Annotated in this window: 56 protein-coding genes and 1 tRNA gene (1 of these 57 cut by a window edge); 37 read left to right on the top strand and 20 right to left on the bottom strand. The window is 71.3% G+C overall.

The features are described 5' to 3' along the window. Both AC3YO9_RS00285 and AC3YO9_RS00280 read left to right on the top strand, forming a co-directional pair. A protein-coding gene (locus AC3YO9_RS00285; protein WP_489981777.1) for a WS/DGAT/MGAT family O-acyltransferase crosses the window boundary here: on the top strand, positions 1 to 752 show its 3' portion. Its footprint begins 709 nt before the window's first position; 752 of the gene's 1,461 nt are visible here — the last part of the coding sequence; the start codon falls outside the window, past its left edge; the stop codon is at positions 750 to 752. Next, positions 749 to 1,252, top strand: a complete 504-nt coding sequence (locus AC3YO9_RS00280) for a DUF6912 family protein (RefSeq protein WP_127783813.1) — start codon at positions 749 to 751, stop codon at positions 1,250 to 1,252. The genes AC3YO9_RS00285 and AC3YO9_RS00280 overlap by 4 nt, the downstream gene beginning before the upstream one ends. Positions 1,253 to 1,257: 5 nt before the next feature. Here AC3YO9_RS00280 and rsgA read toward each other — a convergent pair whose 3' ends face one another. Both rsgA and aroA read right to left on the bottom strand, forming a co-directional pair. Beyond that, positions 1,258 to 2,238 carry a ribosome small subunit-dependent GTPase A gene (gene rsgA / locus AC3YO9_RS00275; protein WP_127783812.1) on the bottom strand — a complete coding sequence of 327 codons (981 nt, stop codon included), beginning with the start codon at positions 2,236 to 2,238 and terminating at the stop codon, positions 1,258 to 1,260. 8 nt (positions 2,239 to 2,246) lie between these two features. Continuing rightward, positions 2,247 to 3,533, bottom strand: a complete 1,287-nt coding sequence (gene aroA, locus AC3YO9_RS00270) for a 3-phosphoshikimate 1-carboxyvinyltransferase (RefSeq protein WP_489981776.1) — start codon at positions 3,531 to 3,533, stop codon at positions 2,247 to 2,249. Positions 3,534 to 3,607: 74 nt separating this feature from the next. On the opposite strand from aroA, the gene AC3YO9_RS00265 reads away from it, so the two are divergent. From AC3YO9_RS00265 to rsrA, 4 genes are all read left to right on the top strand, one after another. After that, the gene (locus tag AC3YO9_RS00265; RefSeq protein WP_489981775.1) at positions 3,608 to 4,252 is read left to right on the top strand and encodes an alpha/beta hydrolase family protein; all 645 of its coding nucleotides are present in this window, start codon (positions 3,608 to 3,610) and stop codon (positions 4,250 to 4,252) included. A gap of 69 nt (positions 4,253 to 4,321) precedes the next feature. Then, positions 4,322 to 5,245: a DUF5996 family protein gene (locus AC3YO9_RS00260; protein WP_489981774.1), complete on the top strand. Its 924-nt coding sequence runs from the start codon at positions 4,322 to 4,324 to the stop codon at positions 5,243 to 5,245. A gap of 303 nt (positions 5,246 to 5,548) precedes the next feature. Then, positions 5,549 to 6,196: a sigma-70 family RNA polymerase sigma factor gene (locus AC3YO9_RS00255; protein WP_489982539.1), complete on the top strand. Its 648-nt coding sequence runs from the start codon at positions 5,549 to 5,551 to the stop codon at positions 6,194 to 6,196. Next, the gene (gene rsrA, locus AC3YO9_RS00250) at positions 6,193 to 6,528 is read left to right on the top strand and encodes a mycothiol system anti-sigma-R factor (RefSeq protein ID WP_489981773.1); all 336 of its coding nucleotides are present in this window, start codon (positions 6,193 to 6,195) and stop codon (positions 6,526 to 6,528) included. Before AC3YO9_RS00255 ends, rsrA begins: the two co-directional genes overlap by 4 nt. 91 nt (positions 6,529 to 6,619) lie before the next feature. Here the strand turns inward: rsrA and AC3YO9_RS00245 are convergent, their stop codons facing one another. Further along, a complete protein-coding gene (locus tag AC3YO9_RS00245; protein ID WP_127784890.1) occupies positions 6,620 to 6,694 on the bottom strand; it encodes a 50S ribosomal protein bL37 in 75 nt (24 codons plus the stop codon). Positions 6,695 to 6,823: 129 nt separating this feature from the next. On the opposite strand from AC3YO9_RS00245, the gene AC3YO9_RS00240 reads away from it, so the two are divergent. After that, positions 6,824 to 7,039 (top strand): biotin/lipoyl-binding carrier protein, encoded by a 216-nt coding sequence (locus AC3YO9_RS00240; protein WP_127783807.1) that lies wholly within the window; start codon positions 6,824 to 6,826, stop codon positions 7,037 to 7,039. 48 nt (positions 7,040 to 7,087) lie between these two features. After that, a complete protein-coding gene (locus AC3YO9_RS00235; protein WP_489981772.1) occupies positions 7,088 to 8,563 on the top strand; it encodes a sensor histidine kinase in 1,476 nt (491 codons plus the stop codon). Positions 8,564 to 8,678: 115 nt separating this feature from the next. Here the strand turns inward: AC3YO9_RS00235 and AC3YO9_RS00230 are convergent, their stop codons facing one another. Both AC3YO9_RS00230 and AC3YO9_RS00225 read right to left on the bottom strand, forming a co-directional pair. Beyond that, the gene (locus AC3YO9_RS00230) at positions 8,679 to 8,933 is read right to left on the bottom strand and encodes a WhiB family transcriptional regulator (RefSeq protein WP_127783804.1); all 255 of its coding nucleotides are present in this window, start codon (positions 8,931 to 8,933) and stop codon (positions 8,679 to 8,681) included. Positions 8,934 to 9,131: 198 nt separating this feature from the next. Continuing rightward, positions 9,132 to 10,082 carry a diacylglycerol/lipid kinase family protein gene (locus AC3YO9_RS00225; protein ID WP_489981771.1) on the bottom strand — a complete coding sequence of 317 codons (951 nt, stop codon included), beginning with the start codon at positions 10,080 to 10,082 and terminating at the stop codon, positions 9,132 to 9,134. A 35-nt stretch (positions 10,083 to 10,117) separates the two neighbouring features. Between AC3YO9_RS00225 and AC3YO9_RS00220 the strand changes: the two genes are divergently transcribed. After that, entirely contained in the window at positions 10,118 to 10,624 is a 507-nt protein-coding gene (locus AC3YO9_RS00220; RefSeq protein WP_241248946.1) for a hypothetical protein, read from the top strand. Positions 10,625 to 10,649: 25 nt separating this feature from the next. On the opposite strand, the gene AC3YO9_RS00215 is transcribed toward AC3YO9_RS00220, so the two are convergent. Further along, positions 10,650 to 11,288 carry an acid phosphatase gene (locus tag AC3YO9_RS00215; protein WP_489981770.1) on the bottom strand — a complete coding sequence of 213 codons (639 nt, stop codon included), beginning with the start codon at positions 11,286 to 11,288 and terminating at the stop codon, positions 10,650 to 10,652. Positions 11,289 to 11,416: 128 nt separating this feature from the next. On the opposite strand from AC3YO9_RS00215, the gene AC3YO9_RS00210 reads away from it, so the two are divergent. Next, a complete protein-coding gene (locus AC3YO9_RS00210) occupies positions 11,417 to 12,460 on the top strand; it encodes a zinc-dependent alcohol dehydrogenase family protein (protein WP_489981769.1) in 1,044 nt (347 codons plus the stop codon). A gap of 118 nt (positions 12,461 to 12,578) precedes the next feature. Here the strand turns inward: AC3YO9_RS00210 and sodN are convergent, their stop codons facing one another. Further along, positions 12,579 to 12,995 (bottom strand): superoxide dismutase, Ni, encoded by a 417-nt coding sequence (gene sodN, locus AC3YO9_RS00205; protein ID WP_127783801.1) that lies wholly within the window; start codon positions 12,993 to 12,995, stop codon positions 12,579 to 12,581. Between the two features lie 81 nt (positions 12,996 to 13,076). On the opposite strand from sodN, the gene AC3YO9_RS00200 reads away from it, so the two are divergent. Further along, a complete protein-coding gene (locus tag AC3YO9_RS00200) occupies positions 13,077 to 13,412 on the top strand; it encodes a S26 family signal peptidase (protein WP_489981768.1) in 336 nt (111 codons plus the stop codon). Here AC3YO9_RS00200 and AC3YO9_RS00195 read toward each other — a convergent pair. Then, positions 13,409 to 14,014, bottom strand: a complete 606-nt coding sequence (locus AC3YO9_RS00195) for a dTDP-4-dehydrorhamnose 3,5-epimerase family protein (RefSeq protein ID WP_127783799.1) — start codon at positions 14,012 to 14,014, stop codon at positions 13,409 to 13,411. The genes AC3YO9_RS00200 and AC3YO9_RS00195 overlap by 4 nt on opposite strands. A gap of 264 nt (positions 14,015 to 14,278) precedes the next feature. Here AC3YO9_RS00195 and AC3YO9_RS00190 point away from each other — a divergent pair, with 264 nt between their 5' ends. Together AC3YO9_RS00190 and AC3YO9_RS00185 are read left to right on the top strand one after the other, a co-directional pair. After that, entirely contained in the window at positions 14,279 to 15,493 is a 1,215-nt protein-coding gene (locus AC3YO9_RS00190; RefSeq protein WP_489981767.1) for an NAD(P)-dependent malic enzyme, read from the top strand. Between the two features lie 241 nt (positions 15,494 to 15,734). Further along, complete coding sequence (locus tag AC3YO9_RS00185) at positions 15,735 to 16,121, top strand: excalibur calcium-binding domain-containing protein (protein ID WP_127783797.1); 387 nt, start codon at positions 15,735 to 15,737, stop codon at positions 16,119 to 16,121. A 119-nt stretch (positions 16,122 to 16,240) separates the two neighbouring features. On the opposite strand, the gene AC3YO9_RS00180 is transcribed toward AC3YO9_RS00185, so the two are convergent. The 11 genes from AC3YO9_RS00180 to AC3YO9_RS00130 all read right to left on the bottom strand — a co-directional run bounded on the left by AC3YO9_RS00180 (position 16,241) and on the right by AC3YO9_RS00130 (position 28,131). Beyond that, entirely contained in the window at positions 16,241 to 17,188 is a 948-nt protein-coding gene (locus AC3YO9_RS00180) for a glycine betaine ABC transporter substrate-binding protein (RefSeq protein WP_489981766.1), read from the bottom strand. Further along, positions 17,185 to 17,928, bottom strand: a complete 744-nt coding sequence (locus tag AC3YO9_RS00175; RefSeq protein ID WP_489981765.1) for an ABC transporter permease — start codon at positions 17,926 to 17,928, stop codon at positions 17,185 to 17,187. The genes AC3YO9_RS00180 and AC3YO9_RS00175 overlap by 4 nt, the downstream gene beginning before the upstream one ends. Then, on the bottom strand, positions 17,925 to 18,629 hold the full coding sequence (locus AC3YO9_RS00170; RefSeq protein WP_346773852.1) for an ABC transporter permease: 705 nt from the start codon (positions 18,627 to 18,629) through the stop codon (positions 17,925 to 17,927). Before AC3YO9_RS00170 ends, AC3YO9_RS00175 begins: the two co-directional genes overlap by 4 nt. Continuing rightward, positions 18,626 to 19,771: an ABC transporter ATP-binding protein gene (locus AC3YO9_RS00165; protein WP_489981764.1), complete on the bottom strand. Its 1,146-nt coding sequence runs from the start codon at positions 19,769 to 19,771 to the stop codon at positions 18,626 to 18,628. The genes AC3YO9_RS00170 and AC3YO9_RS00165 overlap by 4 nt, the downstream gene beginning before the upstream one ends. Positions 19,772 to 20,104: 333 nt before the next feature. After that, entirely contained in the window at positions 20,105 to 20,281 is a 177-nt protein-coding gene (locus tag AC3YO9_RS00160; RefSeq protein ID WP_489981763.1) for a DUF6104 family protein, read from the bottom strand. 24 nt (positions 20,282 to 20,305) lie between these two features. Next, positions 20,306 to 24,124, bottom strand: a complete 3,819-nt coding sequence (locus tag AC3YO9_RS00155) for a multifunctional oxoglutarate decarboxylase/oxoglutarate dehydrogenase thiamine pyrophosphate-binding subunit/dihydrolipoyllysine-residue succinyltransferase subunit (protein ID WP_489981762.1) — start codon at positions 24,122 to 24,124, stop codon at positions 20,306 to 20,308. A 240-nt stretch (positions 24,125 to 24,364) separates the two neighbouring features. Then, complete coding sequence (locus AC3YO9_RS00150; RefSeq protein WP_489981761.1) at positions 24,365 to 25,249, bottom strand: hypothetical protein; 885 nt, start codon at positions 25,247 to 25,249, stop codon at positions 24,365 to 24,367. Further along, positions 25,246 to 26,199, bottom strand: a complete 954-nt coding sequence (locus AC3YO9_RS00145) for an ATP-binding cassette domain-containing protein (RefSeq protein WP_489981760.1) — start codon at positions 26,197 to 26,199, stop codon at positions 25,246 to 25,248. Before AC3YO9_RS00145 ends, AC3YO9_RS00150 begins: the two co-directional genes overlap by 4 nt. Positions 26,200 to 26,246: 47 nt before the next feature. Beyond that, a tRNA-Arg gene (locus tag AC3YO9_RS00140) sits at positions 26,247 to 26,318 on the bottom strand. Between the two features lie 90 nt (positions 26,319 to 26,408). After that, entirely contained in the window at positions 26,409 to 27,149 is a 741-nt protein-coding gene (locus tag AC3YO9_RS00135) for a DUF305 domain-containing protein (RefSeq protein ID WP_489981759.1), read from the bottom strand. A gap of 40 nt (positions 27,150 to 27,189) precedes the next feature. Then, positions 27,190 to 28,131 carry a thioredoxin-like domain-containing protein gene (locus tag AC3YO9_RS00130; RefSeq protein ID WP_489981758.1) on the bottom strand — a complete coding sequence of 314 codons (942 nt, stop codon included), beginning with the start codon at positions 28,129 to 28,131 and terminating at the stop codon, positions 27,190 to 27,192. 133 nt (positions 28,132 to 28,264) lie between these two features. On the opposite strand from AC3YO9_RS00130, the gene argS reads away from it, so the two are divergent. The 22 genes from argS (at position 28,265) to AC3YO9_RS00020 (ending at position 51,616) form a co-directional block, all read left to right on the top strand. Next, positions 28,265 to 29,917 carry an arginine--tRNA ligase gene (gene argS, locus AC3YO9_RS00125; RefSeq protein ID WP_489981757.1) on the top strand — a complete coding sequence of 551 codons (1,653 nt, stop codon included), beginning with the start codon at positions 28,265 to 28,267 and terminating at the stop codon, positions 29,915 to 29,917. Continuing rightward, positions 29,914 to 31,362 (top strand): diaminopimelate decarboxylase, encoded by a 1,449-nt coding sequence (gene lysA / locus AC3YO9_RS00120; RefSeq protein ID WP_127783789.1) that lies wholly within the window; start codon positions 29,914 to 29,916, stop codon positions 31,360 to 31,362. The genes argS and lysA overlap by 4 nt, the downstream gene beginning before the upstream one ends. Continuing rightward, entirely contained in the window at positions 31,362 to 32,684 is a 1,323-nt protein-coding gene (locus tag AC3YO9_RS00115) for a homoserine dehydrogenase (RefSeq protein WP_489981756.1), read from the top strand. Before lysA ends, AC3YO9_RS00115 begins: the two co-directional genes overlap by 1 nt. Beyond that, positions 32,681 to 33,769 carry a threonine synthase gene (gene thrC / locus AC3YO9_RS00110; RefSeq protein WP_127783787.1) on the top strand — a complete coding sequence of 363 codons (1,089 nt, stop codon included), beginning with the start codon at positions 32,681 to 32,683 and terminating at the stop codon, positions 33,767 to 33,769. The genes AC3YO9_RS00115 and thrC overlap by 4 nt, the downstream gene beginning before the upstream one ends. 5 nt (positions 33,770 to 33,774) lie before the next feature. Beyond that, entirely contained in the window at positions 33,775 to 34,698 is a 924-nt protein-coding gene (thrB, locus tag AC3YO9_RS00105) for a homoserine kinase (protein WP_489981755.1), read from the top strand. 548 nt (positions 34,699 to 35,246) lie between these two features. After that, on the top strand, positions 35,247 to 37,406 hold the full coding sequence (rho, locus tag AC3YO9_RS00100) for a transcription termination factor Rho (protein WP_489981754.1): 2,160 nt from the start codon (positions 35,247 to 35,249) through the stop codon (positions 37,404 to 37,406). A 191-nt stretch (positions 37,407 to 37,597) separates the two neighbouring features. After that, positions 37,598 to 37,831: a 50S ribosomal protein L31 gene (rpmE, locus tag AC3YO9_RS00095; RefSeq protein ID WP_127783784.1), complete on the top strand. Its 234-nt coding sequence runs from the start codon at positions 37,598 to 37,600 to the stop codon at positions 37,829 to 37,831. A gap of 132 nt (positions 37,832 to 37,963) precedes the next feature. Beyond that, the gene (prfA, locus tag AC3YO9_RS00090) at positions 37,964 to 39,034 is read left to right on the top strand and encodes a peptide chain release factor 1 (RefSeq protein ID WP_127783783.1); all 1,071 of its coding nucleotides are present in this window, start codon (positions 37,964 to 37,966) and stop codon (positions 39,032 to 39,034) included. Between the two features lie 73 nt (positions 39,035 to 39,107). Further along, positions 39,108 to 39,983, top strand: a complete 876-nt coding sequence (gene prmC, locus AC3YO9_RS00085) for a peptide chain release factor N(5)-glutamine methyltransferase (RefSeq protein ID WP_127783782.1) — start codon at positions 39,108 to 39,110, stop codon at positions 39,981 to 39,983. Between the two features lie 42 nt (positions 39,984 to 40,025). Next, complete coding sequence (locus AC3YO9_RS00080) at positions 40,026 to 40,682, top strand: L-threonylcarbamoyladenylate synthase (RefSeq protein WP_127783781.1); 657 nt, start codon at positions 40,026 to 40,028, stop codon at positions 40,680 to 40,682. Positions 40,683 to 40,798: 116 nt separating this feature from the next. Continuing rightward, positions 40,799 to 42,085: a serine hydroxymethyltransferase gene (gene glyA, locus AC3YO9_RS00075; protein WP_127783780.1), complete on the top strand. Its 1,287-nt coding sequence runs from the start codon at positions 40,799 to 40,801 to the stop codon at positions 42,083 to 42,085. A 21-nt stretch (positions 42,086 to 42,106) separates the two neighbouring features. Next, a complete protein-coding gene (locus tag AC3YO9_RS00070; RefSeq protein WP_489981753.1) occupies positions 42,107 to 43,288 on the top strand; it encodes a glycosyltransferase family 4 protein in 1,182 nt (393 codons plus the stop codon). Positions 43,289 to 43,333: 45 nt separating this feature from the next. Further along, entirely contained in the window at positions 43,334 to 43,786 is a 453-nt protein-coding gene (locus AC3YO9_RS00065) for a Cg1360 family ATP-synthase-associated protein (protein ID WP_127783779.1), read from the top strand. Positions 43,787 to 43,949: 163 nt separating this feature from the next. Continuing rightward, entirely contained in the window at positions 43,950 to 44,747 is a 798-nt protein-coding gene (gene atpB, locus AC3YO9_RS00060) for a F0F1 ATP synthase subunit A (RefSeq protein WP_127783778.1), read from the top strand. A 92-nt stretch (positions 44,748 to 44,839) separates the two neighbouring features. Continuing rightward, on the top strand, positions 44,840 to 45,094 hold the full coding sequence (locus AC3YO9_RS00055) for an ATP synthase F0 subunit C (RefSeq protein ID WP_127783777.1): 255 nt from the start codon (positions 44,840 to 44,842) through the stop codon (positions 45,092 to 45,094). 5 nt (positions 45,095 to 45,099) lie between these two features. After that, positions 45,100 to 45,648 (top strand): F0F1 ATP synthase subunit B, encoded by a 549-nt coding sequence (locus AC3YO9_RS00050; RefSeq protein WP_127783776.1) that lies wholly within the window; start codon positions 45,100 to 45,102, stop codon positions 45,646 to 45,648. Positions 45,649 to 45,700: 52 nt separating this feature from the next. Continuing rightward, on the top strand, positions 45,701 to 46,501 hold the full coding sequence (locus AC3YO9_RS00045; protein ID WP_489981752.1) for a F0F1 ATP synthase subunit delta: 801 nt from the start codon (positions 45,701 to 45,703) through the stop codon (positions 46,499 to 46,501). 81 nt (positions 46,502 to 46,582) lie between these two features. Continuing rightward, the gene (gene atpA / locus AC3YO9_RS00040) at positions 46,583 to 48,241 is read left to right on the top strand and encodes a F0F1 ATP synthase subunit alpha (protein ID WP_489981751.1); all 1,659 of its coding nucleotides are present in this window, start codon (positions 46,583 to 46,585) and stop codon (positions 48,239 to 48,241) included. Positions 48,242 to 48,250: 9 nt separating this feature from the next. Next, entirely contained in the window at positions 48,251 to 49,276 is a 1,026-nt protein-coding gene (locus tag AC3YO9_RS00035; protein ID WP_489981750.1) for a F0F1 ATP synthase subunit gamma, read from the top strand. Positions 49,277 to 49,289: 13 nt separating this feature from the next. Then, complete coding sequence (gene atpD / locus AC3YO9_RS00030; RefSeq protein WP_127783772.1) at positions 49,290 to 50,741, top strand: F0F1 ATP synthase subunit beta; 1,452 nt, start codon at positions 49,290 to 49,292, stop codon at positions 50,739 to 50,741. Between the two features lie 25 nt (positions 50,742 to 50,766). Next, positions 50,767 to 51,150, top strand: a complete 384-nt coding sequence (locus AC3YO9_RS00025; RefSeq protein WP_127783771.1) for a F0F1 ATP synthase subunit epsilon — start codon at positions 50,767 to 50,769, stop codon at positions 51,148 to 51,150. Between the two features lie 55 nt (positions 51,151 to 51,205). After that, positions 51,206 to 51,616 (top strand): DUF2550 domain-containing protein, encoded by a 411-nt coding sequence (locus tag AC3YO9_RS00020; protein WP_489981749.1) that lies wholly within the window; start codon positions 51,206 to 51,208, stop codon positions 51,614 to 51,616. 126 nt (positions 51,617 to 51,742) lie between these two features. On the opposite strand, the gene AC3YO9_RS00015 is transcribed toward AC3YO9_RS00020, so the two are convergent. Further along, entirely contained in the window at positions 51,743 to 52,315 is a 573-nt protein-coding gene (locus AC3YO9_RS00015; protein WP_489981748.1) for a cob(I)yrinic acid a,c-diamide adenosyltransferase, read from the bottom strand. 67 nt (positions 52,316 to 52,382) lie between these two features. Between AC3YO9_RS00015 and murA the strand changes: the two genes are divergently transcribed. Together murA and AC3YO9_RS00005 are read left to right on the top strand one after the other, a co-directional pair. After that, positions 52,383 to 53,639, top strand: a complete 1,257-nt coding sequence (murA, locus tag AC3YO9_RS00010; RefSeq protein WP_127783768.1) for a UDP-N-acetylglucosamine 1-carboxyvinyltransferase — start codon at positions 52,383 to 52,385, stop codon at positions 53,637 to 53,639. Between the two features lie 156 nt (positions 53,640 to 53,795). After that, positions 53,796 to 55,814: a protein meaA gene (locus tag AC3YO9_RS00005; protein WP_489981747.1), complete on the top strand. Its 2,019-nt coding sequence runs from the start codon at positions 53,796 to 53,798 to the stop codon at positions 55,812 to 55,814. The last annotated feature ends 434 nt before the right edge of the window (positions 55,815 to 56,248 follow it).

Genomic DNA, 56,248 nt, shown 5'->3' with positions numbered 1-56,248 from the left:
TGGCCGTCTCCCGCCAGCGTCGCTTCGCCACCGCCCGCACCCAGCTGGCCGACTACCGGCAGGTCCGTGCCGCCACCGGGGCCAGCGTCAACGACGTGGTGCTCGCCGTGGTCAGCGGGGCGCTGCGCAGCTGGTTGACCTCCCGGGACGAGCCGGTCACCCCGGACACCACGGTGCGCGCCCTGGTGCCGCTCGCGGTGGCGTCCGACCCCGAGGACACCGGTGCGGAGCACGAGGACCTCTCCTCGTTCCTGGTGGACCTGCCGGTGGGGGCGGCCGACCCGCTGGTGCGGGTGGGCCAGCTGCGCGAGGCCACCCGCGAGCACGCCTCCTCCACCCCGCTGGTCGGCGCCCGCGCGCTCACCCAGCTGTCCGGCTTCGCCCCGCCCACCCTGCACGCCATGGGTGCGCGGCTGGCGGGCACGCTGGCGCGGCGCTCGTTCAACGTGCTGGTCACCAACGTGCCCGGCCCGCAGTACCCGCTGTACGCCGACGGGGCACGGCTGCGCGAGATCTACTCCGTGGTGCCGCTGATGCCCAACCAGGCGCTGACCGTCGGGGTGACCTCCTACGACGGCTCGGTGCTCTACGGCCTCAACGCCGACCGCGACGCCCTCGCCGACGTGGACCAGCTGGCCGGCTTCCTCGAGCAGTCCCTGGCCGAGCTGGTGGCCGCGGTGCGAGCAGCACCACCCCGGGCGCCCGGTCGCCGAGCCGGCCCGGGCAGCCCAGCGACGAAGGAGACCTCATGAGGGTGTACGTGCCGGCGACCATCGCCATGCTGGAGCAGCTGCAGCGGGACGGGGAGCTGCGGGCGGTCAGCGGGACCGCGTTCGCCCTCACCCCCGCGCTGCGCGAGTCCTACGCCGTCGGCGACGAGGAGGAGCTCTCCTACGCCGCGATGGCTGAGGCGGCCCGGGCGTCGCTGCGGCTGCTGGCGGTGGAGCTGGAGACCGACGACGCGGCCCGTCCCCGCCGCGCGGTGCTCAGCGCCGACGTCGAGGACGCCCAGCTCCGCCCGGACCTCGACGACGCGGTGGTGCGGCTGACGGCGCCGGTACAGCTGAGCCAGGTGGCCTCGGCGCACGTGGACCTGGCCGAGGCCGAGGACGCCGTGCGAGCCGCGGTGGCCGCGGTGGACGCCGCCGACCTGGGCGACCTGGAGGCGGAGTTCGTCCTCGGCGAGGTCGCCGACCACGAGCTGGCCTGGTACGCCACCCAGGAGCTGCCCTTCCTGCTCGAGCTGCTCTGAGCCGGCTACCAGTCGGTGTTGGTCGCCAGCGCCACCAGCAGCCGGCGCACGGCCTCCACCCGCCGGGCCGCGGTGCCGGTGAGGGTGTCCAGCGCGCACTCCGGGTCGGCGGGCGGACCAAGGTGGGTGCAGCCGCGCGGACAGGTGGCGGCCACCTCGGCGAGGTCGGCGAAGGCGGCCACCACGTCGTCGGTGGAGACGTGGGCCAGGCCGAAGGACCGGATGCCGGGGGTGTCCACCACCCAGCCGCTGCCGCTGGGCAGCGGCAGCGCGATGGACTGGGTGGAGGTGTGCCGGCCACGCCCGATGCCCGAGACCACCCCGACCGCGCGGAACGCCTCAGGCACCAGCCGGTTCACCAGGGTTGACTTGCCCACCCCGGAGTGGCCGAGCAGCACGGTCGTGCGGCCCTGCAGCATCGCCTCCAGCTCGTCCAGGGGCGCGGTCTGGTTCAGCACCACCACCGGCACCTCCAGGTCGGCGTAGGCGCTGACGAGCTCGTCCGGGTCGGCCAGGTCGGACTTGGTGAGGCAGAGGATGGGGGTCAGTCCGCCGACGTAGGCCGCCACCAGGGTGCGGTCGATGAGCCCGGTGCGCGGCGGCGGGTCAGCCAGGGCCACCACCACGGCCAGCTGGTCGGCGTTGGCCACCACGATCCGCTCGTAGGGGTCGGTGTCGTCGGCGGTGCGGCGCAGCACCGTGCGCCGCTCGGCCACCCGCACGATGCGGGCCAGGCTGTCGGGTCGCCCGGACAGGTCGCCCACCAGGCTCACCTCGTCGCCCACCACCACGGGGGTGCGGCCCATCTCGCGGGCGCGCATGGCCACCACGGGACGCTCGGGGTCGCCGTCGAACACGCAGCCCCACCGGCCCCGGTCCACCGCCACCACCATCGCCTGCTCGGCATCGAGGTGCTCGGGCCGGGTCTTGGTGCGCGGCCGCGAGCCTGGACGCGGCCGGATCCGCACGTCGGACTCGTCGTACACCCGCTTGCTCAGGACGAACCTCCCGCGAGCATGTCCTGCCACAGGCCGGCGAAGCCCGGCAGCGTCTTGTCGGTGCTGGCCACGTCGTCCACCCGCAGGCCGTCCACCACCAGGCCCACCACCGCGCCGGCGGTGGCCATCCGGTGGTCGGCGTAGGCGTGCCACGGCCGATCGGGGGCGCGCAGGTCCCCGCCGGTGATGTGCAGCCCGTCGGTGGTCTGCTCCACCGTGGCGCCCAGGGCGGTCAGCTCGGTGCTCAGCGCCTCCAGCCGGTCGGTCTCGTGCCCGCGCAGGTGCGCGATGCCCCGCAGGCAGGACGGGCCCTGTGCCAGCACCGCCAGCGCCGCCACGGTGGGGGCGAGCTCGCCGACGTCGTGCAGGTCGATGTCGATGCCCTGCAGCTGCTGCGGGCCCTGCACCGTGAGCCCGCCGTCGGCGTGGGTGACGGTGGCCCCCATCTGCTCCAGCACGTCCCGGAAGCGGTCGCCGGCCTGGGTGGTGCTGGTGGGCCAGCCGGGCACGTGCACCCGCCCACCGGTGACCGCGGCGGCGGCCAGGAACGGCGCGGCGTTGGACAGGTCCGGCTCCACCTCCCAGGTGCGGGCGGCGATGGGACCGGGAGCCACCCGCCACACGTCAGGCTCGGAGTCGTCCACCGTCACCCCGGCCTCGCGCAGCATGGCCACGGTCATCTCGATGTGCGGCTGGGAGGGCACCGGTGCGCCGGCGTGGCGCACCGTGATGCCCTCGGTGCAGCGCGCGCCGGTGAGCAGCAGCCCGGAGACGAACTGCGAGGACGCCGAGGCGTCGATGGTGACGGAGCCACCGACCAGCGCGCCGGTGCCGTGCACGGTGAAGGGCAGCTCGTGGCCCGCCACGTCGGCGCCCAGGCGGCGGAGCGCGTCCAGCACGGTGCCCATCGGCCGGACCCGCGCCTGCGGGTCGCCGTCGAAGTGCACGTCGCCACGGGCCAGGGCGGCCACCGGCGGCAGGAAGCGCATCACGGTGCCCGCCAGCCCGCAGTCGATGCTGGCGGGCCCGCGCAGCTCGCCGGGGGTGACCACGTCGGTGTGGGTGTCCGGGTCGGTCTGCACCGTCGCGCCCAGCTCCCGCAGCGCCTGTGCCATCAGGTCGGTGTCCCGGCTGTGCAGGGCGTTCACCAACCGGGAGGGGCCGTCGGCCAGCGCGGCCAGCACCAGGGCGCGGTTGGTGATCGACTTGGACCCGGGCACGCGGACGGTCGCGTGCACCGGTCCCTCGGCCAGGGGGGCGCTCCACGACGTCTCGGCAGTCACCGGATCATTATCGCGCACGCGGGTCGGCGGAGGCGGACCCGCACGGGCGGACACAGGACGGCGGAGGCAACCCGGTGGACACAGCACGGCACGACGACGACCCGACGCCCAGCGTGGTCACCGAGCTGGAGACGCCGCACGGGCCGGCCCGGGCGCACCTGCACCGCCCGGCGGGCCCGCCCCGGGCCGCGCTGGTGCTCGGGCACGGCGCCGGGGGCGGGGTGAGCGCGGCCGACCTGCGGGCGGTCACCGCCACCGCGGTGGAGCTGGACGTGCTCGTGGTGCTGGTGGAGCAGCCCTACCGGGTGGCCGGGCGGCGCGCACCGGCGCCGGCCAAGCAGCTCGACACCGCCTGGCTCAGCGTGCTCACGCAGCTGCGGGAGGGACCGCTGCGCGACCTGCCGCTGGTGGTGGGTGGGCGCTCCTCGGGTGCGCGGGTGGCGTGTCGCACGGCCGGGGACGCCGGTGCGCTGGGGGTGCTCTGCCTGGCGTTCCCGCTGCACCCACCGGGCAAGCCGGACAAGACGCGGCTGCCCGAGCTGGACGCGGTGACGGTCCCGGTGCTGGTGGTGCAGGGGCTGCGCGACCCGTTCGGGCTGCCCGAGCCGGCCGGCAACCGCGAGGTGGTCACCGTGGCGGGCAACCACAGCCTGAGCAGCGACCTGCCGTCGGTCACCGCGGCGGCGAGCACCTGGCTGACCACGCTGCTGCGGCCGTAGCGGCCCGCTTGCCGTCGCCGCAGCAGCGGCCGATGCTGGAGGCGACGCGCCCGGCCCCTGGAGGTCCTCTTGCCCGAGCCCAGCGTGCCGTGGCCCAGCCTGCGGGTGGCGGACTGGACGCCCACCCGAGACACCCTGCACATGTGGACCCAGATCCTGGGCAAGGTGCGCCTGGTGGACGCGCCGATGGTCAACCACTGGTGGCAGGTGCCGCTCTACGTCACCGCCCGGGGGCTGAGCACCTCGGCCGTCCCCCACGGACACAAGGTGTTCGACATGGAGCTGGACTTCTTCGACCACCAGCTGCTGGTGCGCAGCAGCGACGGGCAGGTCCGCTCGGTGGCGCTCGAGCCCAAGCCGGTGGCGGACTTCTACGCCCAGACCATGCAGGCGCTGGACGAGCTGGGCCTGGGCACGCAGATCCAGGCCTCGCCCAACGAGGTGGACCCGGCGATCCCCTTCGCCGAGGACGACCAGCACAGCCACTACGACCCCGCGGCCGCGCACCTGTTCTGGGCGCAGCTGGTGCAGGCCAACCGGGCGCTGCAGCAGTTCCGCTCGTCGTTCATCGGCAAGTGCAGCCCGGTGCACCTGTTCTGGGGCTCCCTCGACCTGGCCTGCACGCGCTTCTCCGGCCGCCCGGCGCCGACACATCCCGGGGGCGCCCCACACTGCGCCGACTGGGTGATGGTCGAGGCCTACTCCCACGAGGTGAGCAGCGCCGGGTTCTGGCCCGGCGGCGGTGAGGAGGGCGCGTTCTACTCCTATGCCTACCCGGAGCCGCCGGGCTTCGCCGCGAGCGCGCTGGTCCCGGCCGAGGCGACCTACGACGCGCAGCTGCAGCAGTTCCTGCTGCCCTACGAGGCGGTGCGCACTGCTGAGCATCCCGACCAGCTGCTCCAGCGGTTCCTGCGCACCACCTACGAGGCCGCCGCCGACGGTGCCGGGTGGGACCGTTCCGCGCTCGAGCGCGACTACCGCCGGCTGGGGTGAGGGAACAGGGCCCCGGTGCCCGGTGTTGTGGAGGCGACAGGGTGGCCCGGCTCGCGCCAGGAGCGGAGGCCGGCCGCCGGCGTCGAACAGCAGAGGAGCGGTATGGGCACGCAGTGTGCGGTGCACGAGAGCCACCCGGCGATCGGGGCAGCGGGGGTGCTTCCGCTGCAGCCCTGGGTGTTCGGCCACCAGGGTGCGCGTGAGCGCGTCGCCGCCGGGGGCGCGGTATCGTGGTCCGGTACCCAGGGTCCTACTGCCGTGCTCTCACGGCCCGAGCCCACTGGGGGAAGGAGAGTCGTGGCACTGCCCACATCCCCACCGACCACTCAGAACGCCGCTGACGCCGCGGTCCAGGCGGCCGAGACGCCGGACGAGCGCACCGCCCGGTTCGAGCGCGACGCGATGCCGCTGCTGGACCAGCTCTACGGAGCCGCGCTGCGGATGACCCGCAACCCGGCCGACGCCGAGGACCTGGTCCAGGACGCCTACCTCAAGGCGTACTCGGCGTTCGACTCGTTCCGCGCCGGGACCAACCTGAAGGCGTGGATGTACCGCATCCTGACCAACGCCTACATCAACGGCTACCGCAAGAAGCAGCGCCAGCCGCAGCAGTACCCCACCGACGAGATCACCGACTGGCAGCTTGCTGACGCTGCCGAGCACACCTCGCGGGGGTTGCGCTCCGCCGAGGTGGAGGCGCTCGACCGGCTGCCCGACTCCGACATCAAGGATGCGCTGCAGTCGTTGCCCGAGGACTTCCGCATGGCGGTCTACTACGCCGACGTGGAGGGCTTCGCCTACAAGGAGATCGCCGAGATCATGGGCACGCCCATCGGCACGGTGATGTCCCGGCTGCACCGCGGGCGCAAGCTGCTGCGCGGGCTGCTGGCCGATGTGGCCCGCGACCGCGGCTTCAGCAACGTGCCCCGGCCCGAGGAGGTGGCGCGATGAGCCCCGAGGTCCCGCAGTGCTCGGGCAGCGGCGAGGCCGACTGCGCCACCGTGCTCGCCGACGTCTACCTCTACCTCGACGGCGAGTGCGACGAGCAGGGCCGTCAGCGGGTGCAGCGACACCTCGACGACTGCAGCCCGTGCCTGCACGAGTTCGGCATCGAGGAGCAGGTGAAGAAGCTGCTCAGCCGCAAGTGCGGCGGGGAGCACGCCCCGGCCGGGCTGCGCGAGCGCCTGGTGGTGTCGCTGAAGTCCACGGTGATCTCCTACCAGGAGACGGTGGTGAGCGACGAGCACGACGCCCGTCCGCGCTCCTCCGAGCGCGCCGAGTAGGGCTCAGCCGCAAGCTCTGCTGACACAGCACAGGGCCCGTACCTCCGTGGAGGTACGGGCCCTGTGCCGTGCGTGCGCGGTGCGTGCAACTTCAGGAGTTGGGACGCTTACCGTGGTTGGCGGCACTCTTCTTGCGGTCACGCTTCTTGCGTCCACGCTTTCCCATGACTTCTCCTCAGTGGTGGGGCTGCTGGGTGGGCCCAGTGCTCGTGGGTTCATTCTCCCACGGCTGTGGCGCAGCCCGTCGCCCCAGGGCCGTGTGGTTTGATCGGGCAGGTCTACAAGGAGGTTTCCGATGGCGGAGAAGGTGCTCGCAGAGCTGCCTGCGAAGGTCTGGCGGGTCTCGGTGTCCGTCGGTGACGTGCTCGCCGCCGGGGACACCGTGGTGATCCTGGAGTCGATGAAGATGGAGATCCCCGTGCTGGCGGAAGAGGCCGGCACGGTGACCTCCGTGGAGGTGTCCGAGGGCGACGACGTCCAGCCCGGGCACCTGCTCGCCGTCCTCGGCTGAGCAAGCGCCCATCACCCCACCACCCCACTGACCTGCTGACGACGGACCATGTCCACCCTGAGCGAGCTCCTCGGTGAGCACACCGGCCTGACGGGTGCGGCCGCAGACCACCTGCAGGAGCTGGTCGGGGAGTGGCAGCTGCTGGCTGACCTGTCCTTCGCCGACTACCGCCTGTGGGTGCCGGTGCCCGAGGGGCTGCTCTGCGTGGCCCAGGTGCGCCCGACCACCGCGCACACCTCCTACCCGGTGGACGCCGTGGGCACCGTGCTGCGGCCACCCGAGCGCGAGCAGCTGCGTGCGGCGATGGCCGAGCGCCGGGTGCTCGCCGAGGACCAGCCGCACGAGCACGAGGGCATCTCGCTGCGGCGGGTCGCGGTGCCGGTGACCTTCGGCGGCCAGGTGGTCGCGGTGCTCAGCCGGGACACCAACCGGGCGACCGTCCGCCGTCCCAGCCCGCTGGAGACCGCCTACCTGCAGGGCGCCGCGGAGCTGTGCCAGATGATCGCGGACGGGACGTTCCCCGCGCCCGGCACCGCGGCCGACATCCACACCAGCCCACGCGCGGGCGACGGGGTCATCCGGCTGGAGCCGACCGGCCTGGTGCTCTACGCCAGCCCCAACGCGCTGTCGGCCTACCACCGGATGGGTCTGCCCACCGAGCTGGTCGGCACCGACCTGGCCCAGGTCACCCGGACGCTGATCACCGACCCCTTCGACGCCGAGGAGGTGGTGCAGCGCATCCGCTCCGCGCTCGCCGGTGATGCATCGCTGCGGATCGAGGCGGACGCCCGCGGTGCCACCGTGCTGCTGCGCGCGCTGCCGCTGCGCCCCCACGGGGTGCCCAGGGGGGCGCTGGTGCTGGTGCGCGACGTCACCGAGGTGCGCAGCCGGGACCGTGCCCTGCTCAGCAAGGACGCCACCATCCGGGAGATCCACCACCGGGTGAAGAACAACCTGCAGACGGTGGCTGCGCTGCTCCGGCTGCAGGCGCGGCGCTCGGACAACGCCGAGGTGCGCACCGCGCTCACCGAGTCCGTGCGCCGGGTCGCCTCCATCGCACTGGTGCACGACACGCTGTCGATGTCGGTGGACGAGCGGGTCGACCTGGACGACGTCATCGACCGGCTGGTGCCGATGATGGCCGATGTCGCCTCGCTCAACAACGCCGTCAGCCTGCGCCGGGAGGGCAGCCTGGGGGTGCTGGCCGCCGAGCTGGCCACTCCGCTGGTGATGGTGCTCGCCGAGCTGGTGCAGAACGCCATGGAGCACGCGTTCGCACCGGGTGCGGCCGGCCGGGTGGTGGTGCGGGCGGAGCGCTCAGCCGGCTGGCTGCAGGTGCAGGTGTGCGACGACGGCGTGGGGCTGCCCCCCGGGTTCACCCTGGGCAGCGGTGGGGGGCTGGGGCTGGAGATCGTGCGCACCCTGGTGGACGCCGAGCTGGGCGGGTCGCTGCAGCTGCGTCCCGGTGACGACGGCGGCACGGTGGCGCAGCTGCGCGTCCCGGTGACCCACCGCGGGCGGTAGGTGGGGCTCCTGCACGACGAAACCGGCCCGCACCCTGTGGGTGCGAGCCGGTTTCGTCGAAGCGCGGTGGCCAGGTCCGCGGGGGACCAGCGTCGCCGTGCTGGGTGGGGAGCGGTCAGGCTCCGGTGCGCGCGCGGGTGCGGGCGTTGCGGCGCTTGAGCGCGCGGCGCTCGTCCTCGCTCATGCCACCCCAGACGCCGGCGTCCTGGCCGGACTCCAGGGCCCAGGCCAGGCAGTCGGACATCACTGGACAGCGGCGGCAGACCACCTTCGCGTCAGCGATCTGGGCAAGGGCAGGGCCACTGTTTCCAACCGGAAAGAACAGCTCTGGGTCCTCGTCACGACAGATCGCCTTGTGGCGCCAATCCATCTCTAGCTCCTTGCTGGGCGCGCGTGTGTGCGCCGTTTCGTTTGGGCGGCGTGGGTGTTCGAACGCCCAAGGGAATCTGGGCTGTTGCTTGTGAATGCTTTCACGAACCAGTCCGATGTCAAGAGTTTCGGATCCGGTCGTGCTGCATGTCACGATCATGTGACCAACAGTGAACACGCACGTTTCGCCATAGCGGTTCTACCTGTTCGGTTGTACCAGCACTTGCACTGCGTCCGCGACTGTGCTGAAGAAGACCTTGTCGTGAAGGCCCAGGTAGTCGCCGTCCAGCTGGAGCGCGGTGGGCTCCTCGCACCACACCCGCACAGTGGGCACGTCGTCCTCGCGGAGCAGCCGACGCGCCCGGGGACTGCCTCGGCGGGTGAGCATCTGGGGCACCACTCGGGCGAGGGTCGGCCACCGCAGGCTCTGCAGCGCGAACACCCCCAGACCGCCCGCGAAGGTCGTTCCGGGATTGGTCCGAACTGGATGGTTTCCCCAGTACGTCCACGGATCGGAATTTGTGACGATCACCACGTGCAAGCCGTTCACCGGGGCCGCGTCACCGATCTGCGCGGACAGCGCGGGCGCGTGGTGCTTGGCGCTGAAGTAGTGGCGCACAGCCGACCACACGTAGCGCAGGGGGGTCGCGGGCTTGCCGTTGCCGCGGTGGCCCTCCACGGTGTGCACCACCTCCGCGTCCCAGCCCAGCCCGGCGTTGAGCAGGAACCAGCGGTCCTCGGTGTGGCCGAGGCCAAGCGAGCGCCGGTGTCCTGCGGTGATGGCCTCGAGGAGCTGCTCGGTGGCCTCGATGGGGTCGGTGGAGATGCCCAGCGCCTTGGCGAAGACGTTGGCCGAACCACCGGGCACCACCGCCAGGGCGGGCCGGTGGGTGCCGCGGGCGTCGTCGTGCTGGGCGGGCGGGCCGAGGAGGCCGTTGACCACCTCGTTGAGGGTGCCGTCGCCGCCGAGCACCACCACCAGGTCCATGCCGTCCCGGCGGGCGGCCTCGGCGAGCTCGGTGGCGTGCCCGCGCCGGTCGGTGTGCGCCACCGTCAGGTCCAGCCGGCTGGACAACGCACTGGTCAGCACGGTGCGGGCGGCTGCGCTCGCGGTTGTTGCGTTGGGGTTCACAACCAGGAGTGCGCGCACAGCGGTGAAGAATACGGGTGCCCTAACCTGGGGGGGTGGCCGATGGCAGCTCGAACACCTCGTGGGAGTCCCGCAGCGCTCGTGGAGCCCGAAGGGCGCCCCGCCGTGGGGCGCCCGCGCCTGAGCCGAGCACCGGCTCGCTGACCGCCCCGTGGACCATCCGGGCCGGCGGCGTGGCGCTCGGTGTGCAGGCGGCCGTCGCGCTGGTCCTCGCGGTGGTGCTGGCCGTGCGCACCGTGCTGGGCCACTTCCAGTCCACCACCCTCGGCTACGGCACCGCGGTGATGTTCGCCGTCCTCGGCGCCGGGGTGCTGGTCATCGGGGTGACGCTGGTGCAGTCCAGGCGCGGCGGGCGCGGGCCCGGCATCGTCATGGAGGTGCTGCTGCTGCCGGTGGCCTGGTCGCTGCTCACCGACTCCCACCAGGTGGCGCTCGGCCTGGTCCTCGGCGCGGTGGTGCTGGGCACCCTCGCGCTGCTGCTGTGCGCACCCTCCCAGGCGTGGTCGGCCGAGCAGTTCGGGCTGGCTCACGAGGACGACTGAGCAACGTCCCGCCCGCCCCCGACGCTCAGGGCGGGGTCACGTTCATCGCCGCCAGCCGGGGGTAGCCGTGGTCGTGGCCGAGGATGGCCAGCCCGCCGGGTGACAGCGCGAAGTGCACGCCGGCGGTCACCGGCAGCCCGATCCAGCGGGCCATGAGCACGCGGGAGAAGTGTCCGTGACCCACCAGCACCACGTCCCGGTGCGTGATGAGCTCCCGGGCCCGCGCCAGCACCGCGTCGGCGCGCTCCTGCACGACACCGGGACGCTCGCCGGCGGGGGTGTCGTGGGTCCACAGCGTCCAGCCCGGCACCTCCTGCTGGATCTCCTCGGACGTGCGGCCCTCGTAGTCGCCGTAGTCCCACTCGGCCAGCAGGTGGGTCGTCTCCGCCACGGTGAGCCCGGCCAGCCGTGCGGTGTCCAGGGCGCGTCGACGCGGGCTGGACATCACGAACGGGTCGGTGAGGTGCTGGGCGGCCAGCAGCCCCACCAGGCGCGACGCCTGCTCGCCGCCGGCGTCCGTGAGCGGCACGTCGGTGCGCCCGGTGTGCTGGCCCGACTCCGACCACTCGGTCTGTCCGTGCCGGAGCAGGAAGACCTGTCCAGGGCCGCCTTCCTGCGGCTCGCTGGCAGCGGCTGGGGAAGAGGGGGGTGCCGGCGGGCTCATGGCCCCATGGTGCCGTGCCCGGTCGGTGCTCGCGGACCGGGACCGCGCACGGCCGCTCGCCAGCGGCGCGGGCCCTCGCCGAGCCGACCTACCCTCGAGGTGACGGGGGCGGGGCAGAGGAGGTCGGGATGTACGCAGTCGTCTACCACGGTCCAGGCAAGAAGGCGTGGGAGGAGGTGGAGGCACCCTCCATCAGAGCCGACGGGGACGCGATCGTCCAGGTGGACACGGTCACGATCTGCGGCACCGACCTGCACATCCTCGGCGGTGACGTCCCGGCGGTGGTGGACGGGCGCATCCTCGGGCACGAGGCCGTCGGCACGGTGGTGGAGGTCGGCCCCGGGGTGCGCAACACCAAGGTCGGCGAGCGGGTGCTGGTCTCCTGCATCACCGCCTGCGGGGTGTGCCCGTACTGCCGGCAGAGCCGCTACGGGCAGTGCCTCGGGGGCGGCGGCTGGATCCTGGGCCACAAGATCGACGGCACCCAGGCGGAGCTGCTGCGGGTGCCCTTCGTGGACACCTCCACCTACTCGGCGCCGCCCAGCGTCACCGACGAACAGCTGCTGATGCTGGCCGACATCATCCCCACCGGCTACGAGGTCGGCGTGCTCAACGGGCAGGTCAACCCCGGCGACACCGTGGTGGTGGTGGGCGCCGGACCCATCGGGCTGGCCACCATCCTCGGGGCGCGGCTGCTCAGCCCCGCGCGCGTCATCGCTCTCGACCTGGCTGACACCCGGCTGGAGGCCGCCCGGCGCTTCGGTGCCGACGAGGTGATCAACAACGGCACCGAGGACGCGCTCGCGCGGGTGCTGGAGCTCACCGACGGGCTCGGCGCGCACGTCGCCGTGGAGGCGGTGGGCGTGCCGGCGACGTTCGAGCTGGCCACCCGGCTGGTGCGCGCTGGCGGGCACGTGGCCAACGTAGGGGTGCACGGCTCACCGGTGTCCCTGGCCCTGCAGGACCTGTGGATCAAGGACGTCACCATCACCACGGGCCTGGTCGACGCCTACTCCACCCCCACCCTGCTGCGGCTGCTCGAGAACGGCCGGCTCGGGGTGACCGAGATGGTGACCCACCGCTTCCCGATGTCGGAGTTCATGGCGGCCTACGACGTGTTCTCCCGGCCGGAGGAGACGGGAGCGCTCAAGGTGGTGCTGAGCCGGTCCTAGCGACCCGGCCCGCCGGGCCCTGCCGACCTGCTGGTCCGCGGACGCACGACGGCCCCGATCCGCGCGGGTGCGCGGGTCGGGGCCGTGTGCTCACCGGGCGGGATTGACCCGCCCAGGATCAAGCAGCCTGCTTGGTCTCCCAGAAGATGCGGTCGATCTCCGCGATCTGGTCGAGCAGCTCCTGGCCGGTGGTGGGGTCGTTCGACGCCTTGACGCCGCCCGCGCCGCCGCCCGCCTTCTTGGTGGCCTTGTTGAACAGCTCGTGCAGCTCCGGGTACTTCTCGAAGTGCGGCGGCTTGAAGTAGTCCGTCCAGAGCACCCAGAGGTGGTGCTTGACCAGGTCGGCCCGCTGCTCCTTGATGAGCAGCGCGCGCTCACGGAACGACGGGTCGTCGTTGCCCTGGTACTTCTCCTGGATCGCCTTGACCGACTCGGCCTCGATGCGAGCCTGCGCGGGGTCGTACACACCACACGGGAGGTCGCAGTGTGCGGTGGCCTCCAGTGCGGGGCGGACGAGACGGGACAGGAAACCCATGTGTCCTCCTAGAGTTTGTGATGCTTCGACCGGACAAACCTTACTCGCGCGATCAACAAGCAGCAGAAAGGAAGCCGCTCAGTGACGGCACTACCGGGTTGGCTTCCGCGTCGGGTGCTGGTGCGCGGGCCCTCCATGTCACCGACGCTCGCCGACGGCGACGTGGTGCTGGCCCGCCTCGGCGCCCGGGCCCACCCAGGGATGGTGGTGCTGGTGCGCTGGGACGCCCGTCCGGAGCAGCTGTCGGTCAAGCGGGCCCGCACCCGGCTGCCGGACGGCACCTGGCACGTACTCGGCGACAACTCCTACGGATCCACCGACTCCCGCGCCCTCGGCCCCGCGCGGGTGGTGGGGACGGTGCCGGTGCGGCTGTGGCCCCGCCCGCAGCGGCTGCGGGCGGGGCAGCCGCGGGGCTAGGCCCGGTCGAGCAGGTCGCTGCGCCGCTGTGCGCACGCCGCCATGGTGGGGAGCTCGCCGGCGGCGCGCGCCTGCTCCAGCGTCGGGGCGTCGCGGTCCTTGTCGGAGAGCACCAGGTCGAGCTCGGCCGGCCACGGCAGCGCCAGCGCGGGGTCGAGCGGGTTCACGCCGCGCTCGCCGGTGGGGTTGTAGCCGGTGGAGCACAGGTAGACCATCGCGGTGTCGTCGTCGAGGGCGACGAAGGCGTGGCCCAGCCCCTCGCTGAGGTACACCGCGTTGCCGCGCCGGGCCTCCAGCAGCACCGCGGTGTGCTGGCCGAAGGTGGGGGAGTCGGTGCGCACGTCCACGATCACGTCCAGCAGGCTGCCGTTGGCGCAGTACACGTACTTGGCCTGGCCCGGGGGCACGTCGGCGAAGTGCACACCGCGCACCACCCCACGGCGGGAGACGCTGTGGTTGGTCTGGGCGACGGTGAGGCTGTGCCCGACGGCCTCCACGAAGGCCTCCGCCTGGAACGGGGCCACGAAGTGCCCGCGGTCGTCGGGAAACACCGGGGGCTCGAACTCCCATGCGCCCGCAACGGGCAGCTCGCGTGACTTCACGCGCTCAATCTAGCGGCCGGGTGCTGCGGCACCGCCCAGCCGCGCGCCGGGTGAGGCACTGCACAGTGCGCGCCGCCCCTTGGCGGCGTCCGTGGCGTCGGTGCCACAATGGCGCAATCGTGGGCTGACCGTCCCCGGCACCCGCGCCGCCTGCGCGACTGGCCGATCGCCACTTGCTCGTGCTGCCCGTGCCGCTACCCGGTGCACGGGGCACCACTGAGCTGCAGGTGCACTTGTCAGCCATCTCTTGCTGGAGGCCCCGCCGTGTCCACCACCTCTGTCCCACCCGTCGCCGACCAGCAGGGAACGCAGGTAGTGACGGACGAGGAGATCTTCCTGGCGCACGAGGGCGGCAAGCTCTCGGTGCAGACCACCGCCCCGCTGGACTCGGCCCGCTCGCTGTCCATCGCCTACACCCCGGGCGTGGCCAAGGTGTCCAGCGCCATCGCCACCGACCCTGAGCTGGTCAACCGCTACACCTGGGCCTCGCGGCTGGTCGCGGTGGTCAGCGACGGCACCGCGGTGCTCGGCCTGGGCGACATCGGCCCTCGCGCGTCGCTGCCGGTGATGGAGGGCAAGTCGGCGCTGTTCAGGAGCTTCGCCGGCCTCAACTCCATCCCGCTGGTGCTCGACACCACCGACGTCGACGAGATCGTGGAGACGCTGGTGCGGCTGCGCCCCAGCTTCGGCGCGGTCAACCTCGAGGACGTCTCCGCCCCGCGCTGCTTCGAGCTGGAGCGCCGCCTCGTCGAGGCGCTGGACTGCCCGGTCATGCACGACGACCAGCACGGCACCGCCATCGTGGTGCTGGCTGCCCTGCGCGGCGCCGCCCGCGCCACCAACCGGGAGCTGACCAGCCTGCGGGTGGTCATCTCCGGTGCCGGCGCCGCCGGCGTCGCCTGCGCGGAGATCCTGCTGGCCGCGGGCATCGACGACGTCACGGTCATCGACTCGCGCGGCATCGTGCACCCCGGTCGCACCGACCTGAACGAGATCAAGGCCGGGCTGGCCGTCCGCAGCAACCCGTCCGGGCGCACTGGCGGCCTGGCCGAGGCGCTGCACGGCGCCGACGTGTTCCTGGGGCTGTCCTCGGCCACCGTCGCCGAGGAGCTGGTGGCCACCATGGCCCCCGGTGCGATCGTGTTCGCGCTGTCCAACCCCACCCCGGAGATCCACCCCGACGTGGCCGCCCGCCACGCCGCGGTGGTCGCCACCGGCCGCAGCGACTTCCCCAACCAGATCAACAACGTGCTGGCCTTCCCCGGCGTGTTCCGTGGGGCGCTGGACTCCGGTGCGCGGCGCATCACCGAGGGTATGAAGCTCGCGGCCGCCCAGGCCATCACCGACGTGCTCGGGGACGACCTGGACGCCCAGCACATCGTGCCCAGCGCGCTCGACCCCCGGGTGGCGCCGGCCGTGGCCGCCGCGGTGGCTGCTGCGGCGATCGCCGAGGGTGTCGCCCCGGCACCGGTGTCCTAGACCACCCGTCCCGAGTCCACCGGCACCGGTGAATGGTTGTCGCTCACGCTGCTTTCCATGGCGAGGGGTGCTCACTGACCATTGCGCAGGGTTGATCGGCGCCTGGAAATACACACAGGTCATTGCTAATTACCAATAGTCACAATGGACTCGCGGTAATGGGCAAAGCGATTGCTGAGCGCAAAAAGGGCAGGGAGGATGTGCGGGAGACCGGCGCTACCGCTGCACGGAGGGGCTGACCATGACTGCCAAGCACGCCGCCCGACCACGCACGAGGTGGACGCCGCGGACGCCCCGCAAGCGCTGGCTGGCTCTAGGGGCCACCGTCGTTGCTGGGCTGGTGGTGGTGGGCCTGCTCGCGGCGCAGGAGCCGCACAGCCCCGCTCCGGCTCCCCTGGCCAGCAGCACCCCGGCGCCGGCCCCGAGCGCTCAGCCCACGCCGAGCCCGACGACGGTGTTCGTCACGGTGCCGGCCAAGCCGACGTTCCGGACCTGCGCCGACGTCTATGCCGAGGGCGTGGCTCCCCTCATCCGGGGCAAGGATCCGTCCTACCGTGCCGACCTGGACATCGACCGGGACGGAAGGGCGTGTGACACCCAGCCTCAGCCCACCCGAGCACCGCGCTAGGTTGCCGGCGCCCAGTCCTGCGACTGGGTGACCAGCACCCGGGCGAGGGCCTGGAGACCACTCGAGCCGGGGGCTGCGCGACGATCTCGCGCAGCCCCCGGCTCGGGTTCGGCGTGGTGCTACTTCTTGTTGGCCAGGTCGGCGATGGTCTTGAGGTTGTGCTTCTCCGCGGTGGCCCGGGTGACCACGATGCAGTCGGCGTCCTGGGCGGCGGACTTCTCCAGCACCTGCAGGCTGGCGGGCAGCGCCTTCTGCAGCGCGGCGTACACCTCGTCCGGGCTGGTGGCGGTGGCGTCCTTGTCCAGGTAGGACAGCGCGGAGCCGGTGTACTCCGGGATCAGGTCGATGGAGCCGTCCTGCAGGCCGGGGAAGTACTTCTCCCGGCTGCCGATGCTGAAGCTGGTGCTGATGTCGGCGCCCTGCGCCTGCAGCGCCTGGGTGTAGATGGTGGCCAGCAGCACGTTCTCCGGGAAGTTGGCCGAGCCCACCGTGAGGCTGGTGCCCTGGGCGGCGGTGCCGGTGCTGTCCAGACCGTTGCTGCGCAGCCACTCCTTGGCCACGTCCGCCGGGTTCGCCTTGTCGGTGACCACCTTGGCCAGCGCGGCGCTGAGCCCCTCGGTGTCCAGCTTGGCGGAGATGGCGTTGAGGGTGCTGGAGACGCCGGGGGTGACCTTGTTCTTGTTGATCACCGGGACGACGTTCTCCGCGGCGAAGTTGTTCTTGGGGTCGGCGAGCACCACGAAGTCGTTGGCCGCGATGGAGGGGTCGGTGGAGAACAGGTCGGCGGCGTCGATCTGGCCGTTCTTGAGCTGGTTGATCGTCACCGGGCCGCCGGTGTCGGTCACCTGGTACTTGGCGAAGGAGACGCCGTAGGTCTCGGCCAGCCCGGGCACGCCGTCGCTGCGAGTCTGGAACTCCGCCGGCCCGCCCAGGATCATGGTGCTGGCGATGGTGTCCGACGCGCCAGGGGCGGCGGCGGGATCGTCGGTGGAGCTGTCGGCGCCGCAGGCGGTGACCAGCGAGACCAGGGCGACGGCAGCGGTCGTGGCGAGGATGGTGCGTTTCATTGCTCTCCTGTGGTGAGGACGGACGTGCGGGTGGTGGGGGTGCGGCGGAACCGGCCGGAGATGCCGCGGGAGACGGTGCAGCGCTGCACCAGGGTGAGGAGCAGCTCGGCGAGCAGGGCCAGCGCGGCCACCAGCACGCCGCCGCTGATCATCTGCGGGAAGTCCTGCTGGGCCAGGCCGTCGTAGATGAACCGGCCCAGCCCGCCCAGGGTGACGTAGGAGGCGATGGTCGCGGTGGCGATCACCTGCAGGGTGGCGGCGCGCAGCCCGGAGTACATCAGCGGCAGGCTGCACGGCAGCTCCACCTGCCGCAGCACCTGCCAGGGCGTCATGCCCATGCCCACGGCGGCGTCGCGGGCGGCGGGGCTGACGCTCTGCACGCCCGCGCAGGTGTTGGACAGGATCGGAGGCACCGCCAGCAGCACCAGCACGATCTCGGTGGGGATGACGAAGCCGGTGTCGGTGCGGCCCTGGAAGTGCGGCGAGATGACGATGGTCAGCAGCACCAGCACCCCCACGCTGGGCAGGGCCCGCAGGGCGTTGGCCGCGGTGACCAGCCAGGTGGCCCGTCCGGTGTGGCCGATGGCCAGCCCCAGGGGCAGCGCTACGACCAGCGCGATCACCACGGCGATCACGGAGAAGCGCACGTGCGTGACCAGCTGGTCGGTGATGCCCGTCATCGCGTAGGTGCCGCGCCAGTGCGACGGGTCGTTGAGCCAGGTGAGCACGTCGCCGATCATGCGACCGCCCTCCGCCACGGGGTGAGCACGCGGGTGAGCAGCACCAGCGCCGCGTCGAGGGCCAGGGCGAGCAGCACGCACAGCCCGATGCCCAGCACGATGGGCGGGTAGTAGGGGTCCGGGGTGGACAGCTGGAAGCCGACCACGAACAGCTGGCCCAGGTTGGCCATGCCGATGGTGCCCGCGATGGCCACCATGCTGACGTTGGACACCGTGACCACCCGCAGGCCGGCGATGATCACCGGTGCGGCGATGGGCAGCTCCACGGTGGCCAGCCGGCGGGCGCGGCCGTAGCCGATGGCGGTGGCGGCGAGGTTGACCTCCTCGGGCACCGAGCGCAGCCCGTCGGCGACCACCCGCACCAGCAGGGCGGTGGAGTACACCGACAGCGCGATGGGCACCTGCAGCGGGTCCAGGCTCTGCAGGCCCAGCAGCGGCGGCACGAGCACGAACAGCGCGATGGAGGGGATGGTGTAGAACAGCCCCGTCGTGGTCAGCAGCGGCGTGTACAGCCAGCGGTAGCGCTGGGCGAGCCACCCCAGCGGCAGCGCCACGAGCAGGCCCACCACCACCGGCAGCACCGACAGCCACGCGTGGTCGGCCAGCCAGCCCAGCACCTCCGGGCGGTGGTCGGTGAAGTAGCTCCAGAACTGCAGCGGCGAGGACCCGGGGCCCGCGGCGCTCACCTCGTGGGTGGTCACGGGGCGGTCATCGCCTGGTCGGCACGGCCCTGCCGGTCGGCAGCGGCACGGCTCCGGGTCTGCTCCTCGATGCGCGCCACCACCTCGGAGGTGGTCACCGTGCCGAGCAGGCGGCTGTCGCCGTCGACCACCACACCGCGCCCGCTGGGGGAGGACAGCGCCGCGTCCAGGGTCTCGCGCAGCGTGGCCGACTGGGTGGCCAGCGTGCCGCCGAGGTTGAGCAGGTCGGCGGTGACGGTGGTGGTGCGGGTGGTGCGCACGTCCAGCCAGCCCTGCGGGCGTCCCTGCTCGTCGGTCACCAGCACCCAGCCGTCGCGGGCACTGTCGCGGGCCGCCGCCGTGGGCGCGCCCAGGGCCACCACGGCTTCCTCGGTGAGGGCCAGCTCGCCGGCAGCGGCGAAGCCCAGCGCCCGGTAGCCGCGGTCGCGGCCCAGGAAGCCGGCCACGAACGGGTCGGCCGGGCGGGCCAGCAGCTCAGCGGGGGAGGCCAGCTGGGCCAGCGCGCCCCCCACCCGCAGCACCGCCACCTGGTCGCCCAGCTTGATCGCCTCGTCGATGTCGTGCGTGACGAAGATGATGGTCTTGCCCAGCTCACCCTGCAGCCGCAGGAACTCCTGCTGCAGCTGCTCGCGCACCACCGGGTCCACGGCGCTGAACGGCTCGTCCATCAGCATCACCGGGGGATCGGCCGCCAGGGCCCGGGCCACGCCCACCCGCTGGCGCTGGCCGCCGGAGAGCTGGGCGGGGTAGCGGCCGCCGAACCCGGCGTCCAGGCCCACCCGCTCCAACAGCTCCGCCGCGTCCAGGCGGGCCTGGCGCCGGCGCACCCCCAGCAGCATGGGCACCGAGGCGACGTTGTCCAGCACCGTGCGGTGCGGGAACAGCCCGGCCTCCTGGATGACGTAGCCCATCCCGCGGCGCAGCTCGGTGGGGGCGATGTCGGCGGTGTCGCGCTCGTCCAGCCAGATGGTGCCGCTGGTGCGCTCCACCATCCGGTTGACCATCCGCAGCGAGGTGGTCTTGCCACAGCCGGACGGGCCCACCAGGACGGTGATCTGTCCGGACGGAGCCGTCAGGCTGAGGCCACCGACGGCGGTGGTTCCGTCGGGGAAGGTCTTGGTCACGGAGTCGAACCGGATCATCAGACGATCACTTCCGTTGGGCGCACACCAGGTGCGCACGTGTGTGCGACCGCCGGGGCGCCAGTCGCACGCAGCCACTGGCGCCGGCAACGACCGGGTTGCAGCTCACGGACGGGGTCTGCCGATGGCGGCGAGCCCGCCGGCATGGCTGAACGCTGCTTGGGCCGGGACCATCTAACCGGGTCACGGCCGTCGAGAGGGCCCGATGAGACCCAAACGTGACTTGACGCTGCTCACAATTGGTGCCGCGGCCCCCGGGGAGCGCACGACGAGGGGGACCAGCGTCCGCGGACGCTGGTCCCCCTCAGGGTCGGTCACTCGGACCGGGGCGACTCAGAGGTCGTCGGAGTCGTCCCGGGCCAGGAAGGTCGCCAACCGATCGGTGGCGTTCTCGAACTCGGGGTAGAGGTCGACGAACACCCGCATCTGGCCGGCCAGCCAGGACAGGCTCACCTGCTCCTCGCCACGGCGCTCCTCGAGCTCCTCGATCCCGCGATCAGTGAAGTACACGTGCGCTCCGCGACTGGTCGGCGCTCACGCGAACGCGGCGTCGATCAGGTCGGCCTGCTCCACCGCGTGCACCTTGGACGAGCCGGCCGAGGGAGCCGCCATGGCCCGGCGGGACACCCGACGCAGCCGCAGCCGGTCGAAGTACTCCGGCAGCAGCTCGGGCAGCGCCAGGCCGTAGTGCGGCCACGCGCCCTGGTTCGCCGGCTCCTCCTGGACCCAGCGCACCTCCTCGACGTTGGGGTAGCGGTCGAGCGCGGCGGCCAGCCGCTTGCGGGGCACCGGGTACAGCTGCTCCACCCGGACGATCGCAGTGTCGGTGATCTCGTCCTTGGCCTGCTTGGCCGCCAGCTCCCAGTAGAGCTTGCCGCTGCACAGGACCACCTTGGTGACCTCCTCGCGACGCTTGGCGGCCTCCGTGTCCTCGAACGTCGGGTCGTCGATGACGGAGAGGAAGCGGCCCTTGGTGAAGTCCTCCACCGAGCTGACCGCCACCTTGGAGCGCAGCATCGACTTGGGCGTGAACACCACCATCGGACGCTGCACGCCGTCCATGGCGTGGCGGCGCAGCAGGTGGAAGTAGCTGGCCGGGGTGGACGGGACGGCCACCATCATCGAGCCCTCGGCGCACAGCTGCAGGAACCGCTCGATGCGGCCGGAGGTGTGGTCGGGACCCTGGCCCTCGTGGCCGTGCGGCAGCAGCAGCACCACGTTGGAGCGCTGGCCCCACTTGGCCTCGCCGGAGGAGATGAACTCGTCGATGATGGACTGCGCGCCGTTGACGAAGTCACCGAACTGCGCCTCCCAGAGCACCAACGCCTCGGGGTCGCCCACCGAGTAGCCGTACTCGAAGCCCACCGCGGCGAACTCGCTGAGCGCGGAGTCGTAGGCCAGGAACTTGCCGGTCTCGCCCTCCTCGCCCAGGCTGCTCAGCGGGGAGTACTCCGCGCCGGTCTTGCGGTCGATCACCACCGAGTGGCGCTGGGTGAAGGTGCCACGGCGGGAGTCCTGGCCGGACAGCCGCACGTTGCGGCCCTCCATCACCAGCGAGCCGAAGGCCAGCAGCTCGGCGAAGGCCCAGTCGATCTTGCCCTCGCGGGCCATCTTGGCGCGCCGCTCCAGCACCGGCTTGACCCGGGAGTGCACGGTGAAGCCCTCGGGCAGGTTCACGTGCGCGTCGGCGATGTGCTCGAGCACCGAGGCGTCCACCGACGTCACCAGGCTGGTCGGGACCACCTGGTCGGACTCCACCGACGGGCTGGGCTTGACGGCGTACTTCTCCAGCTCGCGCACCTCGTTGAAGACCCGCTCCAGCTGGCCCTGGTAGTCGCGCAGGGCGTCCTCGGCCTCCTTCATGGAGAGGTCGCCGCGACCGATCAGGGCCTCGGTGTAGCTCTTGCGGACGCTGCGCTTGGTGTCGATGACGTCGTACATCTTCGGCTGGGTCATCGAGGGGTCGTCACCCTCGTTGTGGCCGCGGCGGCGGTAGGAGATGAGGTCGATGACCACGTCCTTGCCGAAGGCCTGGCGGTAGTCCACGGCCAGCTTGGCCACCCACACGCAGGCCTCGGGGTCGTCGCCGTTGACGTGGAAGATCGGCGCGCCGATCATCTTCGCCACGTCGGTGCAGTACTCGGTGCTGCGGGCGTGCTCGGGAGCGGTGGTGAAGCCGACCTGGTTGTTCACCACGATGTGCACGGTGCCGCCGGTGCGGTAGCCGCGCAGCAGCGCCAGGTTCAGCGTCTCGGCCACCACGCCCTGCCCGGCGAAGGCGGCGTCGCCGTGCAGCATCAGCGGCATCACGGTGAAGCCCTCCTCACCGCGGTCGATGAGGTCCTGCTTGGCCCGGACGATGCCCTCGAGCACCGGGTCGACGGCCTCCAGGTGCGAGGGGTTGGCGGTGAGGGAGACCTTGGTCTCGCCGTCGCCGAACATCTGGATGTACTTGCCCTCGGCGCCCAGGTGGTACTTCACGTCGCCGGAGCCGTGCGCCTGCGTCGGGTTCAGGTTGCCCTCGAACTCGGTGAAGATCTGCGAGTAGGGCTTGCCGACGATGTTGGCGAGGACGTTGAGGCGGCCGCGGTGCGGCATGGCGATGACGACCTCGTCCATGCCGTGCTCGGCGGCGGAGTCCAGCACGGTGTCCATCATCGGGATGACGGACTCGCTGCCCTCCAGGGAGAACCGCTTCTGCCCGACGTACTTGGTCTGCAGGAAGGTCTCGAAGGCCTCGGCGGCGTTGAGCCGGCTGAGGATGTACTTCTGCTCGCCCAGGCTGGGCTTGCTCGGCGGGACCTCCACGCGGGACTGGATCCAGGCCAGCTGCTCCGGCTCCAGGATGTGCATGTACTCCACGCCGACGCTGCGGCAGTAGGAGTCGCGCAGCACGCCGAGGACGTCGCGCAGCTTCATCCGCTCCTTGCCGCCGAAGCCGCCGACGGGGAACTCGCGGTCGAGGTCCCACAGCGTGAGGTTGTGGCTGAGCACGTCCAGGTCGGGGTGCTGGCGCCGGCCGTAGTGCAGCGGGTCGGTGTCGGCCATGAGGTGTCCGCGGTTGCGGTAGGCCTCGATGATCTCCAGCACCCGGGTGCTCTTGTCGACGGCGCTCTCCGGGATGTCCTGGCGCCACCGCACGGGCTCGTAGGGCAGGCCCAGGGACTGGAAGATGTCGTCGTAGAAGTTGTTCTCGCCCAGCAGCAGGTTGTGCACCACGCGCAGGTAGTCGCCGGACTCGGCGCCCTGGATGATGCGGTGGTCGTAGGTGGAGGTCAGCGTGAGGATCTTGCTGACGGCCATCTTGGCCAGCTGCTGGTCGCTGGCGCCCTGGAACTCGGCGGGGTACTCCATGGCGCCCGCGCCGATGATCGCGCCCTGCCCGGCCATCAGGCGGGGCACGGAGTGCACGGTGCCGATGGTGCCGGGGTTGGTCAGCGAGAGGGTGGTGCCGGCGAAGTCCTCACCGGTGAGCTTGCCGTTGCGGGCGCGCTTGATGAGGTCCTCGTAGGCGGACCAGAACTGGTTGAAGCTCATGTTCTCGCAGGCCTTGATGGAGGCCACGACGAGCGAGCGATTGCCGTCCTTGCCGGGCAGGTCGATCGCCAGGCCGAGGTTGACGTGCGCCGGCGTGACCACGTGCGGCTTGCCGTCGATCTCCGCGTAGTGCCGGTTCATCCCGGGGAAGGACTCCAGCGCCCGCACCAGGGCGTATCCGAGGAGGTGGGTGAAGGAGATCTTCCCGCCGCGGGTGCGCTTGAGGTGGTTGTTGATGACGATGCGGTTGTCGAACATCAGCTTGGCGGGGATGGCCCGGACGCTGGTCGCGGTGGGGACCGTCAACGAGCTGGTCATGTTGCGCACCACGGCGGCCGAGGCGCCGCGGAGGACCTTGGACTGCTCGGTGGGCTCGGCGTCGGCGTCGGCGTCGGTGCTGCTCGCGCCGTTCTTGCCCGCACCGTCCTTGCTGGGGGCCTTCGGGGCGGGCTTGGCCGGAGCGGCCTTGCCGTTGGCGCCGCCGTTGGAACCGTTGCCGGCTGCAGGCTTGGGCGAGTCGGCCTTCTTGGGAGCCTCGGGCTTCTCGTCGCGAGGGGCCGGCTTCGTCTTGGTGGTGGTGCCACCACCGGAGGAGGAACCGGCAGACTTCTCCCCGGAGGCTGCGGCCCCGGCTGGCGCAGCCGCGCTGCTCCCGGCCGAGTCACCCTCAGCCGCACCGTTGCTCGTGGGGCTGTAGTCGGCGAAGAACTCGTGCCACGACGCGTCCACGGACGACGGGTCGTCCTGGTAGCGCTGGTACATCTCGTCAACTAGCCACTCGTTGGGCCCGAACTCGGACGCTGAACCGCTCGACACGGAGGCGTTCCCCTCTTTTCCATGCTCGTCTTGGCAACACACCGCTACATGCAGGTTAGCCTCATCGGATATTCGCCACGCTTCCGGACGCGCGCTGGCATCGTGCGCGTGGCACTGCGCCTACGTGGAGATTCACGCCGAGGTTCGGTCACCGGCCTCCCAGCGGGCGACACAGCGGACCCGCGAGTGCCGACAGCTCCGCGCGTCCTTCGTGTTCCGCCACCCGTCCACGGGCTGCGGTCAGGAGATGTCGCGCTCCCGCACCGCCCACCACCCGGCCAGGCAGGCCACCAGCACCCACAGCGCGAACACCGCGCCGCTGCCCCACCACGGCAGGGCCCCGGCCGGCAGCACCTCCTCGAAGGCCGACCGGGAGCGCAGCGGTGCCCGGCCGACCACGAGGTCGGTGGCGAGGCGGCTGACCAGGGTGCCGCTGGCGGAGCCGGGCAGCAGGTCGGCCAACGGCTGCGCGCCCACTCGACCGAGCAGCGCGTCGGCCAGCGGGCCCACGCCCAGCCGCAGTGCCAGCGCCGCCAGCAGAGCGAGCACGTCCAGGGGCACCAGCGCGCCGAAGGCCACGCCGATGAGGGTCCACAGGGTGACCACAGCGGTGCCCGCCACCGCCACCGCGAGGAACTCCCCGAGGGGCGGGAAGGCTGCCCAGCCGCCGGCAGTGAGCCCACCCAGGGTGGCCGCGAGCATCAGCGCGACGCCGTAGACCAGGCCCAGCCCGCCGTAGGCGACGAGCTTGGCCGCCAGCACGGCCCCGCGGGAGGGGGTGGCCACGTAGGTGGCGCCCAGCGTCACGGCCCGCGCCTCACCGGCGTAGGCGGTCACCCCCAGGCAGAGGGTGAACACCGAGGTGACCCCCGCGCTGTAGGACAGGCTGACGCCCAGCAGGGACGGGAAGCTGCCGCCGAGCTGGCGCAGCGTCTCGGTGTCGGCGAGGCCGGCGATGGCCCCACCGGCAACGCTGATGAGGTAGCTGACCACCACCGCGGGGATCAGCAGGAGCCACCACAGCATGCCGAAGCGGATCTTGCGCAGCTCCGCGCGCAGCGGTGCCAGGCCGAGGGCGTCGAGGTCGTGGCCCGTCGCGGCGGGGTGGCCGGCGACGCTGCTCATGCCGTGCGCCGTGGCGCGGGGGTGCCGCTGTCCAGGTGAGCGCGCACGGCCTGGTCCAGGTCGGGGTGCTCCTGCTGCACGTGCCGCACGGTGATGCCCGCGTCCCTGGCCACCGCCACGATGTCGTCGGCACGGGCCCCGCGCACCGCGATGCGGCCGTCGGGCACCCACACCACGTCGGTGACGCCGCGGTGCACCAGTGCTCTGGCCAGTCCGGCGGCGCTGGAGCTGGCCACCAGCGCCCGGCTGCCCATTCCGGCCAGCAGCTGCCGGGTGCTGCCCTGGAAGGTGCAGGCGCCGTCGTGCAGCACCACCAGCTGGTCGACGGCCTGCTCCAGCCCGGCAGCGCGCTCGGCGGTCAGCAGCACCGTGCCGCCACCGGCGGCGTGGGTGCGGAGCACGCCCGTCAGCCATCGCTGCTCCGGCGGCGGCAGCTCGCGCAGCGGCTCGTCCAGCACCAGCAGCGGCGGGTCGCCCAGCAGCGCCGCCGCCAGGGCGAGGCGCAGCCGGCCTGGCGGGGGAAGCGGCCCGACGCGGCGCGAGGCCATCGGGGCGAGGCCCACCGTCGCCAGCACCTCCTCGACCCGCCGGTCGGGCACCCCGATCGCCGCGGCGGTCACCAGCAGGTGCTGGCGCAGGGTGTGGCCGGCACGCATGCCGCGGGGGTCGAGCACCGCGCCGATGGTGCGACCGGGGCGGGGCAGCGCGCCGACCGGGGCGCCGTTGAGGGTGACGCTGCCGGAGGTGGGGGTGACGAGCCCGAGGAGGGCGCGCAGGGTGGTGGACTTGCCGCTGCCTGCTGGGCCGACGAGGGCGCAGACGGTGCCTGGGTGCACGGCGAAGGAGAGCTGGCGCACGGCGGGGCCGGCGCGGAAGGTCTTGCTGAGGCTCTGCACCTGGACGGTGACGCTGGGAGGAGCCGACCGGCCGGCGCTGAGGCTCCGGGTCACGGTGGTTCCTTCCTGCTGACCTGCGCGAGCGGGTTCAGGATGGTGGGTGCCCCCGGCAGGATTCGAACCTGCGCTTCCGCCTCCGGAGGGCGGCGCTCTATCCCCTGAGCTACGGGGGCCCGACAGTCCGCGTGCGGACCGTCGTGCCGTGACGGCCTGACGAGACTAGCGCACCGCGGTCGGGCTGCCGACCACGGTCCGCCCCGGGGCTAGTTGCCCAGGGGCAGGGGAGTGGCCCCGCGCTGGGTGAGCAGGTCGCTCAGGTAAGTGGACTCCGCCTGCTGCGTGGCGGCGGCCTGCTTGGCCAGGTTGCGCACCACCGGCTCCACCGCGCGGTCGGCGGCGTGGCTGAGCATCTCGGCCCCGCCCTGGTGGTGGCGCAGCATCAGCTGCAGGAACAGCGTGTCCAGCTCGGGGCCGGTGGCGGCGCGCAGCTGGGAGATCTCCGCGGCGCTGGCCATGCCGGGCATCGTGGCCGCACCCGCGCCGGAGCTGCTGGCGGCGCCGTGGTGCCCGCCCGCGTCGCTCATCCAGGTCATGTAGGCGCCGCTGGGAGCCAGTGGTCGACCCCACAGCGAGAGCCAACCCTGCATCTGGCCGACCTGGGCCAGCTGGCTGGTCATGATGTCGAACGCCAGGCTGCGCACGTAGGGGTCCACGGCACCGGTGTAGGCCACCGTGGCCATCTGCACACCCTGCTGGTGGTGCACGGTCATGTCCTGGGCGAAGCCCACGTCCACCGAGTCGGCGGCGGGCACGCTCAGGTTGTCCCCGCTGGAGGGCAGCCCGAGCGTCGCGCCCAGCCCGAACCCGACCGCCAGCACCGCCACCAGCGCGAGCGCCAGCACCACGACCCGCTGACTGCGCCGGGGCGGCGCCTGCTGCGTGCCGACGGGGGCGCCGGCGCGGTCAGTGACGGTCGGGTCTGGGGTGGTGTGCTCGCTGGTCACGGTGTCCTTGGTCGGTCGGGTTCGGGTGGGTGCGTGGCGGTCAGCTACCTGCCGGTGCGGGCGCGGCGGGAGCCGGAGCCGGAGCGGCGGGGGCAGGTGCGGCCGGAGCCGGTGCCGGAGCCGGAGCGGGGGCGGCCGGGGCAGCCGGCGCGGCCGACGGGGCGGGCTCCTGGCCGTTGGTCAGCGCGGACTCCGTGCCGGCACCGTTCATCGGCACCGCGGTGGGGCCGGGGGCGCTGGCGTCGAAGGCCGGCGGGTTCTCCGGGTCGAACAGGCTCGGCTCACCGGCGTCACAGCTGGCACCCACCTCGGGGTAGGTGTTCGGGTTCACCTTGAGAGCGCTGATGAACTGCGACACCCGCTCGTCGTTGACGTCGTCGAGCTTGAGCTGGTGACCCCACGACTGCAGCGAGAAGGCCGAGTCCAGGCCCGGGTAGGGCGACATCATCAGGTACGGCTGTCCCTCGACCTTGGCCTTGAGCGTGTCCACCTGCTCCGCCGAGAGCACGTCCGGGTTGTAGGTGATCCACACCGCGCCGTGCTCCAGGGAGTGCACCGCGTTCTCCGTGCGGATGGCGCTGGGGTAGACGTTGCCCAGGCAGGTGGCCCACACCTGGTCGTGCGGTCCGCCGAAGGGCGGGGTCTGGTCGTAGGCCACTCGCTGGTTGGCCTGGATGTGCTGGCCGGCCGCGTAGTCGATCTTGATCACACCGTCGATCCCGGTGGAGGGATCGGTGTTGCTGGCGCTGGGCACGAAGCGCTGCGCGTCGGCGCGCTCCTGGTACTTGGGCACCAGGTAGGCGGCGATGGTGGCGACGAGCGCCAGGACGACGACGCCGGCGCCCACCGACAGCCAGGGGATCTGCCGATCCTTGACCACCGACTTGCTGCTGCTGCGACTCTTGCTCTTTGCCGCCTGCAGAGCCTTGGCCGACTTGGCTGCACTGCTCGACTGCGGGCGGTTGCTCTTGCCACTGGGCATCGGTGGGTTGTCCTCACTTGTCCGGTTACCGGCACCGGCGCGATCTGGGTGGTTCCTGCGGTCCGTACCACTGTACGAGCATCCTGAGCACCGCTGCTCTGCTCCGGGCGGCCGGAACCTAGGATGGTCTGCCGTGACCCCTGCCGACCTCGCCGAGCTTCTCCGCGCCACCACCTCCGAGGTGCTCGCCCAGCGCGAGCTCGACACCGCGGTGCTCCCCGCCACGCTGACCGTGGAGCGCCCGCGCAACCCCGAGCACGGCGACTACGCCACCAACGTGGCTCTGCAGGTGGCCAAGAAGGTCGGTGTCCCCCCGCGCGAGCTGGCCGGCTGGCTGGCCTCCGCGCTGTCCGCGGTCGAGGGCATCGCCTCGGCCGAGGTGGCCGGGCCGGGCTTCCTCAACATCCGCCTCGACGCCGCCGCCCAGGGGGCGATCATCCGGCGCGTGCTCACCGAGGGCGCCGCGTACGGGGCCGGGCAGCTGATGGCCGGCACCAAGGTCAACCTGGAGTTCGTCTCCGCCAACCCCACCGGGCCGCTGCACATCGGCGGCACCCGGTGGGCCGCGGTGGGTGACGCGATGGGGCGCATCCTCACCACCCAGGGCGCCGACGTCACCCGCGAGTACTACTTCAACGACGCCGGGGCGCAGATCGACCGCTTCGTGCGCTCGCTGGTCGCGGCCGCACAGGGCCAGCCCGCCCCGGCCGACGGCTACGCCGGGGAGTACATCGCAGACATCGCCAAGCAGGTCACCGACGCCCGCCCGGACGCGATGGCGCTGCCCGAGGCCGAGCGCGACGAGGTGTTCCGCCGCGTCGGCGTCGACCTGATGTTCACCGAGATCAAGCGCAGCCTGCACGAGTTCGGGACCGACTTCGACGTGTTCTTCCACGAGAAGTCGCTGTTCGAGTCCGGCGCGGTCGAGCGGGCGGTCAACCACCTCAAGGAGTCCGGCAGCCTCTACCAGGCCGACGGCGCCTGGTGGCTGCGCTCCACCGAGTTCGGTGACGACAAGGACCGCGTCGTCATCAAGAGCAACGGCGAGTCCGCCTACATCGCCGGTGACATCGCCTACTTCCAGGACAAGCGCGCGCGTGGCTTCGACCTGTGCATCTACATGCTCGGCGCCGACCACCACGGCTACATCGGCCGGCTCAAGGCCGCAGCTGCCGCCTTCGGTGACGACCCGGACACCGTGGAGGTGATGATCGGGCAGATGGTCAACCTGGTGCGCGACGGCAAGCCGCTGAAGATGAGCAAGCGCGCCGGCACCGTGGTGACGCTGGAGGACCTGGTGGAGGCGGTCGGCGTGGACGCGGCCCGCTACGGGCTGATCCGTTCCTCGGTGGACTCCAACATCGACCTCGACCTGGACCTGCTGGCCCGGCAGACCAACGACAACCCGGTGTTCTACGTGCAGTACGCGCACGCCCGGCTGTCCGCGCTGGCCCGCTCCGCGGCGGCGCTGGGCATCGACTTCGCCGACGCCGACCTGAGCCTGCTCACCCACGCCCGGGAGGGTGACCTCATCCGGACGCTGGGGGAGTACCCACGGGTGCTGGCCAGCGCCACCGAGCTGCGCGAGCCGCACCGGGTGGCGCGCTACCTGGAGGAGCTGGCGGGCACCTACCACCGCTTCTACGACTCCTGCCGCGTGCTGCCGCAGGGTGACGAGGACCCCACCCCGCTGCACGCTGCCCGGCTGGCCCTGTGCGCCGGTGCCCGTCAGGTGCTCGCCAGCGGCCTGGGGCTGCTCGGCGTGAGCGCCCCGGAGCGGATGTGAGGGCGCACCCGGCCGGGCCGCGCCACGGCGAGGGCGACGGCGGCTCCGGCCACGTCTCGCTGGGCAACCTGCCCGAGCGGCCCAGCACCCCCGCCGAGCTCAACGACCTGCCCGCCGCGGTGTGGCCGCGCAACGCCCACCGCGGCGAGGACGGCGTGCTCCGGGTCGCCGGCGTCGACGTCCGCGAGCTGGCCGCCGAGCACGGCACCCCGCTGTTCGTGGTGGACGAGGACGACTTCCGCACCCGCTGCCGGGAGATGGCCGAGGCCTTCGGCGGTCCCGAGCACGTCCACTACGCCGCCAAGGCCTTCCTGTGCGGGGAGATCGCCCGCTGGGTGGCCCAGGAGGGGCTGTCGCTGGACGTCGCCTCGGGCGGTGAGCTGGCCCTGGCTCTCTACGCGGACTTCCCGGCCGAGCGCATCGCCATGCACGGCAACAACAAGTCCCGCGGTGAGCTGGCCGCGGCGGTGGAGGCCGGCGTCGGCTCGGTGGTCATCGACTCCCTGCAGGAGATCGACCGCCTCGACGAGGTCGCCGCCGAGCACGGCACGGTGCAGGACGTGCTCATCCGCGTCACCGTCGGCGTGGAGGCGCACACCCACGAGTTCATCGCCACCGCGCACGAGGACCAGAAGTTCGGCTTCTCCCTCGCCGGCGGCGTGGCGGCCGACGCAGCGGCCCGGGTGCTGGCGGCCGAGCACCTGCGCCTGGTGGGCCTGCACAGCCACATCGGCTCGCAGATCTTCGACGTGGACGGCTTCGAGGTGGCGGCGCACCGCGTGGTGGGGCTGCTGCGCACCCTGGTCGACACCCACGGCGCCGAGCGGCTGTCCAACCTCACCACCCTCGACCTCGGTGGCGGCATGGGCATCTCCTACCTGGCCTCCGACGACCCCCCGCCGGTGCGCGAGCTGGCCGCCAGCCTGCGCAGCATCGTCGCCTCGGAGTGCGCCGCAGTCGGCCTGCCCGACGTGGCCGTCGCCGTGGAGCCCGGTCGCGCCATCGTCGGGCCCACCACGCTCACCCTCTACGAGGTGGGCACCATCAAGGACGTGCGCCTCGGTGGCGGCAGCGAGGCCCGGCGCAACACCCGGCGCTACGTCAGCGTCGACGGCGGGATGAGCGACAACCTGCGCACCGCGCTCTACGACGCCAGCTACACCTGCTCCGTGGTCTCCCGCGCGAGCGCCGCCGACCCCGTGGTGGCGAGGGTGGTGGGAAAGCACTGCGAGAGTGGTGACATCGTGGTGCGCGACACCTGGTTGCCCGGCGACGTGGCGGCCGGGGACCTGCTGGCCGTCGCGGCCACCGGGGCGTACTGCTACTCGATGTCGAGTCGGTACAACATGCTGACCCGACCCGCTGTGGTTGCTGTCCGAGAAGGAGTCGCGCGGGTGATCCTGCGGAGAGAGACCATGGCCGACCTGTTGAGCTTGGAAGCGTGATGAACCAACACCGCAACAGCGGGGACGAGCGCTGCATCGGAGTGGCCCTGCTGGGCTGCGGAACCGTGGGCTCGGAGGTGGTGCGGCTGCTGGAGTCGCAGGCCGCCGAGCTGACCGCCCGGATCGGGGCGCCCATCGTGCTGCGCGGCATCGCCGTGCGCCGGGCCAACCGGCACCGGGACGTGCCCGCCGAGCTGCTCACCACCGACGCCGCGGCCCTGGTGGCCCGCGACGACGTCGACGTGGTGGTGGAGGTGGTGGGCGGCATCGAGCCGGTGCGCACCCTGCTGCTGACGGCGCTGCGCGCGGGCAAGTCCGTGGTCACCGCCAACAAGGCGCTGCTCGCGGAGTACACCGCCGAGCTGGCCGAGGCTGCCGACGCCTCCGGTGCCGACCTGTACTTCGAGGCGGCGGTCGCCGGGGCCATCCCGATCGTGCGCCCGGTGCGGGAGTCCCTCGCCGGTGACCGCATCACCAAGGTGGTGGGCATCCTCAACGGCACCACCAACTTCATCCTGTCGGCGATGGACTCCACCGGCGCGGGCTACGCGGAGACGCTGGAGGAGGCGGGCCGGCTGGGCTACGCCGAGGCCGACCCCACCGCCGACGTCGACGGCTTCGACGCTGCCGCCAAGGCCGCCATCCTGGCCAGCCTCGCCTTCCACACCCGGGTGACCGCCGCCGACGTCTACCGCGAGGGCATCCGAGCGATCAGCGCCTCGGACATCGCCGCGGCCAAGGCGCTGGACTGCACCGTCAAGCTGCTCGCGCTGTGCGAGCGCGTGGTGGGCGAGGACGGCGTCGAGCGCGTCTCCGCCCGGGTGCACCCGGCGATGGTTCCGCGCTCGCACCCGCTGGCCGCCGTGGACGGCGCGTTCAACGCGGTGGTGGTGGAGGCCGAGGCCGCCGGTCGGCTGATGTTCTACGGCCAGGGTGCCGGCGGCGCCCCCACCGCGTCTGCGGTGCTGGGCGACCTGGTGTCGGTCTCGCGCAACCTGGTGCACGGCGGGCGGGGCCCCCGGGAGTCCACCTACGCCGAGCTCGAGGTCGCGGACATGGGGCAGACGCCCACCCGTTACCACGTGAGCCTGGACGTGCCCGACCGTGCCGGCGTGCTGGCCGCAGTGGCCGGCGAGTTCGCCAAGCGTGACGTGAGCATCTCGGTGGTGCGCCAGATCGGCCACGGCGAGGGCGCCTCCCTCGTGGTGGTCACGCACACCGCGAGCGACGCGGCGCTGGCCGATACTGTTGCGGCGCTCAGCGATGCGCCGTTCGTGACCGCGGTGACCAGTGTTCTTCGGGTAGAAGGTGGAACCCCATGATCGAGCTCGACCGTCCGACCGCAGTGCACCGCCCGTGGCCGGGTGTCATCGAGGCCTACCGGTCGCGGATGGGGCTGCCCGAGGGCACCCGGGTGATCACCCTGCACGAGGGTGGTACCCCGCTGGTGCACGCCGCGCACCTGTCCGAGCTGACCGGGTGCGAGGTGCACCTCAAGGTCGAGGGCGCCAACCCCACGGGTTCGTTCAAGGACCGCGGCATGACCATGGCGATCACCGACGCGTGGGCCCGCGGCCAGCGCGCCGTGATCTGCGCCTCCACCGGCAACACCTCCGCCTCGGCCGCGGCCTACGCCGCCCGCGCGGGAATGACGTCGGCGGTGCTGGTGCCCGAGGGCAAGATCGCCATGGGCAAGCTGGCCCAGGCCGTCATGCACGGCGCCAAGATCGTCCAGGTGCGCGGCAACTTCGACGACTGCCTGGAGCTGGCCCGCAAGACCACCGCCGAGTTCGAGACGATCGCGCTGGTCAACTCGGTGAACCCGGCTCGCATCGAGGGCCAGAAGACCGCTGCCTTCGAGGTGTGCGACGCCCTGGGGCGCGCGCCCGACGTGCACTGCCTGCCCGTGGGCAACGCCGGCAACATCACCGCCTACTGGAAGGGTTACCGCGAGTACCGCGCCGAGGACATCACCGCGACGCTGCCGCGCATGCTCGGCGTGCAGGCTGCCGGTGCCGCTCCGTTGGTCAACGGTGCCCCGGTGAGCGATCCGGAGACCATCGCCACCGCCATCCGCATCGGCTCACCGGCCTCCTGGAACGGTGCGATGGCGGCCAAGGACGAGTCCGGTGGCATGTTCCGTGCCGCCACCGACGAGGAGATCCTCGCCGCCTACCGCCTGGTCGCCGCCCGTGAGGGCGTCTTCGTGGAGCCGGCCTCCGCCGCCAGCGTGGCGGGCCTGCTGGCCGCGCACGCCGAGGGCTGGCTGGAGCCGGGCTCGCTGGTGGTCTGCACCGTCACCGGCCACGGCCTCAAGGACCCCGCCACGGCACTGCTGGGCATGGTCGAGGTCGAGCCCATCGGCGTCGACCCGGTCGCGGTCGCCCGCGCGCTCGAGCTGGCCTGACCGACGTGGGCGTGCTGGCCTCCGGACGGGAGGCGACGGTCCGCGTGCCGGCCTCCTCGGCCAACCTGGGCCCCGGGTTCGACTGCCTGGGCCTGGCGCTGGACCTCTGGGACGAGGTCAGCGTGCGTGCCGTGGACACCGCCACCACGGTCACCGTGCAGGGCGAGGGTGCCGGACAGGTGCCCCTCGGTGACTCGCACCTGGTGGTGCGTGCCATCCGGGCCGGCCTGCAGCTGTGCGGCCTCAGCGCAGCTGACGCTGCGGAGCAGGGCCTGCAGGTGCAGTGCCACAACCAGATCCCGCACTCCCGCGGACTGGGATCATCCGCGTCCGCGGTGGTGGCCGGCCTCGCGGCTGCCCGCGCGCTGTGCGACGTCAAGGTGCCGGACGAGGTGCTGGTGCAGCGCGCCTCGGAGTTCGAGGGACACCCGGACAACGCCTCGGCCAGCGTGCTCGGCGGTGCGGTCGTCTCCTGGACGCGCCCCCTGCCCGACGGCTCGGCCGACTACCAAGCGGTGAGCCTGCGCGTGCACCCGGACATCCTGCCGGTGGCGCTGGTGCCCGCCGAGCAGTCCTCCACCGCCCTCACCAGGGGAATGCTGCCCGCGACCGTGCCGCACTGCGACGCCGCCTTCAACGCCGGGCGCAGCGCGCTCGCGGTGCTCGCGCTCACCGAGCGGCCCGACCTGCTGCTGGACGCCACCGAGGACCGCCTGCACCAGTCCCAGCGCGCACCGGCCATGCCGGTCACCGCCGCCTGGATCGAGAAGCTGCGCGCGGCGGGAGTGGCGGCGACCATCTCCGGCGCCGGCCCGACGGTGCTGGCGCTGACGGTGGGTGGGCTGGCACCCGAGCTGCGGGCGCAGGCCGAGGACTACGGCCTGGCGGTGCTCGACCTCGCGGTGGCTCCTGGCGTGCAGGTCTGCTGAGACCGCCAGCACCGGTGGGGAAGCCGGGCTTTCGTGGCCCGCTGGGCTGTTCGGCCTTCTCCCCGGTGCCCTCGTGCTGACGCGGGGTCGATGCTGATCGGGTGACGGCGGGCGGTCGTCGCGCGTGCCGGCACCGCTGGGCTCCTCCGCCGACACGCTGGTCAGCGCGGCACGGGGGTGGTAGTTGCCGGGCGTGGACGGTGGGGCTACCCTCAAATTGTCTAGTCACCGTGAGCGTTGATGCCGGTGCTTTGCCCGAACCTTGTTCGGGACGACCTTTCTCGCTATATCTTGCGTTGGTCGAGTCGCTGCACAGCGGGCACAGGGCCCACGTCGATGGACAACTTCCGCTCTTCCGTCGTGGCTATGGCGGAACCCCCGAGTCCGACCACTGTCGTCGGATCCCGGTTCGAACCCTTGGTGCTGCATGCGCAGAGCCAGGGAAGGAAAGGACATCCGTGACCGATACGGACCTGATCACCAGCTCAGCCCAGGACCCCACCCAGGAAGCGGCCTCCGCGCCGCGTCGTCGGGGCGGTCTGACTGGGATGGTGCTCGCAGACCTGCGCACGCTGGCGGGGGAGCTGGGCATCAGCGACACCGCCGGCATGCGCAAGGGCGACCTGATCGTCGCCATCAAGCAGCGTCAGGCGGGCAGCGGCAGCGCTGCTGACAAGCCCGCTGGAGACAAGGCGTCGACCGTCGCCGACAACGGTTCCCGCAAGCGTGGAGCCACCACCGAGCGCGGCGCCACCACCCAGGCGCCCGCCGAGCCCGTCGCGCAGGACGCACCCGCCGAGCGGGCCAGCGCCGGCTCGCAGCAGGCCGAGCGCACTGATGCTCCGGCCGCCTCCGCCCCCAGCGCCGAGCCGACTGGCGACGCCGGTACCGCCGAGGCGCCGGTGGAGAACCGCCGCTCCCGGCAGCGCCGTGGCGCGGCCCGTGCGGCCGGTGCCCCCGAGGCGTCCAGCGAGCAGGGCTCCCAGGCCGGCGACGGCGCCGAGTCCCGCAACGCCGAGCCCCGCAACGCCGAGCCCCGCAACGCCGAGTCCCGCAACGCCGAGACCCGCAACGCCGAGTCCCGCAACGCCGAGACCCGCACTGAGGACACTCGCACCGAGGACGCGCGCGGCAAGCAGAACGGCCAGCCCAAGCAGGACGGCGAGTCCGGCGGCGGCGAGGCCAACCAGCAGGGTGAGCGCCAGCAGGGCGAGCGTGGCGAGCGCCAGCAGGGCGGCCGCGGCAACCGCAACAACCGCGGCGAGGGCAACAACCGCGGCGAGAGCAACCGTGGTGAGAACAACCGCGGCGATAACAGCAACCGCGGCGATAACAGCAACCGCGGCGAGGGCAACAACCGCGGTGAGAACAAGGGCGGCAACAACGGCCCGCAGAACCAGCGCAACGACCGCGACGGCAACGACGACGACGGGGACGGCCGCGGCCGCCGGGGCCGGCGCTTCCGCGAGCGTCGTCGGGGCCGCGACCGCGGCGCCGACCAGGGCGGGCAGAACGAGCGCGACATCGAGGTGCGCGACGACGACGTGCTGCAGCCCGTGGCCGGCATCCTCGACGTGCTGGACAACTACGCGTTCGTCCGAACCTCCGGGTACCTGGCCGGGCCGAACGACGTCTACGTCTCCATGAGCCTGGTGCGCAAGCACGGCCTGCGCCGCGGCGACGCGGTCACCGGCGCCGTGCGCATCGCCCGCGAGGGCGAGCAGAACGGAGGCGGCGCCCGAGCCAAGTTCAACCCGCTGGTGCGGGTGGACACCATCAACGGTGCCGACCCCGAGGCCGCGCGCAAGCGCCCCGAGTTCAACAAGCTCACCCCGCTGTACCCCAACCAGCGCCTGCGCCTGGAGACCACCCCGCAGGCCATGACCGCACGGATCATCGACCTGGTCATGCCCATCGGCAAGGGGCAGCGTGCACTGATCGTCAGCCCGCCCAAGGCAGGCAAGACCAGCGTGCTGCAGGCCATCGCCAACGCCATCTCGGTCAACAACCCCGAGTGCCACCTGATGGTCGTCCTGGTGGACGAGCGTCCGGAGGAGGTCACCGACATGCAGCGGTCGGTGAACGGCGAGGTCATCGCCTCCACGTTCGACCGGCCGCCGGGCGACCACACCGCGGTGGCCGAGCTGGCCATCGAGCGGGCCAAGCGCCTGGTGGAGGGCGGCATGGACGTCGTCGTCCTGCTGGACTCCATCACTCGGCTGGGCCGCGCGTACAACAACTCCTCGCCCGCCTCGGGCCGGATCCTCTCCGGTGGTGTCGACTCCACGGCGCTGTACCCGCCCAAGCGGTTCCTGGGTGCGGCGCGCAACATCGAGCACGGCGGGTCGCTGACCATCATCGCCACCGCGATGGTGGAGACCGGCTCCACCGGTGACACGGTGATCTTCGAGGAGTTCAAGGGCACCGGAAACGCCGAGCTCAAGCTCGACCGCAAGATCGCCGAGCGCCGGGTGTTCCCCGCGGTGGACGTCAACCCGTCCGGCACCCGCAAGGACGAGCTGCTGATGGCGCCGGACGAGTACCAGGTGGCGCTCAAGCTGCGCCGCGTGCTCTCCGGGCTGGACTCCCAGCAGGCCATCGACCTGCTCATCGACCGGCTGCGCAAGGCCGGCTCGAACGCGGAGTTCCTCATGCAGGTGGCCAAGACGGCGCCGGGCATGGTCAGCGACCACGTCCGCGAGACGTAGGCCCCGCGAACCCTGCGCGTCCGCTCGCGCGCCTGCGCACGAGCACCACACCGACCACCGGGACGGGGAACATCAACCCCACCCCGGTGGTTGGACCAACCAGCAGCCGCTCTGGCACACTGAGCGGCTGAGTCCGGTTCCGGTTCACGCCCTCGTCGAGGGCGACCCGGCGGCCACGAGGAGAGGGCACCATGAAGTCAGGAATTCACCCCGTCTACACCGAGACCCAGGTCGTCTGTGGTTGCGGGGCAACGTTCGCCACTCGCACCACCGAGGCGAGCGGTCAGATCAACGTCGAGGTCTGCTCGCAGTGCCACCCCTTCTACACCGGCAAGCAGAAGATCCTGGACACCGGCGGTCGCGTCGCCCGCTTCGAGGCCCGCTACGGCAAGCGCGCCGGCAAGGCAGCCGAAGACGCCAAGTAGCTCCACTCCCAGCGCCCGTCCTGCACCGCAGGGCGGGCGCTGTGGCGTGCAGGGGGGAGTCCTCCCAGCGTCCGCGCCCACCGCGCGAGCACCGCTGGTCACCACACGAGTCACCACACGAGGCGGAGATCGATGAACGAGCCCTCAGCGCTGGACGACGTGCTCGCCGAGCACGCCGGACTGCAGCAACAGCTGTCCGACCCAGAGCTGCACGCCGACGCCGCGGCCGCGCGGAAGGTGGGCAAGCGCTTTGCCGAGCTCGGCCCCGTCGTCGCCACCCACGACCGCCTGGTGCAGGCCCGCGAGGACCTGGAGGCCGCCCGTGAGCTCGCCGCTGAGGACTCCGCCTTCGGGGAGGAGGCCGACGCCCTGGCCGCGGAGGTGCAGCGCCTGGACGTGGCCCTCACCGACCTGCTCGCCCCGCGGGACCCGCACGACGGCGACGACGTGGTGCTGGAGGTCAAGTCGGGGGAGGGCGGCGAGGAGTCGGCGCTGTTCGCCGCCGACCTGGTGCGCATGTACCTGCGCTACGCCGAGCGCCACGGCTGGCGCATCGAGGTGCTCGACGCCGCCACCTCCGACCTCGGCGGCTACAAGGAGGCCACCCTGTCGGTGAAGTCCCGGGGCGACGACCCGATCGGGGTCTGGGCCCGGATGAAGTTCGAGGGCGGGGTGCACCGCGTGCAGCGGGTGCCGGTCACCGAGTCGCAGGGCCGGGTGCACACCTCCGCTGCCGGGGTCATGGTCTACCCCGAGGTGGAGGAGGCTGCCGAGGTGGCGATCGACGAGAAGGACCTGCGCATCGACGTCTTCCGCTCCTCCGGCAAGGGCGGGCAGGGCGTGAACACCACCGACTCCGCGGTGCGCATCACCCACCTGCCCACCAACACGGTGGTCTCCTGCCAGAACGAGCGCTCCCAGCTGCAGAACAAGGCGCGGGCCATGCAGGTGCTGGTCGCCCGGCTCAAGGCCGCCGCGGAGGCCTCCACGGCGGCAGAGGCCTCGGCAGAGCGGTTGAGCCAGGTGCGCACGGTCGACCGCTCCGAGCGCATCCGCACCTACAACTACCCGGAGAACCGCATCGCCGACCACCGCATCGGCTACAAGGCCTACAACCTCGACGCGGTGCTCGACGGTGACATGGACGCCCTGCTCGACGCGCTGATGGCGGCCGAGCGCGCGGAACGGGTCTCCGCAGAGTGAGCGGGCCCCGAGTGATGAGCCCAATGACCATCCGCGTGAATCTCGTTGCGCCACGACGTGGCACGCTGACCGCGTGAGCCGTCAACCTCTCCGCCTCGCGATCGTCGAGGCCACCAAGCTGCTGACCGAGGCCGGCGTGGGAAGCCCGCGTGCCGACGCCGAGATGCTGGCCGCCCACGTGGTCGAGATCCCGCGCACCAAGCTGGCCATGGTGCCGCTGGTCGACCCGCTGACCATCGAGACCTACCGCCGGCTGGTCGAGCAGCGTGCCCAGCGCATCCCGCTGCAGCACCTCACCGGCTGGTCGGCCATGGGCGCCATCACCGTCGAGGTGGGTCCAGGTGTGTTCATCCCGCGCCCGGAGACCGAGCTGCTGCTGGGCTGGGCGCTGGCCCAGCTCGAGGGGGTGCAGGCACCGCTCGTGCTCGACCTCTGCACCGGCTCCGGGGCGCTGGCGCTGGCGCTGGCCAACGCGCGCCCGGACGCCACCGTGCACGCCGTCGAGGCCGACTCCACCGCGCTGGCGTGGGCGCGGCGCAACGTGGAGGCGCGGCGCACGGCGGGGGACACCCCGGTGCGGCTGCACCACGGCGACGTCACCGACCCCAACCTGCTGACCCAGCTGGAGGGCAAGGTCGACCTGGTGGTGGCCAACCCGCCCTACGTCCCGGCCGGCACCGAGGTGTCCACCGAGGTCGCCGAGCACGACCCGGCGATGGCCGTGTTCGCCGGCGACGACGGCCTCTCGGTCATCCGCCCGCTGATCCGCAACGCCGCACAGCTGCTGCAGGTGGGCGGGGTCATCGGCGTCGAGCACGACGACAGCCACGGTGAGGTCGTCGCGGAGCTGTTCAGCTCGCGCCGGGTGTTCACCGACGTGGTCAGCCACCCCGACCTGGCTGGCCGTCCCCGCTTCACCACCGCACGCCGCGTCTCCTCCGCGCGCTGACCCGCCCGCACCGCCCGCGCCGGCCCTGCGAGGATGAGGGTCGTGAGCACCACGTATGACTGCACCCGTCCCGACACCCGCGCCGAGGGCCTGACGGCCGCGACCTCCGCCCTGCGCGGTGGTCGGCTGGTGGTCCTGCCCACCGACACCGTCTACGGCCTCGGGTGCGACGCCTTCGACAGCGTGGGCGTGCAGAGCCTGCTGCGGGCCAAGAACCGCGGCCGGGACATGCCCGTGCCGGTGCTGGTCGGCTCCTGGCAGACCATCCACGGCCTGGCCTTCGACGTCACTCCGCAGGCTCGGATGCTGGTGGAGGCGTTCTGGCCCGGGGCCGTCAGCCTGGTGGTCCAGCAGGCCCCCTCGCTGAGCTGGGACCTGGGCGACACCCGCGGCACGGTGATGCTGCGGATGCCGCTGCACCCGGTGGCCCTGGAGCTGCTGCGCGAGGTCGGACCGATGGCGGTCTCCAGCGCCAACGTCTCCGGCCAGCCCCCGGCCACCACCGCCGAGCAGGCCCGCGAGCAGCTCGGTGCGTCGGTCAGCGTCTACCTCGACGGCGGTCCGTGCGCGTCCGCGGTCGCCTCCACCATCGTCGACCTCACCGGTGACAGGCCGCGGGTGCTGCGCGAGGGTGCGGTGGCCACCACCACCGTCGCCGAGGTGCTCGGGGTCCCGCCGGAGGACGTCCTCCGCCGCTGACCTGCCAGCTCGGCCCGCACTCCGAAAGGGCCAGGTCGGCGTCGCATAGACTTCGCACGTCTCATCTACCGTGGCAGCACCATGATGCCCAGCAAGCCCAACGAGGAGTACACAGCGTGAGCACGCCGTTCTGGGGACCTGACTTCAACGCGCTCGAGCACGAGGACCCCGAGATCGCAGGTGTGCTCCTCTCCGAGCTCGAGCGGCTGCGCGGCGGTCTGCAGCTGATCGCCAGCGAGAACCTCACCAGTCCTGCGGTGCTGGCGGCCCTGGGCTCCACGCTGAGCAACAAGTACGCCGAGGGCTACCCGGGGCGCCGCTACTACGGCGGCTGCTCGGAGGTCGACAAGGCCGAGGTCATCGCCATCGACCGCGCCAAGGCGCTCTTCGGCGCCGAGCACGCCAACGTGCAGCCGCACTCCGGCGCCAACGCCAACCTCGCGGTGTACGCCGCCTTCTGCCAGCCCGGCGACACGGTGCTGGCGATGAGCCTGCCGCACGGCGGCCACCTGACCCACGGCTCCAAGGTCAGCTTCTCCGGCAAGTGGTTCAACCCCGTGCCGTACCACGTGCGCAAGGACACCGAGCTGATCGACTACGACGAGGTCCGTGACCTGGCCCGCAAGCACAAGCCGAAGATGATCGTCACCGGCGCCACCGCCTACCCGCGGCTGATCGACTTCGCCGCGTTCCGCGAGATCGCCGACGAGGTCGGCGCCATCCTCTGGGTCGACGCCGCACACTTCATCGGCCTGGTCGCCGGCAAGGCGATCCCCTCCCCGGTGCCCTACGCCGACGTCGTCTCCGCCACCACGCACAAGGTGCTGCGCGGCCCCCGCGGCGGCATGCTGCTGTCCAAGGCCGAGCACGCCAAGGCCCTGGACAAGGCGGTCTTCCCGTTCACCCAGGGCGGCCCGCTCATGCACGCCGTCGCCGCCAAGGCCGTGGCCTACAAGGAGGCCTCGCAGGCCAGCTACCAGAGCTACGCCAGCGAGGTCGTCGGCAACGCCTCGGCGCTGACCAAGGCGCTGGAGGCCGAGGGCATGCGGGCGGTCTCCGGCGGCACCGACACGCACCTGGCCCTGCTGGACCTGCGCGAGCTCGGCGTCACCGGTGCCGACGCCGAGGCCCGGTGCGACGCAGCCCGGATCACGCTGAACAAGAACGCCATCCCCTACGACCCGGCACCGCCGATGGTCGCCTCGGGCATCCGGGTGGGCTCGGCGGCACTGACCACCCAGGGCATGGGACAGCCGGAGATGGCCGAGGTCGCCTCGCTCATCGCCCGCGCGGTCAAGGCCGAGCACGGCACCACGGCCGGCGACGCCGAGCTGGCCCAGGTCGCCCAGGCCGTGGGCGAGCTGGTCGCGCTCAACCCCGCCTACCCAGCTCCGCGCAGCTGAGGCTGAGGCCCGGCTGACACCGTGCCGCTGCAACGGGGGGAGACTGTCGCGCTGATCGCCCCCGGCGGGACCGGCGTCCCGATCCGGGAGCTGGCGCTGGTCGGGCTGACGGCTGCCGTCGTCACCTTCCTGGCCACCGGGATCATCCGGGTGGTCGCCATCCGGATCGGCGCGGTGGCCTACCCCCGCGACCGCGACGTCCACGTCACCCCCACCCCGCGACTCGGCGGGGTGGGGATGTACCTGGGTGTGCTCGCGGCCATGCTGCTGGCGGCGCAGCTGCCGGCGCTGACCCGCGGCTTCGACTACAGCTCCGACGTCACCGCGGTGCTGTGGGCCGGGCTGGTGATCGTGCTGGTCGGCGCCATCGACGACCGGTTCGGGCTGGACTCGCTCACCAAGTTCGCCGGCCAGGTCACCGCCGCCGGGGTGCTGGTGCTGCTCGGGCTGCAGTGGCTGCAGGTGTACTTCCCCCTCGGCGCGGGCAACAACATCCTGGTCTTCGACCAGCTGCAGTCCGGCCTGGTGACCGTGGGGGTCACGGTGCTGCTGGTCAACGCGATGAACTTCGTCGACGGCCTGGACGGGCTCGCGGCCGGCATCGGGCTGATCGCGGCGCTGGCCATGTGTGCCTTCTCCCTCGGCCTGCTCGACCGGTCCGGGGGAGACGTCAGCAACTACCCGCCCGCGCTCATCGCCGCCGTGCTCGCCGGGGTGTGCCTGGGGTTCCTGCCGCACAACTTCGAGCCGGCCCGCATCTTCATGGGTGACTCCGGCTCCATGCTCATCGGGCTGATGCTCGCCGCGGTGTCCACCAGCGCGTCGGGCAAGGTGTCGCCGATCGCCTACGGCGGCCGTGACCTGGTCGCCCTGCTCACCCCGCTGCTGGTCGTCGGCGCCGTGAGCTTCGTCCCGGTGCTCGACCTGCTGATGGCCATCGTCCGCCGCACCAGGGCCGGGCGCAGCCCGTTCGCCCCGGACAAGATGCACCTGCACCACCGGTTGCTGAGCCTTGGCCACTCGCACCGCCGCTCGGTGCTGCTCATCTACTTCTGGACCGGGGTGATCGCCTTCGGCGCGGTGGCCACCACGATCTTCGACGTCCGGGTGGTGGCGCTGGTGATGGTGGTGGGGCTGGCAGTCGCCCTCCTGGGCTCGGCGATCCCGCGGCTGCGCGACCCCCGCAGGCGCGCAGAGGGCTAGTCGGGCCCGTGCGCCCAGGGATGGCGTCCCCGTACCCTGTGTGCCGTGAGCACGGACAACCCCACCCCCCGCCCGACGTCCTCCGACCCGACGGCCGCGCTGCGCGCCGCCGTGCGCCAGGGCGTCCTCGGACTGCTGGTCCTGACGGTCGTCGCGGCCGCCGTCGCCTCCGCCATAGCGGGCCTGGAGGGCCTGTGGGGCGCGCTGCTGGGCGCTGCGGTGGGTGGGGGATTTGTCGTGATCACGGCCATTGTCGTGCTCCTCACCGCCCGTAGCGAGCCCACCGTGATGGGGGCGGCGGTGCTGGGATCGTTCCTGCTCAAGATCCTCGTCTTCATCGGCGTCGTCGCCGTGCTGCGGGACCTCGAGTTCTACAGCCACCCAACGTTCGTCATCGTCATCGCGATCGAGGCGATCGCGGTGCTGGCGCTGGAGACGCGGGCGGTGCTGAGCACCAACGTGCCCTACGTCGCGCCTCACTCGGAGGACGCTGCCTAGCGCCGCAGCCCCGCTGGTGCGATCCTGTCCAATGACTTGGTAAGGTCAGGCCCGCATCCAGGGTCGTGACTCGCCCAGCATCTTGGGCACGGAGTCAGGCTGCACTTGTTCACATCCGTAGGCACCGGGGTCAACACTCCCCGCCCGATCACGGGAGAGACCGCTGAGCGTCATCGTCACGGCCGCCTCCGACGGCGAGTACCACCCGCCGTCGCTGGACGACTTCTACCCATCCTCCGTCCTCTTCGACGGCACGCCCTTCGAGATGAATCGGCTGATGCTGATCAGGGTGGCGTTCTCGCTGCTGCTCGTCCTGTTCTTCTACATCGCGATGCGCAAGCCGCAGATCGTGCCCCGGGGCGTGCAGAACTTCGGTGAGCTGGCGCTGGACTTCGTCCGCATCCAGATCGCCGACGAGATTCTCGGCAAGGTGAACGGCCGCCGGTTCCTGCCGGTGATCGCGGTCATCTTCTTCACCGTGCTCACGCTCAACGCGACCGGTGTCATCCCGCTGCTGAACATCTCCACCAACGCGCTGATCGGCATGCCACTGGTGCTGGCGCTGCTCACCTACGTGGTGTTCAACTACGCCGGCATCAAGGCCAAGGGCTTCGGCGGGCACATGAAGGACAGCCTCGTCGTCCCCAACCTGCCCAAGCCGCTGTTGCTGATCGTGATCCCGATCGAGTTCGTCTCGACCTTCCTGCTGCGTCCGTTCACCCTCACGGTGCGACTGCTGGCCAACATGCTGGCCGGCCACATCCTGCTGGTGCTGTTCTTCGGCGCGACCAGCTACTTCCTCTTCGACGGAGGCGGAGCGCTGAAGCTCTTCGGCCTTCCCAGCCTGGTCATGGGCTTCCTCTTCACGCTCTTCGAGATGCTCGTGATCTTCCTGCAGGCGTACATCTTCGCGCTGCTCGCCGCGGTCTACATTGACCTGGCGCTCGCCGCCGAACACTGATCTGCTCCACCTAGCCGGGCACCTCCGGCACCAGACGACCTGACCCGGTACCGAAACCGGGTCCGGCCAACAGAAAGGTAACGGGACTCCACATGAGTGTCGCGCTTCAAGCTGCAGACGTCCTCGCGCAGGCGACGGAGACCAAGGCCACCGGCTACGGCGCCATCGGCTACGGCCTGGCGGCCATCGGCCCGGGTATCGGCATCGGCATCGTCGTCGGCAAGACCATCGAGGGCATGGCCCGCCAGCCCGAGATGGCCGGCCAGCTGCGCACCACGATGTTCCTCGGTATCGCCTTCACCGAGGCCCTCGCGCTGATCGGCCTCGTCGCCGGCTTCATCTTCTGATTCCGATGACGCCGATCGCACTACTGGCCGCGGAGACGACGGAGGAGCAGAACCCGCTCCTTCCGGCGACCTACGACATCGTCTGGTCCACCGTCTGCATCATCATCATCGGCATCGCGTTCTGGAAGTACGTCCTGCCCCGCTTCCAGGCTGTCCTGCAGGAGCGCACCGAGAAGATCGAGGGTGGCATCGCCAAGGCCGAGCAGGCTCAGGCCGAGGCCAAGGCCGCGCTGGACCGCTACAACGCGCAGCTGGCCGAGGCCCGCGGCGAGGCGGCCCGGATTCGCGACGACGCCCGCGCACAGGGCCAGCAGATCATCGACGAGATGCGCGTGCAGGCTCAGCAGGAGAGCGAGCGCATCGTGACGCAGGGTCACAACCAGCTCACCGCGCAGCGCCAGCAGATCATCGCTGAGCTGCGCTCCGACCTGGGTCGCACCTCGGTGGACCTGGCCGAGCGTCTGGTGGGGGAGTCCCTCGCGGACGACTCCAAGCGCTCTGCCACGGTCGACCGCTTCCTCGACGAGCTCGACGCGATGAGCTCGTCACGATGACGGACCCGGCCGGCGCCCGCGCCGGAGTCCTTGCTACGCGACGGGAGTCTTGATGTACGCCGCAAGTCGTGAGGCCGTGGCCGCGGTGCGGGAGAACCTCCCCGCCTCGGCCGCCGACGCCGAACAAGTGGGCAAGGACCTCTTTGCCGTCGTCGGGCTCCTGGACGGCGAGCGCACTCTGCGGCGGGCGCTGGCCGACGCCTCCACCGAGGCATCTGGCCGGGTCGGCCTGGTCTCCAGGGTGCTCGGCAACCAGATCAGCGACGGAGCCCTGGACGTGGTCAAGGCCGCGGCCGAGCAGCGCTGGTCCTCACCGCGTGACCTGGTGGACTCGCTGCAGCTGCTCGCCCGCGAGCTGCTGCTGCGCCACGCCCACCAGACCGGTGAGCTCGACGCGGTGGAGGACGAGCTGTTCCGGCTCGGACGCATCGTTGCGGGCAGCCCCGCGCTGGAGCGGGTGCTCGGCGACCCGACGGCAGATGCCGCCGGCAAGCGCGAGCTGATGGACAACCTGCTGTCCGGCAAGGCCACCAACACCACCAAGATCTTGGTGGACCAGCTGGTGGCCCGGCACCGCGAGGAGCCGGCCGACGGCCTCGACTCCCTCGCCGCGCTCGCCGCGACGCTTCGGGAGAAATCGGTCGCCCACGTTCGTTCTGCAGTTGCACTCAGTGCTCAGCAGGAGGAGCGGCTGGCGGCCAGCCTCGGTCGGACCTACGGCCGCGAGGTCACCTTGCACGTCGAGGTCGACCCGGAGCTCATCGGCGGCATGGTCGTGCAGGTTGGTGACGAGGTCATCGACGGCAGCATCGCCGGCCGCGTGGACGAGCTTCGCCGCAGGTTGGCTGGCTGAATCGGCCGCAGCAGCGGAGCATTACCTTTGTGAACGAGCGCAACGAGACAGTGGCACGACTACTGAGAGCAGGACAGTGACATGGCGGAGCTGACGATCTCCTCCGACGAGATTCGTAGTGCGATCGAGAACTACACCTCGAGCTACTCCCCGGAGGCCTCCCGCGAGGAGGTCGGCCTGGTGACGGACACCGGTGACGGTATCGCCCACATCAGCGGTCTCCCCTCGGCGATGAGCAACGAGCTCCTGGAGTTCCCTGGTGGAATCCTCGGAGTGGCGCTCAACCTCGACGCGAGCGAGATCGGCGCGGTCATCCTGGGTAACTACGAGGGCATCGAGGAGGGCCAGGAGGTCCGGCGCACCGGCGCCGTGCTCTCCGTGCCCGTGGGCGACAACTTCCTCGGTCGCGTCATCAACCCCCTCGGCCAGCCGATCGACGGCCTGGGCGAGATCGAGTCCGAGGGCGACCGCGCCCTCGAGCTGCAGGCCGCCACCGTGCTCGAGCGTCAGCCTGTGAAGCAGCCGCTGCAGACCGGCATCAAGGCGATCGACGCCATGACGCCGATCGGCCGCGGCCAGCGCCAGCTGATCATCGGCGACCGCAAGACCGGCAAGACCGCGGTCTGCATCGACGCGATCATGAACCAGAAGGAAGCCTGGGCGACCGGCGACCCGGAGCAGCAGGTGCGCTGCATCTACGTCGCAATCGGCCAGAAGGGCTCCACGATCGCCGGCGTCAAGACCGCCCTCGAGGAGGCGGGCGCGATGGAGTACACCACCATCGTCGCCGCCCCCGCGTCGGACTCCGCCGGCTTCAAGTGGCTTGCTCCCTACTCCGGCTCGGCCATCGGCCAGCACTGGATGTACCAGGGCAAGCACGTCCTGATCGTCTTCGACGACCTGACCAAGCAGGCTGAGGCCTACCGCACCATCTCGCTGCTGCTGCGTCGCCCGCCGGGCCGCGAGGCCTACCCCGGCGACGTCTTCTACCTGCACTCCCGCCTGCTGGAGCGTTGCGCGAAGCTGTCCGACGACCTGGGCGCGGGCTCCATGACCGGTCTGCCGATCATCGAGACCAAGGCCGGTGACGTCTCGGCGTACATCCCGACCAACGTCATCTCGATCACCGACGGTCAGTGCTTCCTGGAGTCCGACCTCTTCAACCAGGGTGTGCGTCCCGCCGTCAACGTGGGTATCTCGGTCTCCCGCGTCGGTGGCTCCGCGCAGATCAAGGGCATGAAGAAGGTGTCCGGCTCGCTGCGTCTGGACCTGGCGCAGTACCGCGAGCTGGAGGCGTTCTCCGCCTTCGCCTCCGACCTCGACGCCGCGTCCAAGGCCCAGCTCGACCGCGGCGCGCGCCTGGTGGAGCTGCTCAAGCAGGGTCAGTACTCCCCGGTGCCGGTGGACGAGCAGATCGTGGTGATCTACCTCGGCAGCGAGGGCCACTTCGACTCCGTGCCGATCGCCGACGTCCGCCGGTTCGAGAAGGAGCTGCTGGAGCACATCCGTCGCAGCGACGACGACATCCTCGGCGACATCCGGCAGACCAAGAACCTCTCCGACGACAACGCCGAGCGCCTGGTCAAGGTCGTGAACGAGTTCAAGCAGCAGTTCACCTCCTCGGACGGCACCTCCGTGGTCAACGAGCCCGAGGCCGAGGCCATGGACGCGGAAGAGGTCGACCACGAGAAGGTCAAGGTCAACAAGCAGCGTCCGGCCACCAGCTCCGCGGGGAAGTGACCGCCTGACATGGCTGCCCAGCTACGCGAGCTGCGCCAGCGGATCAGGTCGATCAACTCGACCAAGAAGATCACCAAGGCGCAGGAGCTCATCGCTACCTCCCGCATCACCAAGGCCCAGGCCCGGGTCGAGGCGTCCAAGCCGTACGCAGAAGAGATCACCAAGGTGCTGTCCGCCCTCGCGGGCGCGGCGGCATCGCTGGACCACCCTCTGCTGACCGAGCGGCCCGAGCCCAAGCGGGCCGCGGTGCTGATCGTCACCAGCGACCGCGGCATGGCCGGTGGCTACAACGCCAACGTGCTGCGCGCCGCCGAGGAGCTGCAGGAGCTGTTGCGCAGCGAGGGCAAGGAGCCGGTGCTGTACGTCCTCGGCCAGAAGGGGGTGGGCTTCTACACCTTCCGCGGCCGCGAGATCGAGGCGTCCTGGACCGGCTTCTCCCAGCAGCCGAGCTACGAGGACGCCGCCCGTGCCGGCGAGCAGATGGTGGCCCGCTTCATCGCGGGCACCGGCGAGACCGTGCAGGTCGACGGCGTCGACGGCGAGCCGGTGGACGCGGAGGGTGTGGACGAGCTCCACATCGTCTACACCCGCTTCGAGTCCATGCTCACCCAGACGCCGGTGGTCAAGCGGGTCGCACCGCTGGAGGTCACCTACGTCGACGACCTCGAGGAGTCGGAGTCTGACGACTCCGGCCCGTCGCGGGCCGAGGCGGCCATGGCCGAGGGCGAGGTGGTCCAGGAGCGCGACAGCGGTCCGCAGGCCATGTACGACTTTGAGCCGGCGCCCGAGGCGCTGCTCGAGGCGCTCCTGCCGAAGTACGTGAACACCCGGATCTACGCGGCACTGCTGGACGCCGCCGCGTCGGAGTCGGCAGCACGACGAACCGCGATGAAGGCCGCCACCGACAATGCGAACGAGTTGGTGCGCACGTTGAGCCGCGAGGCGAACCAGGCGCGGCAAGCCCAGATCACCCAGGAGATCAGCGAGATCGTCGGTGGCGCGAACGCGCTGTCCGCTGGCGCGGAAAACGATTGAGAGAATGACTGACATGACTGCTGCAAGCACACTTGACTCTGCCAGCGAGGCTGGCTCCGACCAGGCAGGCCGCGTCGTCCGCGTCATCGGTCCGGTCGTCGACGTGGAGTTCCCGCGTGGCGCCATCCCCGAGCTGTTCAACGCCCTGCACGCCGAGATCACTCTCGAGACGGTGGCCAAGAAGCTGACCCTGGAGGTGGCCCAGCACCTCGGTGACAACCTGGTGCGCGCCATCTCCATGCAGCCCACCGACGGCCTGGTCCGTGGCGCTGAGGTGACCGACACCGGCAAGCCGATCTCGGTTCCCGTCGGCGACGTCGTCAAGGGCCACGTGTTCAACGCCCTCGGTGACTGCCTCGACGCGCCGGGCACCGGCCGCGACGGCGAGCAGTGGGGCATCCACCGCAAGCCCCCAGCGTTCGACCAGCTTGAGGGCAAGACGCAGATCCTCGAGACCGGCATCAAGGTCATCGACCTGCTCACCCCGTACGTGCAGGGCGGCAAGATCGGCCTGTTCGGTGGTGCCGGTGTGGGCAAGACCGTGCTCATCCAGGAGATGATTCGTCGAGTCGCGCAGGAGTTCGGTGGCGTCTCGGTGTTCGCCGGTGTCGGCGAGCGCACCCGTGAGGGCAACGACCTCATCGAGGAGATGACCGAGTCCGGCGTCATCGAGCAGACCGCCTTGGTCTTCGGCCAGATGGACGAGCCGCCGGGCACGCGCATGCGCGTCGCCCTGTCGGCCCTCACGATGGCGGAGTACTTCCGCGACGTGAAGAACCAGGACGTGCTGCTCTTCATCGACAACATCTTCCGGTTCACCCAGGCCGGCTCCGAGGTCTCGACCCTGCTGGGTCGCATGCCCTCCGCCGTGGGCTACCAGCCCACCCTGGCCGACGAGATGGGCGAGCTGCAGGAGCGGATCACCTCCACGCGAGGAAACTCCATCACCTCGCTGCAGGCCATCTACGTCCCCGCCGACGACTACACCGACCCCGCGCCGGCGACCACCTTCGCCCACCTGGATGCCACCACGGAGCTCTCGCGTGCGATCACCCAGAAGGGCATCTACCCGGCCGTGGACCCGCTGAGCTCGACGTCGCGGATCCTCGACCCGATGATCGTCGGCGAGGACCACTACCGGGTCTCGCAGGAGGTCATCCGCATCCTGCAGCGCTACAAGGAGCTGCAGGACATCATCGCCATCCTCGGCATGGACGAGCTCGCCGAGGAGGACAAGGTCCTGGTCAACCGGGCGCGTCGCATCGAGCGCTTCCTCGGTCAGAACTTCTTCGTCGCGAAGCAGTTCACCGGCCAGGACGGCTCCTACGTCCCGCTCAAGGAGACCATCGAGGCCTTCGACAAGGTCACCAAGGGCGAGTACGACCACCTGCCCGAGCAGGCCTTCGTGAGCTGCGGTGGCCTCGACGACGTCGAGGCCAACGCCAAGAAGCTCCAGGGCAAGTGACCGGGGCCCGGGAGAGGAGCTCGACATGGCTGAGATGACGGTTGAGCTCGTCGCCGTGGAGCGCAGCGTGTGGTCCGGCACGGCGAGCATGGTGGTCGCCCAGACCACCGAGGGCGAGCTGGGCATCATGCCCGGGCACGAGCCGGTGCTGGGACAGCTCGTCGAGGGCGGCATCGTCATCATCAACACGACTGACGGTGACCGCGTGGTCGCGGCGGTGCACGGCGGATTCATCTCCGTCACCGCGTCCAAGGTGTCGGTCCTGGCCGAGTCTGCGGACATGGCTGATGAGATCGACGTCGAGGAGGCTCGGGAGGCGCTGCACCACTGGAGCGCCGAGGCCACCGAGGACGAGACCAATGCCCTCATCGCGCGGGGTCGAATCCGCGCGATCGAGCGCAGCAGCTGATCGACGCTAGGCCTAGAGACTGTCTGCGGTGGAGCTGGTACAGACCGTTGCGACCGTGGCTGTCATAGGCCTGCTTGTGGCGGTGCTGCTCTTTGCCGGCCACCGCGTGCAGCTGCTCCGTCGGGGTGGCACCCAGATCGTGGCCCGGGCGCTGCCCGCCAGTCGCGGCAAGGGGTGGCGCCACGGGGTCATGCGTTACCAGGAGGAGGACTTGGTTCTCTTCCGCGTCTCCAGCCTGCGGCCCGGTCCGGACCGCAGGCTGCAGCGCTGCGGCATCGAGGTCCTCGGACGTCGCGACGCCGATGCCTCGGAGGGCGACGTGGTCCCCACCGGCACAGTGGTGCTGCACGTGACTGACGGGGAGCAGGAGACCGAGCTGGCGCTCACCGGAGGCCAGCTCACCGCCTTCCTCTCGTGGGTGGAGTCCAGCCCCCCGGGGCGGGCCCGCCGGGTGCGCAGGCACTGAGACGGTCGTCGGTGCTGAGCCAACGGCTCCACCAGACAGACAACAGACGCCGCCGGCGCCAGGTTCGCGAACCTGGCGCCGGCGGCGTCTTCTGTCGTTGTGCGGACGTTGCTCCGTACGGTCGGGTCAGCGACCGGCGCCGGGCTCCCAGAGGACGTCGCCGTCCGGGTTCGCCAGCCGGCAGAGGATGAACAGCAGGTCCGACAGCCGGTTGAGGTAAGTGGCGGGGAGCTTGCTGGTGTCCTCGGGCGAGGCGTTCACCTGGGCCCACGCGCTGCGCTCGGCGCGCCGGGAGACCACCCGGGCGGTGTGCAGCAGCGCCGCGGTCGGCGTGCCCCCGGGGAGGATGAAGGAGCTCAGCGGCTCGAGCTGGGCGTTGTACTGGTCGCACCAGCGCTCGAGCCGGTTGATGTAGGCCTGCGTGATGCGCAGCGGCGGGTACTGCGGGTTGTCCACCACCGGCGTGGACAGATCGGCGCCGGCGTCGAAGAGGTCGTTCTGGATCTGGCGCAGCACCTCCACGATCTCCTGGGGCGGCGGCGCCAGCGCGAGGACCACGCCGATCGCCGCGTTGGTCTCGTCGGTGTCCGCGTAGGCGACCAGCCGGGGGTCGCACTTGGAGACCCGGGAGAAGTCGCTGAGGCCTGAGGTCCCGTCGTCTCCGGTGCGTGTGTAGATGCGAGTGAGGTGCACAGCCATGGGCGAACGGTACCGCGAGTGCAGCCGGCCTCATGGCCACCGGCGGCAGCGGCTAGGGTGACCGCCTGTGAGCGAGCATTTCCGGGTGTCCGGTGGAGGGCGCCTGGCCGGCGAGATCACCGTGAGCGGTGCAAAGAACAGCGTCCTGAAGCTGATGGCTGCTGCGCTGCTGGCTGAGGGCACCACCACCATCACCAACTGTCCCGACATCCTCGACGTGCCCCTGATGGCGGAGGTGCTGCGGGGACTCGGCTGCACGGTCGAGCTGGTCGGCGACGTCGCCCGGATCACCACTCCCGCCGAGCTGAGCCACCACGCGGACTTTCCCGCGATGGGCCGCCTGCGGGCGTCGGTCTGCGTGCTCGGCCCGCTGGTGGCGCGCTGTCGCCGCGCGGTGGTGGCCCTGCCCGGCGGCGACGCCATCGGCTCGCGCCCGTTGGACATGCACCAGGCGGGGCTGCGGATGCTGGGGGCGGAGAGCGCCATCGCGCACGGCTGCGTGGTGGCCGAGGCGGAGAACCTGCACGGCGCCGAGATGGTGCTGGACTACCCGTCGGTGGGCGCCACCGAGAACATCCTCATGGCGGCGGTGCTGGCCAAGGGGGAGACCACCATCGGCAACGCCGCCCGCGAGCCCGACATCGTCGACCTGTGCGACATGCTCAACCAGATGGGTGCCGACGTCTCCGGCGCTGGCACCTCCACGCTCACCGTGCGGGGCGTCGAGTCCCTGCACCCCACCGAGCACCGGGTGATCGGCGACCGCATCGTCGCCGCAACGTGGGGGATGGCCGCGGCGATGACTCGCGGGGACGTCACGGTGACCGGCATCGATCCCGCGCACCTGCACCTGGTGCTGGAGAAGCTGAAGAACGCCGGCGCCGTGGTGGAGGAGAGCCCGGACGGGTTCCGGGTGCTGCAGCAGGACCGGCCCCGCGCCGTGGACTTCGTGACGTTGCCGTTCCCCGGCTTTCCCACCGACCTGCAGCCGATGGCCATCGGCCTCGCCGCAGTGGCCGAGGGCACCTCCATGATCACCGAGAACGTCTTCGAGGCGCGGTTCCGCTTCGTGGAGGAGATGGTGCGGCTCGGCGCGGACGCACGCACCGACGGCCACCACGCGGTGGTCCGTGGCGTGGAGCGACTGTCCAGCGCGCCGGTGTGGGCGTCGGACATCCGGGCCGGTGCGGCCCTGGTGCTGGCGGCCCTGTGTGCCGAGGGCGAGACGCTGGTGTGGGACGTGTTCCACATCGACCGCGGCTACCCGATGTTCGTGGAGCAGCTGCAGCAGCTCGGCGCGCAGATCGAGCGCGTGCACGACTGATCTCCCGTCGTCGCGGGCGCCGCGACGACCTGGGGGCTGAGCAGACCGCCCGTGCTGTCTCGGCAACGCTACTGGCCAGTAGGCTTAGGTGTTACGTCTGATGGACACCTATGCCGGACGGGCCCTTGAGGTCCCCAGCCAACGCGGAGGTTTGCCGTGCCCTATCCCAGCGACCGAGAACGTGATCGACCTTGGGTGATGCGCACCTATGCCGGTCACTCCTCGGCCAGCGCATCCAACGCGCTCTACCGGCGCAACCTGGAGAAGGGTCAGACCGGCCTCTCGGTGGCCTTCGACCTGCCCACCCAGACCGGCTACGACCCCGACGACGAGCTCGCCAAGGGTGAGGTCGGCAAGGTGGGGGTGCCGGTGAGCCACCTGGGGGACATGCGCACCCTGTTCCAGGACATCCCGCTGGCGACGGCCAACACCTCCATGACCATCAACGCCCCGGCCATGTGGCTGCTGGCGCTGTACCAGGTGGTCGCGGAGGAGCAGGCCGAGGCGGAGGGGCTCGATCGCGACGAGGTGCTCAGCAAGCTCGCCGGGACCACGCAGAACGACATCATCAAGGAGTACCTCTCCCGCGGGACGTACGTCTTCCCCCCGGAGCCGAGCCTGCGGCTGATCACCGACATGGTGGCCTACACCGTCACCACCATCCCCAAGTGGAACCCGATCAACATCTGCAGCTACCACCTGCAGGAGGCGGGCGCCACGCCGGTGCAGGAGGTGGCCTACGCGCTGTGCACCGCGATCGCCGTGCTCGACTCGGTGCGCGACTCCGGGCAGGCGCCGGAGGAGCGGTTCGGCGAGGTGGTCGGGCGCATCTCCTTCTTCGTCAACGCCGGGCTGCGCTTCGTCGAGGAGATGTGCAAGATGCGCGCCTTCGGCCAGCTGTGGCAGGAGCTGGTGGCCGAGCGCTACGGGGTCACCGACGCCAAGCAGCGTCGCTTCCGCTACGGGGTGCAGGTGAACTCCCTCGGGCTCACCGAGGCGCAGCCGGAGAACAACATCCAGCGCATCGTGCTGGAGATGCTCGCCGTGACGATGTCGCGTGACGCGCGGGCCCGCGCCGTGCAGCTGCCGGCCTGGAACGAGGCGCTGGGGCTGCCGCGCCCCTGGGACCAGCAGTGGGCCCTGCGCATGCAGCAGGTGCTCGCCTACGAGACCGACCTGCTGGAGTACGAGGACATCTTCGCCGGCAGCCACGTGATCGAGGCGGCGGTGGCCGACATCGTCCAGGGCGCCCGGGCCGAGATCGACAAGGTGCAGGAGATGGGCGGCGCGGTCGCGGCTGTCGAGAGCGGCTACATGAAGTCCGAGCTGGTCTCGTCCCTGGCGGAGCACCGCCGGCGCATGGAGACCGGGGACGACGTCGTGGTGGGCGTGAACAAGTTCCAGGGCACCGAGCCGAGCCCGCTGCAGGCCGAGGGTGCCGGCGCCATCGAGGTGGTCGACCCCGCCGTCGAGGCGGCCGCAGTCACCGCGCTGCAGGAGTGGAAGAGCTCCCGCGACGCCGAGGAGGTGGAGGCAGCCCTGCAGTCCCTGCGGGACACCGCCAAGACCGGGGACAACCTGATGCCGGCGAGCATGGCCTGCGCCCGGGCCGGGGTCACCACGGGGGAGTGGGCCGGCGCGCTGCGCGAGGTCTTCGGTGAGTACCGCGCTCCCACGGGAGTCGCCGCGGCCTCCACCGGCGGTGAGGCCGGTGCGGAGATCGCCAAGGTGCGCGAGCACGTGAAGGCAGCCGAGGACATCGTCGGTGGCCGCCTGCGCATGCTGGTGGGCAAGCCGGGCCTGGACGGGCACTCCAACGGCGCCGAGCAGATCGCGGTGCGCGCCCGCGACTGCGGCTTCGAGGTGATCTACCAGGGCATCCGACTGACCCCCGCCCAGATCGTCGCGGCCGCGGTGCAGGAGGGGGTGCACGTGGTCGGACTGTCCGTGTTGTCGGGCTCACACCTGGAGGTCGTGCCCGCCGTGGTGGACGGCCTCGCCGCTGCCGGAGCAGGGGACATCCCTGTGGTGGTGGGTGGCATCATCCCGCCGGAGGACGCAAAGATCCTGCGCGCCAAGGGCGTTACTCAGGTGTTCACACCGAAGGACTACGCGATGACCGAGATCATGGACCAGATCGTGGACGTGGTCCTGGCGGCGCAGAACGCGGAGTAAACCCCCGCCGGGCCCCTGACCAGCAGATTTGACTGGGGCCCGGCGAGCCGCGTAGTTTTCTCCATGCACCGCACGACAGAGCGACAAGCTCCGGGCCACGGCCCAGATCCTGTCCCATCGACGTAGGTGCCACCCCCGCAAGAAATCATCTGGTGCAGTCACGGCCGGACGAGGACGACCGGGGGGCCCGGATCGGCCAGGTTGCACTAGGCCAGGCGGTTCGGGTAGGCTAGAACGGTTGCCTCAACCGGATCTGATCATCTCGATCGGAACCGAGTTGCACCCCCCGGGGTGGTCCTGGTAACCTAGAGTGGTTGCCCCGGCGAGGCCAAGCGAACAGCTTGGCGGAGCGGGTGAGCGTGTGTTCTTTGAGAACTCAACAGTGTGCCGATGAATGTCAGTGCCAATTTATTTTGTTTTGGCTCCTTCATTCG

Source organism: Rhodococcus sp. Z6_132, from assembly GCF_058133635.1.
This window is presented reverse-complemented; position numbering and strand designations above follow the sequence as displayed.

What these genes read in the sequence shown, in the direction of transcription:
- prfA (WP_127783783.1), top strand. Translation starts at nt 37,964, where the DNA reads ATGAACGAGCCCTCAGCGCTGGACGACGTGCTCGCCGAGCACGCCGGA.
- AC3YO9_RS00115 (WP_489981756.1), top strand. Translation starts at nt 31,362, where the DNA reads ATGAACCAACACCGCAACAGCGGGGACGAGCGCTGCATCGGAGTGGCC.
- AC3YO9_RS00055 (WP_127783777.1), top strand. Translation starts at nt 44,840, where the DNA reads ATGAGTGTCGCGCTTCAAGCTGCAGACGTCCTCGCGCAGGCGACGGAG.
- AC3YO9_RS00180 (WP_489981766.1), bottom strand. Translation starts at nt 17,188, where the DNA reads ATGAAACGCACCATCCTCGCCACGACCGCTGCCGTCGCCCTGGTCTCG.
- AC3YO9_RS00215 (WP_489981770.1), bottom strand. Translation starts at nt 11,288, where the DNA reads ATGAGCCCGCCGGCACCCCCCTCTTCCCCAGCCGCTGCCAGCGAGCCG.
- rsrA (WP_489981773.1), top strand. Translation starts at nt 6,193, where the DNA reads ATGAGCCCCGAGGTCCCGCAGTGCTCGGGCAGCGGCGAGGCCGACTGC.
- AC3YO9_RS00210 (WP_489981769.1), top strand. Translation starts at nt 11,417, where the DNA reads ATGTACGCAGTCGTCTACCACGGTCCAGGCAAGAAGGCGTGGGAGGAG.
- atpD (WP_127783772.1), top strand. Translation starts at nt 49,290, where the DNA reads ATGACTGCTGCAAGCACACTTGACTCTGCCAGCGAGGCTGGCTCCGAC.
- AC3YO9_RS00280 (WP_127783813.1), top strand. Translation starts at nt 749, where the DNA reads ATGAGGGTGTACGTGCCGGCGACCATCGCCATGCTGGAGCAGCTGCAG.
- sodN (WP_127783801.1), bottom strand. Translation starts at nt 12,995, where the DNA reads ATGGGTTTCCTGTCCCGTCTCGTCCGCCCCGCACTGGAGGCCACCGCA.
- AC3YO9_RS00150 (WP_489981761.1), bottom strand. Translation starts at nt 25,249, where the DNA reads ATGAGCAGCGTCGCCGGCCACCCCGCCGCGACGGGCCACGACCTCGAC.
- AC3YO9_RS00050 (WP_127783776.1), top strand. Translation starts at nt 45,100, where the DNA reads ATGACGCCGATCGCACTACTGGCCGCGGAGACGACGGAGGAGCAGAAC.
- atpA (WP_489981751.1), top strand. Translation starts at nt 46,583, where the DNA reads ATGGCGGAGCTGACGATCTCCTCCGACGAGATTCGTAGTGCGATCGAG.
- AC3YO9_RS00130 (WP_489981758.1), bottom strand. Translation starts at nt 28,131, where the DNA reads ATGCCCAGTGGCAAGAGCAACCGCCCGCAGTCGAGCAGTGCAGCCAAG.
- AC3YO9_RS00175 (WP_489981765.1), bottom strand. Translation starts at nt 17,928, where the DNA reads ATGATCGGCGACGTGCTCACCTGGCTCAACGACCCGTCGCACTGGCGC.
- AC3YO9_RS00025 (WP_127783771.1), top strand. Translation starts at nt 50,767, where the DNA reads ATGGCTGAGATGACGGTTGAGCTCGTCGCCGTGGAGCGCAGCGTGTGG.
- AC3YO9_RS00235 (WP_489981772.1), top strand. Translation starts at nt 7,088, where the DNA reads ATGTCCACCCTGAGCGAGCTCCTCGGTGAGCACACCGGCCTGACGGGT.
- AC3YO9_RS00230 (WP_127783804.1), bottom strand. Translation starts at nt 8,933, where the DNA reads ATGGATTGGCGCCACAAGGCGATCTGTCGTGACGAGGACCCAGAGCTG.
- thrC (WP_127783787.1), top strand. Translation starts at nt 32,681, where the DNA reads ATGATCGAGCTCGACCGTCCGACCGCAGTGCACCGCCCGTGGCCGGGT.
- AC3YO9_RS00015 (WP_489981748.1), bottom strand. Translation starts at nt 52,315, where the DNA reads ATGGCTGTGCACCTCACTCGCATCTACACACGCACCGGAGACGACGGG.
- AC3YO9_RS00240 (WP_127783807.1), top strand. Translation starts at nt 6,824, where the DNA reads ATGGCGGAGAAGGTGCTCGCAGAGCTGCCTGCGAAGGTCTGGCGGGTC.
- AC3YO9_RS00045 (WP_489981752.1), top strand. Translation starts at nt 45,701, where the DNA reads ATGTACGCCGCAAGTCGTGAGGCCGTGGCCGCGGTGCGGGAGAACCTC.
- AC3YO9_RS00165 (WP_489981764.1), bottom strand. Translation starts at nt 19,771, where the DNA reads ATGATCCGGTTCGACTCCGTGACCAAGACCTTCCCCGACGGAACCACC.
- rpmE (WP_127783784.1), top strand. Translation starts at nt 37,598, where the DNA reads ATGAAGTCAGGAATTCACCCCGTCTACACCGAGACCCAGGTCGTCTGT.
- AC3YO9_RS00185 (WP_127783797.1), top strand. Translation starts at nt 15,735, where the DNA reads ATGACTGCCAAGCACGCCGCCCGACCACGCACGAGGTGGACGCCGCGG.
- AC3YO9_RS00035 (WP_489981750.1), top strand. Translation starts at nt 48,251, where the DNA reads ATGGCTGCCCAGCTACGCGAGCTGCGCCAGCGGATCAGGTCGATCAAC.
- rho (WP_489981754.1), top strand. Translation starts at nt 35,247, where the DNA reads ATGGTGCTCGCAGACCTGCGCACGCTGGCGGGGGAGCTGGGCATCAGC.